We start from the raw sequence: 55,377 nt of genomic DNA on the forward strand, positions 1-55,377 counted from the left end.
ACTGCCCGTTCGCAGTGAAACGAGCCAGCGCCGGAAAATGCAAGTTGGTCGATGGGTCGTGGTAGAGGCCTGTGATGATGATGTGCTCGCCGTGCAGATGAATGCCTCCGGCTGTAGAGTTGAAGCCCTCTTTGAAGGTTCCGGTAGCCAAGCCGCCTTTGCCAAACGTAGTATCCAGTTTCCCGTTGTGGTCTATGCGCATGAGCGCATAACCCATCGCCTCGCCAATACGGGTCTCCCCCACGCACAGGCGCCATTTATCATGTTTGACTGAGACTATTGAGGCGTTTATTGCCACCACGTCCGGGTCTGGATGAACAATGCCTTGTTCGCCGTAGCTAGGGTCTAATAGTTCTGACTTTATAGATGTGAATTTCATGATGGGTACCTCCACGCTTGAGGAGATCCCAGCGTGATGTGTTAACCATCAAGGTTAAACTGTCAAATTTGTCAGTTGACACTCAATTCGTTGATTGTAAAAAATAATTCTGCCGTCGCTGTGGTACATTCGCCATGAAACCCGCCGTCAGGTTCCTTGTTTTGGAGAAACTGTAATCATGCCCATAATCTATGTGGGCTTGCGCCGTTGGACTGTGCCCATTGGCAGCAACCTGCTCGATGCCCTCAACGAGGCGGGGCTTAATGTGCCTTACAGTTGCCGCGCCGGCAGTTGCCACGCCTGCCTGGTGCACTGCCTGGACGGGCAACCGGCAGACGCATTGCCCGAGGCATTGGCATTGGAGAAACACGCCCAGGGCTGGCGCCTGGCTTGCCAGTGCCGGGTGGTCGAGGACCTGCGTGTGGCGCTATACGACCCCTTGCTGGGTGGTGTACCGGCACAGGTCTGTGCGTTGGACTGGTTTGGCGATGTATTGCGCCTGCGGTTGCGCCCCGATCGGGTGGTGCGTTACCAGGCAGGGCAGCACGTGGTGCTGTGGCTAGGCGCGGTTGCTCGGCCTTATTCCTTGGCCAGCCTGCCGGGTGAGGATGATTTTCTCGAGTTTCATATCGATTGCCAGCGGCCTGGTGCCTTTTGCGACAAGGCGCGTGGTCTGCAGGTCGGCGATCAGATGCGTTTGGGGGAGTTCAGAGGCGGAGCCCTTCATTACGACCCTGATTGGCAGGAGCGGCCGCTGTGGTTGCTGGCTGCGGGAACCGGGCTGGCGCCGCTCTGGGGTATCTTGCGCGAAGCGTTGCGCCGGGGGCATCGGGGCGAAATCCGGGTGGTGCATGTGGCGCGGGATCCGGCTGGGCACTATCTGGCGGAGAAGCTGCTGAAGCTGCCCGGGGTGAGTGTCGAGCTGGTGCTGGTGGAGCATGTGGATGAAGCGTTGGCCGGGATGCGGCTGTTGTCGCGCCAGACGGTGGCGCTGCTGTGTGGGGCACCGGCGAGTGTCGAGCGGTTTGCCCGGCGGATGTTCATGGCAGGGGTACCGCGGGGGCAGGTGTTTGCTGATGTGTTCGTCGAGCATGCCTGAGGGTCGCCTTGAAGTGCGAAGGGCCGCAAAGCGGCCCCTCTTTCATGCGGCGCTGCGCTCGGCGACGGGTACCTCGGCCAGCCCCCGCCGATAGAGAACCAGGTAATACGACCCCAATCCGATCAACCAGCAGAACACTGCCGTCCACATATTGTGCGACAGGAAGTGCGCCCCCTGCATCATCCTGCCCACCGACAGTACCGACCCTGCTATCAAGGCCACTGCAAACGCCACCCGCGCCAGGCGCGGCTTGCGATCACGCAGCATGAAGAACAAGGCGAACAGGCAGAAACCGGTCGCTGCATGCCCGCCCGGCCAGCACAGGCCAGGCTTGTCGGTAGGCGGCCGTGGTTCCAGCAGCTTGCTGTAGGTTTCGGTGCCGCCAAACTGGGTCAGGCTCCAAGGGCACTGCACCTGGGTGACTTTTTTCAGCGGTGTGACAAACGCCGTGGACAAGCCCAGTGCCAGCGCCAGGCAGCCCAGTTCACGGCGCCAGCCAAACAGGCGCTTCCAGAAAAAGCTCGCGGCAAAGGTCAGCAGCGATATCACCCCCAACAGGATCACCACTTGCTTGACCCGGTCATGCAGGATGTTTTCCAGCAGGTAACTGTGGCGGCCAATGAACTGCCCGGCAGCGGGGTCGAAGAACAGGTTGGCGACATCCATGTCGACTGAAGTCAGCTCCAGCAGGATCAAGGCCAGCGCAGTCGCCAGGGGAATTCCCAGGTACAGCCAATAGTTGATCGGGCGAGGGGAGGTGCGTTGCTGCATGACGGCTCCAGGGCGCGAAAAAGATCGGGTATTGTCGGCCGCCCGCTATCCTGTGTCCGTGAAGGATCAGTGAAAAAACCGTCAAGTGCGGTGAATTTTCCCCAGGGCTGGCACCGTGCAGGCATAGGCCTTAAGCTGCGCCTGCCGCGCACCACAGCGAAGAGCGCCGCACAGGAGAAACCGATGCGCATTCTTTTGGTTGAAGACAACCGCGATATTCTGGCCAACCTGGCCGATTACCTGGGCATGAAAGGCTACACCGTCGACTGTGCCCAGGATGGCCTGTCCGGGCTGCATTTGGCCGCCACCGAACACTACGACCTGATCGTACTCGACATCATGCTGCCAGGCATCGATGGCTACACCCTGTGCAAGCGCTTGCGTGAAGATGCCCGCCGTGACACGCCGGTGATCATGCTCACTGCCCGTGACCAGCTGGACGACCGCCTGCAGGGCTTCCGCTCTGGGGCTGACGACTACCTGCTCAAGCCATTTGCTCTGTCGGAGCTGGCGGCGCGCATCGAAGCGGTGCTGCGCCGTGCCCAGGGCGGTGGGCGCCGCACCCTCCAGGTGGCTGACCTGAGCTACGACCTCGATACCCTTGAGGTAACCCGCCAGGGGCGCCTGCTGAAGCTTAACCCGGTCGGCCTCAAGCTGCTGGCGGTACTGATGCAGAAAAGCCCGCACGTACTGCGCCGCGAGGTGCTGGAAGAAGCCTTGTGGGGCGATGACTGCCCCGATAGCGACAGCCTGCGCAGCCATGTGCATCAGTTGCGCCAGGTGATCGACAAACCGTTTGAAAAACCGTTGCTGCATACCGTCCATGGCGTCGGCTATCGCCTCGCCGAGGGCCGCGATGGAGTTTAAGCAAAGCCTTGCCCAGCGCATCATCATCGCCTTTGCCCTGATGAGTGCGCTGGTGGCCGGGGCCTTCGCATTCGGTATCGTTGGCACGGTGCACCTGGTCGAAGAGCGACTGATTTCCTCGGTACTGGGCGGTGACCTGCAGCGCCTGCTGCGTATGGACAGCGTCAGTGACTGGAGTCATCGGCCTCGCCCAGACCAGCTGTTCTATTTCAGCGGCGGGCGTGACGACTTCGAGCTGCCCAAGGACCTGCGGCACCTCGACCGCGGTTTCCACGAAGTGTTCCGAGACCAGCTGTCCTACCACGCCATGGTTGAGATCGTCGATGGTCGCCGTTATGTACTGCTGCAGGACCAGAGCGACTTCGAGGAGCGCGAGCGCGTACTGTTTGCCGTGGTTGTGGTGGGCTTCGTGCTCAGCCTGGTGTTGGCGGTCATCCTTGGCTGGCTGGTTGCACGTCGGGTAATGGCACCGGTCATCCGCCTGGCGCGTCAGGTGCGCCACCGCGATCAACTACTGGGCCTGGCCCCGCCGCTGGCTCCGGATTATGCGGCGGACGAAGTCGGCCAGCTTGCGGTGGCTTTCGACGACACCCTGGGCCGCCTGCGTGATGCGCTGACCCGCGAGCGGCTGTTCACCAGCGACGTCAGCCACGAGCTGCGCACGCCGTTGATGGTGTTGGCGACCTCGTGTGAGCTTCTGATGGAAAACCCCGGCCTCGATGCCCGTGCGCGTAGCCAGGTGGAGCGCGTGGCGCGGGCCACCGAAGAAATGCGCGAGCTGGTCAAGACCTTCCTTATGTTGGCCCGCGCGCAGCGTGATGAGGGGGCAGTGGCGTCACGGGCGACCCTGCGCGAAGTGGCCGACGAGCTCATCGGGGTGTGGCGCGACACCATCGAACAGAAAGGCCTCACCTTGTATTTCGATGGCCGCGTGAGCGCTAGCCCTGTGCTGTACAACGCCACCTTCCTGCAGTCGGTGATGGGCAACCTGCTGCGCAATGCGGCGCACTACACCGACAGTGGGTATATCCGCCTGAGCCTGGAAGCCAACGGTTTCAGCGTAGAAGACAGCGGCGTGGGTATCCCCGAAGAGCAGCGTGAGGCCATGTTCAGGCCGTTCGTGCGCGGCGATGAACGGCGTGGCGAGGGCCTGGGGCTAGGGCTTTCGCTGGTGCAGCGGATCTGTGACGACCAGGGTTGGCGTGTCACCCTGACATCCACCTTGCCGCATGGCTGCCGCTTCCAGGTGGACCTGAGCAACACCGTGGCCAAAGGCGACCCGGACGCCCTGGCCGAGTAATGTCTTGTATCAGGTCAAATGGTGTTCAACGTTTTTTTCACATTGGCATGACCTGATTCCAACGCTTGCATACCTAATGTGGGCGCAATGGAGTCAGGAGATGTCCAATGCGTAGCCCCATCAAGCTTGAATTTTCCGAGAAGTACGACAAAGACCATGCGCGCGAGTACTTTCTCAAGCACCAGGACGGCCTGGCGCGACGCCTTTCCCACAAGCGAGATGAGCAGTTGGCGCGCCGCGCCCTGGCATTGGCGGGCGAGCCTGGTTTGGTACTGGACCTGCCATGCGGAGCGGGCCGTTTCTGGCCGCTGTTGGCGGAAAAGCCCAATCGGGTAATCATCGGTGCCGACAACTCCGAGGCCATGATCGAGACCGCCTGTGCGGCGCAACCGCCAGAAGTGGTGGCACGGGTACGGCCTTTGCAGACTTCGGCATTTGCCATCGACCTGCCAGATAACGCCGTGGACAGCATTTTCTGCATGCGCCTGTTCCATCACATTGGCGAGGCAGCGCACAGAAAGACCATTCTTTCGGAATTTCAACGGGTTAGCCGTGATAGCGTGATCCTGTCACTGTGGGTGGATGGCAACTTCAAGGCCTGGCGCCGGAAAAAGCTGGAGCAGCGCCGTAGCGCCAAGGCCGAACAGGATAATTACCAGAACCGTTTCGTGTTACCTGCCGAAACGGTCGAAGAAGAATTCAGGGCCGCCGGCTTCAGAATCCAGGAACGCCTGGACTTCCTGCCGTTCTATGCCATGTGGCGGGTCTATGTATTGCGTAAGGGGTAGTGTTTGATGGCTGTAGCCCATAAAGGGGAAGCGCAGTTCGATTTTTACTGGCGCCAGCAAGGCGAGTGGGTCGAGGAGCCTAACCAGCGCCGCGGCGGCGAGAGTGGCGTGCAACGCCTTAACGATGCCGATGGCAAGCTGTTGTATGCCAAACGCCAGGTCGGGCATATCTACCGCAGCCTGTTGCACCCTTTTGGTCGGCCGACCGTGTTGCGTGAACTCGATGCGCTGAACAGTTTCGAGCAGTTGGGCGTGCGTGTGCCGCGCATCGTCTTCTGTGGCGCACAGCGTGATGCCGAGCACCAGTGGCGCGCGCTGCTGGTCAGCGAAGCGCTGGACGGTTTTGTCGAACTCGACACCTGGCATGCCGAAGGTGCCCGCGAGCGTTACCCGCAGGTGGTGCATGAGCGCATGCTCAAGGACCTGGCGGACAACCTGGCGCGGATGCACCTGGGGCACTGGCAGCACGGCTGCCTGTACGGCAAGCACGTATTTATCAAGGTAATCGGCGAGGGCGAGCAGGCCCGCGTCGAAGTGGCGCTGCTGGACCTGGAAAAGTGCAGGCGGCGTATCAGCTGCCAGCGGGCGGCCGGCAATGACCTGCGTCAGCTACGCCGCCATTCGTCGCTCAATGACGCGGAATGGCAGACACTGCTCTACTTTTACAAGATGGCGTTTGGCAGCGCTGTCAAAGGGTTAGAGTAATGAAACTAGAAATTGCTCGAGCTTTGTTCCTGGTAGCTGGCCTGGCGGTGACCACCGTGGCGGTGGCTGCCTGGGAAGAGCCGAGGCCGACCGTATTCAGCAAGGCTGAGATGGCAGACCAGTGCGCGTTGCCGCGGCATGCAAAACCGCAGCAGCAGGCCCAGAGCGAGCCGGACCAGGACCTTTTGCTGTTCCTGTTTGGCCTGCGTCAAGGGTTGCGGCCATTTGGATGAACCCTGCGTTAGCTGAAAAAGCCAGAGGCCTCGCGATTGCGGGGCCTTTGGCTTTTTGCGTCTGCGTTGCCGGCCTCTTCGCGGGCAAGCCCGCTCCCACAGGTTGGTTCAAGCGATTGCAGGTGCCTTGGCGCTCGCCTTGTGCGCCAGCAGGGTGTAGACGCACGGCAACACAAACAAGGTAAACAGCGTGCCAATCGACATCCCGGTGGCAATCACCATACCGATGTCAAACCGGCTTACTGCTCCCGCCCCGGTTGCCAGAATCAGCGGCACCATGCCGAACACCATAGCCGCAGTGGTCATCAGCACCGGCCGCAGGCGAATGGCCGCTGCTTCCTCGATCGCTTCGCGCACACTCAGGCCACGCTCATCGCGTAGCTGATTGGCGAACTCGACGATCAGGATTCCGTGCTTGCTGATAAGCCCGATCAATGTCACCAGCCCGACCTGGGTGTAGATATTCATGCTCGACACACCCAGGAACAGCGGCAAAAGCGCGCCACAGATGGACAACGGCACGGTCACCAGAATCACCAACGGGTCGCGGAAGCTTTCGAACTGTGCAGCCAGCACGAGGAAAATGATCGCCAGCGCCAGGCCGAAGGTGACCCACAATGCGCTGCCTTCCTGCACATACTGGCGGGCCACGCCGGCGTAGTCGAAGGCAAAGCCCTCCGGGGCCTCTTCGCGAGCGATGTCCTGCACGGTCTTCAGTGCCTCGCCCAGGCTGACCATGGGGACGCCCTGGATGATCGCAGCGTTCAGTTGCTGGAACTGGTTGAGCTGGCGTGGGCGAGCGCGGTCGGTGAGGGTGATCAGGGTCGACAGCGGCAACAACTGGCCCTGCTCGTTCTTCACGTAGTAATTGTTCAGCCAGCCGGGGTTGTCGCGGTAAGGCCGTTCAACCTGGGCGATCACCTTGTAACTGCGGCCTTCAAGGGTGAAGCGGTTGATTTCCGCCTCGCCCAGCAGGGTCGCCAGGGTGCCGCCGAGGGTGTCCATCGACACCCCCATCTGCGCCGCCTTTGCCCGGTCGATGTCCACCACCACTTCGGGCTTGTCGAAGGCAAGATCGATATCGAGGAAGGCGAACTTGCCCGATGCCTGAGCGCGCGTCTTGATGCGCTGGGCCACGTCCAGCAGTGCCGGGTAGTCGCCAGCGGTATTGATCACAAACTGGAATGGCAAGCCCTCGCCAGTGCCGGGCAACGACGGCAGGTTGAAGCCGAAGATCTGCAGCCCGCTGATTTCCATGAGTTTGGCCTGCACCAGCGGCAGTAGCTCCATCTGTGTGCGTTCGCGCTCGTTCCAGGGCTTGAGCAAAAAACCACCGATACCAGTCTGCACGCCGTTGAAGCCGTTGATCTGAAACGACGAGTAATACTCGGGGAAGGCCTTGAACAGCGGTGTGAACTGGTCGGTGTAGGCGTTGAGGTAGTCGAGGTTGGCCGGTTGAGGCGAGCTGCTCATCATGAAAATCACCCCCTGGTCCTCGTTGGGTGCCAGTTCGTTCTGGGTGAATTTGAGCAGCACCGGGATCAGGCACAGGATGATCACGGCAAACACCAGCACCACCGGCCGGCTGTCGAGGGTGGCGTGCAGCACGCGCTGGTAGCGCCCTTTCAGGCGTTCGAACAGCTGGTCGAGGCGGTGGGCCAGGCCGCTCGGGTTCTGCTCCCGGCGCAGCAGCAGGGCGCACATCATTGGTGACAGCGTCAGGGCAACGATACCGGAAATGACCACCGCCCCGGCCAGCGTCAGGGCAAACTCCTTGAACAGCGCGCCGGTGAGCCCGGTGAGGAAGCCGATCGGTGCATACACGGCAGCAAGGGTGATGGTCATGGACACCACTGGCATGGCAATTTCGCGCGCGCCTTCCAAGGCTGCGTCGAACGGCGACTTGCCTTCTTCCATGTGCCGGTGAATGTTTTCCACCACCACAATGGCATCGTCCACGACCAGGCCGATGGCCAGCACCATGGCGAGCAGGGTCAGCAGGTTGAGCGAGTAGCCCATCATCTGCATGAAGAACAGTACACCGATCATCGACAGCGGTATGGTCACCACCGGAATCAGTACCGAGCGCAGGGCGCCAAGGAACAGGAACACCACGACGATGACGATCAGCACCGCTTCGCCCAAGGTCTTGATCACTTCGTCGATCGAGGCCTGGATGAACCGCGTGGCGTCGTAGGCAATCGACACTTTCAATGCCGACGGCAGCTGGCTTTCCAGCTCAGGCATGATGCGCCGCACTTCCTTGATGACATCCAGTGGGTTGGCGGCCGGGGTGGCCTTGATGCCGATATAGACCGACGGGGTGCCGTCGAACGAGCTGACCGTGTCGTAGTTTTCTGCGCCCATCTCGACCCGCGCCACATCGCCCAGCAGCACGCGGCTGTCACCGCTGGTCTTGAGCGGCAGGGCGGCGAACGCCTCGGCCGACTTCAGCTCGGTGCTGGCGTTGACGCTGGTGACCACGTATTCGCCTTTCACCTCGCCAGCGGCGGAAAGGAAGTTGTAGCGGCGTACGGCATTGGTCACGTCGGTAGCCGAAAGGCCGAAACCGGCCAGCTTCACCGGGTCCAGCCAAAGGCGCATGGCGAACACCTGGTTGCCGAGGATCTCCGCCTCGGCCATGCCCGGCAAAGTGGCCAGCTTGGGCTGGATCACACGTGACAGGTAGTCGGTGATCTGCGGGTTGCTCATTTCCTTGCTGTAGAAGCTGACGTACATCAGCGCCGAGGCGTCGGCAGATTCCTTGCTCAGTACCGGGTCTTCTGAGTCCTGGGGAAGCTTGTTACGCACCTCATTGGCCTTGGCCAGCAGCTCGGTGAACAGCCGGTCGCTGTCGGCGCCAACGCGCGCGTAAATGGAAATGATCGAGAAGTTCTGCCGGCTCACCGAGGTCATGTAGTCAATGCCTTCGGCGCTGGCCAGGCTTTGCTGCAATGGCTGGGTGATATAGCCCTGAATGGTTTCGGCGTTAGCCCCGGGGTAGGCGGTGGTGACCGTGATCAGGGCGTTTTCCATTTGCGGGTACTGGCGGATCTGCAGCTTGTTCCAGGCCTGGAAGCCGAGCAGCAGAATCAGCAGGCTGACCACGCTGGCCAGCACCGGGCGGCGAATGAACGGGTCGGTGAACGCCATGCCAGCCTCCTGTCAGTCCTTGGCCGCTGCGCCCGGTTCGGGCTTGAGGGCGTTGTCCTGGCCAATGCGTATCGCGGCACCGGGTGTGAGTTTCAGCTGCCCGGCGGTGACTACCTGTTCCCCGGCCTGCAGGCCTTCGCTGACTACAACCACGCCGTCTCGGCGCTCGCCAGTCTTTACCGTGCGCTGTTCGGCGACCAGCTGGGGTTGGCCCTTGTCGTCGTACTCCGGCTTGCCGTCCTTGTCCTTTTTCGGTGAGGCGACATACACCGAGTTGCCATACAGGGTGTAGGTAATGGCGCTTTCCGGCACCACCACTTGTGGCTGCGGGTTGGGCAGCAGGATCAACAGGCTGGCGAACATGCCTGGCAGCAGTTTGCCGTCGGGGTTGGCCATGGTGGCACGTACCAGCAGGTTGCGCGTGGTTTCCTCGACCTTGGGGTTGATGGCGCTAAGGCTGGCGGGGAAGCGCTGGCCGGGGTAGGCGGCCACTTGCACCAGCACCTGCTGGCCCAGGCTCAGGCGTGGCAGGGCCTGTTCCGGCACGTTGAAGTCTACGTACAGGCTGGACGTGTCTTGCAGGGTGGCGATCACAGCCCCGGCGGCCAGGTACTGGCCGATGTCCACCTGGCGGATGCCGATGGTGCCGCTGAAAGGTGCATTGATGCGTTTCTTGATCTTCTGCGCCTTAAGCTGCTCGACCACTGCCTGGTTGCGCCGGTACTGGGAGGAAAGGCGGTCGAACTCGCCGCGGGAGATGGCCGAATCGCCCACCAGCTGGCTGCCACGGCCGAAGTCGACCTTGGCCAGGCCCAGGTCGGCCAGGGCGGTACCGAGCAGGGCTGTTTCCTGATCGTCGTTGAGCTGCAAGAGCAGTTGCCCGGCCTTGACCTGCTGGCCTGAATCGAAGTGCAGGGATTTGACGATGCCTTCCACCTCCAGGCTCAGATCCACACCCTGCAGCGCCTTGAGGCTGCCGACAGCGGGCAGGCGCTCTTGCCACGGGCGCTGTTCAGCCATAGCAGCCGCCACGGTGATAGGGGGCTTGGGGGCAGTGAACATCTGGATCTGCTGGTAGATCGAGAAGGCTTTGTAACCCCCCAGGGCCAGCACGATCAGCAGAACCACGGCCAACATGATGAGCATGCGGCGGCGCAGCATAGGTCCGGTTCCTTGGATGCAGTTGTTATTCGCTTCTACACGACAACGGGCGATCCTGCCCACGTGTGGATGGGGGAAGTATTGACTGTTTTTCCGGAGATGGGGGGGTGAAATGCCTGTGCCGGCCTTTTCGCGGCTAAAGCCGCTCCTACAGGGACTGTGTAGAACCCTGTGGGATCGGCTTTAGCTGCGAGAAGGCCAGTGAGTGCAACAGAACAATCAGACGAGATGCAGGTGGTTGTCCCAGAAGCCGGACGGCAGGTTCATCGGTTGCCCGACCAGTTCGGCCTTGCGGCAATCGTAGAACCGGCAGCGGCCCTGCCCGGAGGTGACGACAAAGCCGTCCTTCACCGCGCCAACGCCTGCGCAGTCGGGCATCGGGGCATCCAGCCGCACCGCGCCGCTGTCCAGGTCCCAGACGAACAGGCGGTTGGCCCGCGGTGCCGTCAGCGCCACCAGCCGCAGCTCGCTGTGGATGGCAACGCTTGCGGTGTATTGGGCCATGGCTTGCAGTTGCCGCTCCGGCACCGGGAAGGCCTTGAATGGCTCGCCCGGGCGCTTGATCGCCAGCAGCTCGGCAGTTTCATCGGCATCGCCCATGAACTGCTGGCAGGCGGCGATGGTGCCATCGCTGGCCACTGCCAGGTGTCGCACGCTGTTCATCTGCTGGGTCAGGGTTTCCTTGCTCAGCAGGGTGCCGTCGCGCTGCATCAGCACCAGGCTCGGTTGCATGGCGTCGAGGTTCATCTCGACACGGCTTTCGGCTTCGGTACGGATACCGCCGTTGGCCACGACCAGCGTTTCACCGTCAGGCAGCCAGGCAACCTCGTGCGGGCCGATACCGTGGGTCGGGATCTCACCGGTGTGCACCAGGCGTTCGCCTTCGAAACGGTACACGCCAAGTACGCCGCGCCCGGGGTCGGTGGTGTCGTTCTCGGTGGCATACAGCCATTCGCCGCCTTTGTGCACGACGGCGTGGCCATAGAAGTGCCGGTTCGGCTGCGAGGTTACTGTTTGCAGCAGGCGCCCGTCACGCAGGTCGATCAGGTAGCTTTCGGTGCCTGGGCGCCGGGCGACGAACAGGGCGATGGGCAGCTCGGGGTGGTGGATGATGGCATGGCAACGCTGAGCGACCTGGGTGCTGAACACCTGTGTGCCGTCCAGGCGAAAACCTACGGCAAAGTGCTGGCCGTTGCCGTTGTCACGCGCCGAGAGCAGCAAGGGTTCGCTGCCTTTGTTGCGGAACAGGCTCCAGCCGCCCAAGGTGAGGGCACTGAGCAATACGCTACCGAGTTTGAGTGCCTGGCGTCGCAGCATGATCAGTCACCGTCGTTGGCATTGAAGCCCAGCTGGATGTTCAGCGCCTTGGCAAGATCGCCTTCGTGCAGGCGGTGGACGACGTTCAAGCTGTCGTAGATCTGGTTGAGGGTTTGCTGACCGGTGTCGTCGGCCAGCAGCTCACCGAGCGTTTTCTGGTTGTCGGCAAGCAACTTGAGCGAAGTAGCGTAGGCGGCGTCGATCTTGTCCACCAGCGCTTTCTGATCGCTGGGCAACAGGCCGCGCAGGCCCTTGTTGTCTACCCCGACCCAGACAGCTTCGGCGGCCTTGAGGCTGGCCTGCAGGCTGTTCATCGAGTTGTGGCTGCGCCAGGCCTCGGCCTGCAGCGGCTGCGGAATGCCCTTGCTCTGACGGCCCATCGGTGCGCCGAGCTTCTTCTTCAGGGTGTCCAGGGCGGTCACCTGGGCGCGCAGCAGATCGGCGATAGCCTCGTGGGAGTCGGCGTAGCGCTGGTTGGGGAACTTGGTCAACTGCGAGAGCATGCCGTCGGTGCTGTTCCAACCTTTGAGAATCTCCTCTGCCAGGGCTTTCTGATGTGCGCCGATGGCCACCAGCAGCGGGCAGTAGCGGGCTTTCTGTTCGGCAGTGGCGATGTCCGGCTTGCTGTCGAACAGGATGTACTCATAGGCCGACAAGCCACGTACCACTACGCTGGACTTGCCCAAAGCCTCAGCATCAACCGGCTTGTCGCCGTTGACCAGCTGCTCGACCTGACGGCCGACCAGGTTTTTCTTGTCAGGCCAGAATTGGACCTGCCAGGCGCGGTTGCCTTCAGCCAGCGGGCCGACCAGTAGCGGTTGCAGCTCGGCCCAGGCTTTTTGTGCATTGAGGAAGTCGGCGCGGGCTTTGTCCAGGCTTTCCTTGCCTTCGCAATAGGCCAGGGCACTGGCAGCCAGCGTACGGTCGGCTTCGACCCAGCGGCTGTAGGTAGGCAGGATCACCTGGTTGGCGATGGCGGCGGAGGTCACTGCTTGCGGGTCTTGTGGCGAGCAGGCACCGAGGGCGAGTGCGGCGAGGCTGGTGAACAACAGTTTGGGTCGGAACATGCCCGGCTCCTTTGCGCGTTTAAAGTGAGTTCAGGAACGCGAGCAACGCAGCGCGCTGCTCGGCATCGAAAGTGAGTACGAAATTGCGTGCCGCCTCGGCTTCGCCACCGTGCCACAGCACGGCCTCAAGCAGGTTGCGGGCGCGGCCGTCATGCAGGAACTGGCTATGGCCGCTGACCGTTTCGCTCAGGCCGATGCCCCACAGTGGCGGCGTACGCCAGTCCTGGCCGTTGGCGGCGAATTCGGTGCGCTCGTCGGCCAGCCCCGGGCCCATGTCATGCAGCAGCAGGTCGCTGTAGGGGCGGATGACCTGGTTGGCCAATGCGGGTTCGGTGGCGTCGGCGGCGGTGGTGAACTGCGGTGTGTGGCAACCTTGGCAACCCGCCTGGTAGAACAGGTTCTTGCCCGCCAGCACCTGTGGCGAGCCGACGTCGCGGCGGGCCGGCACCGCCAGGTTGCGGGTGTAGAACGTGACCAGGCGCAGGATGTTGTCGCTGACTTCTTTCTCGCCATCGGCACCGTCGCCGTTGGGCGCAGCCAGGCAGTCGGTTTGTGCCGGAGTGCAATCGTCGTTGGGCAGCAGGGTGCTGGTCAGGCCCATGTCGCCGGCAAAGGCGTGCACGTTCTGCTGGTTGACGTTGGGCTGCCCGGCTTTCCAGCCGAAGCGGCCGATCACTGTTTTGCCCTGGGCGTCGTCCCACACACGGTTGGCCCGCCCGCGGATGCCATCGCGGTTACGGTCGTCCGGGTCTTCGTTGGCCAGCAGGTCGGCTTCGGGGATCGCTTCAAGCAGGCCCAGGCCGATCATCGGTGGTGCCACCCGCGCAGAAAAGCGCGTGTCGGGGTGCATCACTCCATAGCCGAGCTGGGTGATTTGCAGGGCTGGCTTGCGCAACTCGACCTGATGGCCGTCCTTGAATGACACGGTTTCGCGGGTGTAGCTCACCCGCACCTTGCCTTCGGGCGCCACGCCGGGAATGGCCATGTCCTGCAACTGGGTACCGTAGACAGGTTCTGGCACCACGCCGAGGCGCTCGATCACTTTGGCCAGGTAGGGTTGGTCGGGGATCGACAGGCGTACCAGCATACCCACCGCGTTGACGTCGCCCGGCTCTGGCGGGTGGCCACGGCCATCGCGCACGTGGCAGTTCTGACAGGCGTTGGTATTGAACAGCGGGCCCAGACCATCACGCGCGGTGGTGGTTGACGGCGCGATCACCCAGGGGTTGCGAAAGAAACTGTTGCCAACGGCGAAGTCCAGGCGCAGCGCTGGCGAGAGGTTGGCCGAGGGCAGGGAATAGGCATTGCGGTCGCTGCGCTGCACGGTCGCCTGGCCACCCGACAACGCTTCGCCGGGCTCGGCGTGAGTGAAACGCGGGGCGTCGTCACAGGCGGCCAAGGCCAAGGCCAGCAGCAAGGGAAGGAGTCGGGACAGCGACAAGGACATCGAGAATCCTGGGCGTGAGCGAAAAACCGGCGTGCAGCTTAGCAGGCCCAGGATCATTGAATAAGAGCAATTTGCGTTTGCTTGATGAAATCGCTGCCAGCGCGGTTGCTCAGGCCATATAGAGCATGAAGTGTCGGTTGACCAGGTTGACGATCAGGTTCTTGTTGCCGCCACCGCGATTATCGCCGATGACTTCGATGACGTCTTCGCTGGTGTATTCCATGGAGGAGGCGGTAATGCACTTGACCGCGTCCATGTGTGCAGGTTGCCAGTAATCCTGGAATAACCAGATGCTGGTGTCGGCAGACGGGCCGAGGATCAGGCGCAAGGCCTTGTGGTTCTCAGTCGATCTGCCGATCCACGGGATGGCCAGCGAGCCATTCCAGACGTGCTGGGCGCCGACTGCCAGGCTGTTGCTGCGGTTTTCACCGTCGATCAGGGTCAGGGTATAAGGCGTGTTATTGGCGATGGAGCGCAAGTAGGTGACGTTGGCCATGTAGTGTTTTCCTTTCAATGTTCAGTTTTCGGGCGTGGCAACGGGCTGGTCGGGGCGCGATAGACATAAGCCGCGAGCAAAGTGATTTCGTTGAACGGAGGGTCGAGCTCGGCGGGATGAAAGCGTCCGAGCAGTTGCATCCCTTGGTCAATGGCGACTGCCTCGAACATACGGCGGTCAGTTTCGTTGGGGTCGTACAGGTAGATCTTGCCGGGGCGGGCGACTACCCGGCACATTTCCTCGGCCACATGCCGGGTGATCGGAGCGCCCATCAGCGTCACGTGAGGGACTGCATGGTCGTCGAGGGGAAAGTCCGGAGCATCGTATTCGTATACGACAATGAGGTTGGGAATGTGCCCACCAGCGAACGGCCCGTTGGAGATGAGCTGGCCAGCCTTGTTCAGGTTGTACGCATCGTTGAATCCGGTGATGAGGTCTTCCCCATTCATGCGCTGGACGATTCGGCCTTCGCCCCAGACATCAAGAATCTGCAGCACTGTGCCTCCTGTTAGCTTTGATCGAAGGCCTACAGGATGAGCATCTGCGTGCACGCCAGGCAGCGGGAAGCGTTTTACCCGGCAGCAAACGAAAACGCCCGGCACAAGGCCGGGCGTTTTCGATGAAGCGCTACAGCAGGATCAGAACTCGTGATCCGCAGTGTCCGGGTTCAGGTTGGCAATGCCCAGCTTGCCCGCGGCCTGCTCGATCGAGCCGGTCTGCTTGACCAGGGAGGCGATGGCGTCACGCACGATCTGGTTGCCGGCAGCGTTGTCGGCGGCGATCAGCTGGTCGTAGTGCTCGCCTTTGAGGGCGTGGTCGACGATCACCTGAAGCTTGGCCTCGGTGGCTTCCAGATCGGCCTTGAGGGCTGCATCGGCGGCCGGGTCAACCTTGGCGACCAGCGACGACAGGCTAGGGCCGGTCAGCTTGGTGCCGTCCGGGCGGGTGTACTCGCCCAGGTAGACGTTGCGGATGCCCTTGGCGTCGTAGAAGTGCGAATAGTGAGTGTTGTCGCTGAAGCAGTCTTGCTCGTCTTCTGGCGAGTTGGCTTCCAGCGAAACTTTCATGCGCTCGCCAGCCAGTTCGCCCAGCGACAGGCTGCCCATGCCGAACAGCATCTTACGCAGGCCGTCGTTGACAGGCTCGGCTTCCAGCTTGGCGCGGTAGTTGTCGGCGACGTTCGGTGCCCAGTTGCCGACCATCTCTTCGAGGTCGGTGACCAGCAGGTCGGTAACCGCTTTGAGGTAGGCGCGGCGGCGGTCGTTGTGGCCGCCGGTGGCGCCCTGGCCTTCCAGGTAGTCGGATGCCGGGCGGTTGCCAGCGCCAGGGCCGGTGCCGTTCAGGTCCTGGCCCCAGAGCAGGAATTCGATGGCGTGATAGCCCGTGGCAACGTTGGCCTCGGAGCCAGCCAGCTCGTTCAGGCTAGCCAGTTTTTCGGGGGTGATGTCCTTGACGTCGACCTTCTCTTCGCCCACCTGGATCTCGGTGTTGGCGATGATGTTGGCGCTGGCCCCCGGGTTGCCCAAGGCGTGCTCGTAGCTCTTGTCGACGTAGTCGATCAGGCCTTCGTCCAGGGGCCAGGCGTTCACCTGACCTTCCCAGTCGTCGATGATGGTGTTGCCAAAGCGGAAGGTTTCGCTCTGCAGGTACGGTACGCGCGCGGCGAACCAGGCTTCCTTGGCGGCTTTCAGGGTTTCGTCGTTGGGCTTGGCCAGGAACGCGTCGACTGCGCTCTGCAGCGTCTTGGCAGTGCTCAGCGAGTCGCTGTACACGGCGTAGACCATGTCGGTGTAATGCTTGACCACGGCTTTGCCGGCGGCTTCGTCGACAGCCCCTGGCGCAACAGCGGTGGTGGCGGCAGCAGGTGCCTGGGCTTGCGGCGCGGCGGCTTTTTCGTCCTTGCCTTCACCGCAACCGGCGAGGGCGATGGCAATGGCCAGCAGACTGGCGGAGGCCAGAGGCATTCGAATCATTATTGGTTTTCCTGCATCGTGTGGTTGGACCAAAGGGGTGGACCGTGCGCCGTGGCACGCAAAACTACAACATCATGCGAAAGATTTGCATTTGCTGTAAAGGGGCGGGCGCGCAATTCATGTAAATCAGGGGCACGGCCTGTAACCGGGCAGGTGGCCTCAGGACACCGAAACCCGGTTGCGTTGCGCTTGTTTGAGGAAGTGGGTCAGTTCACGGGCCGAAAGGGGCTTGCTGTAGTGGTAGCCCTGGCCCTCGTGGCAACCCTGGGCAACGATGTAGGTTTCCTGCTCGGCCGTCTCCACGCCCTCGGCGATGACCTGCATCCCCAGGCTCTTGCCCAGCTGGATGATGGCGCGAACGATGGTGGCGTCGTCATCATCGTCGAGCAGGTCCTGAACGAAGCTCTTGTCGATCTTGATCTTGTCCAGTGGCAGCGACTTCAGGTAGCTGAGGGACGAGTAGCCGGTGCCGAAGTCGTCGATGGCAATCAGCGCCCCGGAGCGGCGCAGGCTCAACAGGTGCTGGGCGGCGGTGCTGATGTCTTCCATCAGGCCGGTTTCGGTGACTTCCAGTTCCAGGCTGCGCGGTGGTAGGCGATAGGCTTGCAGCAGGTTGTTGACCACCCGTGGCAGCTCGCTGTGGTGCAGTTGCACGGTAGACAGGTTGACCGCCATGCGCAGGTCGCTGAAGCCTTGGTCGTGCCATTCGCGCAGTTGCCGGCAGGCCTGGTCAAGCACCCATTCGCCGATGCTGATGATGCTGCCGTTCTGCTCGGCCAGGGGGATGAACTGGTCGGGTGGCACCATGCCCAGTTCCGGGTGCTGCCAGCGCAGCAGGGCCTCTACGCCAACTACCCGGTGGTCGCGGTAGCTGATCTGTGGCTGATACACCAGGTAAAGCTGGTTGCGGGGCAGGGCTTCACGCAGGTCCTTTTCCAGTTCGCGACGGCGACGCATCTCGCTGTCGACGCTGGCGATATAGAACTGGTAGCGGTTGCGCGAGCGGGCCTTGGCCAGGGTCATGGTCTGTTCGGCTTTCTGCAGCAGTTTTTCGGTGCTGTCACCGTCTTCGGGGAACAGGGTGATGCCGATGGTCGCGCGCAGGCGGATTTGCTCGTGGTCGAGGTCGAACGGTACTTCCAGGTCATCAAGGATGCTTTGCGCCAGTTCGGCAGCCTCGTAGGGCTGCTCGATATTGGCCTGTACCAGGGCGAACTGGTCGCCGCCCAGCCGCGCCAGAGCGCCCAGGCGGCCGCTGTGGGCGCGTAGTCGATCGGCCAGGGCCAGCAGCAACTGGTCACCGACCTGGTAGCTGAACTGTTCGTTGATACCCTTGAAGTCGTCCAGGCCAACGCACAGCACTGCCACACGGTGCTGCAGACGGCCGCCGTCGACGAGGATCTTGTCCAGTTGCTGCTGCAGTTGCTGGCGGTTGGGCAGGCCGGTGAGGAAGTCGTACTGGGCCATGCGCTGCAGGCTGTTTTCCGCCTCATGGCGCAGATGGGTGTTGCGCTCGATCGAGGCCAGCAACTGGTTGGCGGTGTTCACCCACAGGCCCAGTTCGTTTTTCTCGTGGCCCTTGAGCAGCGGTATCTGGTGCTGGCTGGGGCGGTCAGGGTTGATCTGGGTGAGGTGCTCGATGATCTTCGACAGCGGTTTGGTCAGCAGCCAGTGGTAGACCAGGTAAAGCACCAGGCCCATGGCCATGGCCCGCAGCACGCCGGATATGAAGATGATCACCGCGTTGATCAGGAAATCTTTGCCGTAGGAGGAGGTATCGAGGGTAATGCTGAGGTCGCCGTAGTATTCGCTGTAAGGGCCACGGCCGACCAGTTGTGTGGTGTAGGTGCGCTCCTGGCCGAGGATGAGGTCGGTGAGCCAGCGCATGGACATGTCCTGCAGCGGGCGGGACTTTTCTGCCAGCATGGTTTCGTTGGGGTGGCCAATGGAGGCCATGCGCACTGATTCGTCCTGGAACAGGCCTTCCATGACCTGCATGCCCATTTCACGGTCGAGGCTGTAAACCGCCTGGGTCGAGGGATCGCGGAACATGTCGAGGATGCGCTGGGCATCGTTGTCCACGGCCTGGCGGGTCTTGTAGGTGTCATAGACGATTTGCGCACAGCTGAGCACGACGCCAACCGCCAACGCCGACAGCAGCACGACCCTGAGCAACTTGACCGACAAGCTGTTCCGCAATTCCAGCTTCAATGGGGTTTCCTTAATCCATGCGCATGGCATCATTTTGCCATCAACGATGACGATACACTACCGGCCGATCATGAGCAGTGTATCGGTTGCCTGACCCCGCAACTTGAATGCGCTGTATCAATCTTCCAGAGGTTTGATGTTAGCGCGCTATGCGGGCTGAGCAAGCAAAACCGTGCCAGCCTGTTTGCGGCAACACAGGCACAAAAAAACCCGGCACATGGCCGGGTTTCTCGTTCAAGGCCGAATGACTCAGGCCTTGAAGGTCTTGCCTTCGAACTGCTCGGCAACGAAGGCCCAGTTGACCAGGTTCCAGAACGCCTCGACGTACTTCGGACGCAGGTTGCGGTAGTCGATGTAGTAGGCGTGTTCCCAGACGTCGCAGGTCAGCAGCGGGGTGTCGCCGCTGGTCAGTGGGCAGCCGGCGCCGATGGTGCTGGCCAGGGCCAGGGAACCGTCAGCTTTCTTCACCAGCCAGCCCCAGCCGGAACCGAAGGTGCCAACCGAAGTCTTGGTGAACTCTTCCTTGAACTTGTCGAAGGAACCGAAAGCGGCGTTGATGGCGTCAGCCAGTGCACCGGTAGGCTGGCCGCCGCCGTTTGGCGACAGGCAGTTCCAGTAGAAGGTGTGGTTCCAGACTTGAGCGGCGTTGTTGAAGATGCCGCCCGAAGAGCTCTTGACGATCTCTTCCAGGGTCTTGCCTTCGAATTCGGTGCCTGGGACCAGGTTGTTCAGGTTCACGACATAGGTGTTGTGGTGCTTGTCGTGGTGATACTCCAGGGTTTCCTTGGAGATGTGCGGCTGCAGGGCATCATGGGCGTACGGCAGCGGCGGCAATTCAAAAGCCATGGTGGATCTCCTGATTCAGGTCTGTTTGCGGTTTGCGCAAGGCCGATCACGGGCGGCCCGATAAGCGTCGGCGAGTCTGTACTCTTTGCGACGCAAGGGCTGGATCATAGCACCGGGCCCGGCGCATAACCACGCAACAAACATAGGGAATAGAGGTTCCGGAGGGGTTGGGCTGTGCCGACCAGTGGCTCGCCGTTGCGTTGGTGTTGCCAGTGAGGGCGAGCGTCGCTCGATCTGGCAGGCGATGAATATGCTGCACCAAGCCCCGAGGTCAGTTGAAGATCAATTGTGCCGCCACCGCGAACATCATCACCGCCACCATCAGGTCGAGCATGCGCCAGGTCGCAGGCCGCGCCAGCCACGGTGCCAGCCACGCCGCGCCAATGGCCAGGGTCGAGAACCACAGCAGCGAAGCGCTGGCCGCACCGGCCACGTAGGCGCCAGGGGCGGACTGTTGGGCGCCCAGCGAGCCGATCAGCAACACCGTATCGAGGTACACGTGCGGGTTCAGCAGGGTCACCGCCAGGGCGCTGAGCAGTACGGCGCGACGTGAGCGAACGCCCTGGCCTTGCTGGTGCTGCAGGCTCTGCTTGGAGCAGGCACTGCGCAGCGCCTTGGCGCCGTACCAGATCAGGAACACTGCGCCGCCCCAGCGGGCGATTGCCAGCAAGGTCGGGTTGTGTGCCAGCACGGTGGCCAGGCCGAATACCCCGGCGGCCACGAGGATGGCGTCACAGACGATGCACAGCGCTGCCACCGGCAGGTGATGCTCACGGCGCAGGCTCTGGGCGAGGACGAAGGCGTTCTGGGCGCCGATGGCCATGATCAGGCCGAAGGCCACTAGCATGCCATTGAGATAGCTTTGCCACATGGCAGGGCTCTCCAAAAAGGGTCACGGAAGATGCTGGCCATTGTGATGTTCGGCGCTGTATAAGAAAAACAAATAAAGCTGATCACCCATTAGGAAAATCGATGTTCGACTACAAACTGCTGGCTGCCCTCGCGGCCGTGATCGAACAAGGCGGTTTCGAGCGTGCGGCGCAGGTGCTGGGCTTGTCGCAATCGGCCATTTCCCAGCGCATCAAGTTGCTTGAGGCGCGGGTCGGTCAGCCCGTGTTGGTACGTGCCTCGCCGCCCGGCACGACCGAAGTCGGCCGGCAGCTACTCAACCATGTGCAGCAGGTGCGCCTGCTTGAACGCGACCTGCAGCGCCAGGTACCGGCGCTGGATGAAGAGGGCATGCCGGAGCGCCTGCGTATCGCCCTCAACGCCGATAGCCTGGCCACCTGGTGGGCCGGCGCGGTGGGCAACTTCTGCGCACAACAGAACGTGCTGACCGACCTGGTGGTTGAGGACCAGGAAGTGGGCCTGAAACGCATGCGTGCCGGCGAAGTGGCGGCCTGCCTGTGTGGGAGCGAGCGGCCGGTAGCCGGCGCACGCAGTTTGCCACTGGGGGCCATGCGCTACCGGGCATTGGCCAGTCCCGTGTTCATGGCGCGGCACTTCCCCCAAGGTTTTGTCGCCAGTCGCCTGGCCCGTACGCCAGCGATCGTGTACGGCCCGGACGATTTCCTGCAGCATCGCTACCTGGCATCGCTGGGCATAGAGGGTGGTTTCCTGCACCACCTGTGCCCTTCGTCCGAAGGCTTCCTGCGCATGACCGAGGCCGGGTTGGGATGGGGCCTGGTGCCCGAACTGCAGGCCCGGGAGCAACTGGCCAGTGGGCAATTGGTGGAAATCTGCCGCGATACCCCTATCGATGTGCCGCTGTACTGGCATCATTGGCGCAATGGCGGGCAATTGCTCGCGCAACTGACCGACCACCTGCGGCACACCGCACAGCATTGGCTGGTGCCCTTGTAGCCGTGGCTGGCGTCAGTTGCATCTGAAATCTGGCAAGACGGAGTGTTACATGCGAATTCTGGTCACCGGCGCGAGTGGCTTCATTGGCGGGCGTTTTGCGCGTTTCGCCCTGGAGCAAGGCCTGGACGTGCGCGTCAGCGGCCGCCGTGCCGAAGGGGTCGAGCATCTGGTCAAGCGTGGCGCACAGTTCATCCCGGGTGATCTGGGTGACGCCGAGCTGGCCCGGCGTTTGTGCCAGGGTGTCGAAGCCGTGGTGCATTGCGCTGGCGCGGTCGGTAACTGGGGGCGCTATCAGGATTTCTACCAAGGCAACGTGGTGGTGACCGAGAACGTGGTCGAGGGCTGCCTGAAAGAGCACGTACGGCGCCTGGTGCATCTGTCTTCGCCGTCGATTTACTTCAATGGCCGTTCGCGTCTGGACGTCCGTGAAGACCAGGTACCGCGTCGCTTCCACGATCACTATGGGCAAACCAAGTACCTGGCCGAGCAGAAAGTGTTCGGTGCCCAGGAGTTCGGCCTGGAAGTGCTGGCGCTGCGTCCGCGCTTCGTTACCGGTGCGGGCGATGCCAGTATCTTCCCGCGGCTGATGCAGATGCAGCGCAAAGGGCGTGTGGCGATTATCGGCAACGGCCTGAACAAGGTCGATTTCACCAGTGTGCACAACCTTAACGAGGCGCTGCTAAGTGCATTGTTCGCTGATGACCGGGCGCTGGGCCAGGCCTACAACATAAGCAACGGCCAGCCACTGCCGCTGTGGGACGTGGTCAACTACGTGATGCGCCAGATGCAGCTTCCCCAGGTGACCCGCTACCGTTCCTATGGTCTTGCCTATAGCCTGGCCGCGCTCAACGAGGCGGCCTGCATGTTATGGCCAGGGCGCCCGCAACCGACCTTGTCGCGCCTGGGGATGCAGGTGATGAGCCGTGATTTCACCCTGGATATCAGCCGTGCCCGGCAGTACCTGGACTACCAACCCAAGGTCAGCCTGTGGACGGCGCTGGATGAATTCTGCGGCTGGTGGAAGCATTTGCCGCCCGGCTGACAATGGTCATCAATGCGCCGCGCTGGCGGTTTATACTCGTGCCTCTTTGTGACTACCGCGGTTGAATGTATCCATGCGTAACCATGCTCACGATGACTTTGATGACGTGCCTGCCTTGCGGGCGGGCACCGTTGATGATGACGAACTGATGCCGGCGCATGTGATGCGCAGCCGCCAGAAAGCCGCCCGCGGGGCTAGCACGGCGCCGTTGTGGGCGTTGATCGGTGCCGCGTTCATCGCGTTGGCGGGCCTGGGTTGGTGGAGCTTTCAGCAGATCTCGCTAATGGAGCAGCAACTGGTGGCGACCCAGGAAAGCTTTGCCCGCATCAGTGAAGAGGCGGCTGGCCGCCTTCAGGCGATCAGTGGCAAGGTGGCGGCCAGTGAGTCTGGCGCCACTACCAGCAGTGAGGCATTGAAGCTACAGCTGCGCCAGTTGCAGCAGGGTGTTGCCGGGCAGACCGGCGACCTGGGCAAGCGTCTGGAGCAGGTGCTGGCCGATACCCGAGAACAGCAGAAGGCTGTGACCGAGCTGCAAAGCCAGTTGCAGGCGCAACTGAAGCTGGTGAATGGCGAGTTGGCGGCGCTGCGTTCGGGCCAGGTCGATGGTGGCAAGCTGGATGCCCAGTTCAAGAGCCTGAGCGAGCAGGTTGCCGCGCTGAAAGCCTCACAGGTGGATGGCGGCCAGCTGGACGGCCAGCTCAAGAGTTTGGGTAGCGAGGTGGCGGCCTTGAAGAAACAGGGCAACCCAAGCGCTGAGATTCAGAGCCTGCAGCAGGACATGCTGGTGTTGAAGAGCCAGGTCGACAACCGCCCGGCCGCGGCGTCATCCAGTGGTGCTTCGGTGCAGGAGTTCGATGCCTTCCGTGCGCAGATGACGCGTAACCTGAATACGCTGCAGAGCCAGATTCAGAACCTGCAGCAACAGATCAACGCTCGGCCGTGACGCCGCAGGGGAGGGCGTTGCCCTCCTATCGCGACACAAGGCCGCTCCCACTATGTACGGTGTACGCCGATTGAGCTGCGCCCCGGCAATCTTGATTACAACCGCGGGTAATCGATGTACCCCACCGGCCCCTTGCCATAGAAGGTTTCGGGATGTGCCTCGTTCAACGGCGCATCCGCTGCCAGCCGTGCCGGCAGGTCGGGGTTGGCGATGAATGGCACACCAAACGCCACGGCATCCGCTTTGCCACTGGCCAGGGCCGCATTGGCACTGGCCTTGTCGAACCGCTCGTTGACGATGTACGGGCCACCGAATGCCTCTTTGATCAGCGGCCCGATGCTGTCGTCGGCTTCCCGCTCCCGCGAGCAGATGAAGGCGATGCCGCGCTTGCCCAGCGCTCGGGCCACATAGGTGAAGGTCTCGGCGCGGTCGGCGTCGCCCATGTCATGGGCGTCGGCTCGCGGTGCCAGGTGCACACCTACGCGCTGCGCGCCCCACACTTCAATGGCCGCATCGGTCACCTCCAGCAGCAGGCGCGCGCGGTTTTCCAGCGAGCCACCGTAACGGTCGGTGCGCTGGTTGGTGCTGCTTTGCAGGAATTGGTCGAGCAGGTAACCGTTGGCGCCATGGATCTCCACACCATCGAAACCGGCAGCCTTGGCATTTTCGGCACCACTGCGGTAGGCCTCGACGATGTCGTTGATTTCTTCGGTTTCCAGCGCCCGCGGGGTAGGGTAGTCACTCAGCGGGCGCACCAGGCTCACATGGCCCTTGGGCTGGATCGCGCTGGGGGCCACAGGCAGTTCGCCATTCAGATAGCTGGGGTGGGAGATACGACCCACGTGCCACAGCTGCAGGAAGATGCGACCGCCCGCGGCATGTACGGCCTTTGTCACATTGTTCCAGCCACGTACCTGTTCATCGTTCCAGATGCCGGGGGTATCTGGGTAGCCGACGCCCATCGGGCTGACCGAAGTGGCCTCGCTGAGGATCAGCCCGGCGCTGGCACGTTGTACGTAGTATTCGGCCATCAGCGCATTGGGCACACGGCCTTCATCGGCACGGCAGCGGGTGAGCGGGGCCATGATGATACGGTTGGGCAGTTGCAGGTCGCCCAGTTTGATCGGATCGAAAAGCGTGGTCATTGTGGTTACCTGCCTTGTCAAAGTGCTTGGCGCAGTTGTTCGAGGAACGCCTGGATGGTGGCTTCGTCGCGTTTGAAGAAGTGCCATTGGCCAATCTTCTGGCTGCTGATCAGCCCGGCGCGCTGCAACGTGGCCAGGTGGGCAGAGACGGTCGACTGCGACAGGCCGCAGCGTTGGTCGATTTGCCCCGCACACACACCGTTTTCGGTGCTGTGGTACTGGTCCGGAAACTGGGTTGCCGGGTCTTTCAGCCAGCTGAGAATTTCTCGCCTGACCGGGTGGGCCAGTGCTTTTATGATTTCGTCGAGATCGAGTGGCATGGTTTGAGGCTCGTTGTAGCGGTATATCGCGATAGGCCGAAATATAATTCGCTGAATTCCGATATACAAATACGAAGGCGTTCTGAGCTGAGCACGAATCGATATATCGCGTTATAACGATATGCTGGGTGGCGATGCTAGACTGCGCTCATGAACTACCTCGCACACTTGCACCTGGGCGGCCCGGCGCCGCAACAACTGCTTGGCAGCCTGTATGGCGACTTTGTCAAAGGCTCCTTGGAAGGGCGCTTTCCGCCTGCGCTGGAGGCGGCCATCCGGCTGCACCGGCATATCGACAGTTACACTGACCAGCATCCGTTGGTGCTGGCGGCTCTGGCACGTTTTCCGCGCGAGCGGCGGCGCTTTGCCGGCATCGTCCTGGATGTGTTTTTCGACCATTGCCTGGCACGGCACTGGGGCAACTACGCCGATCAGCCGCTGGAGCAGTTCACTGGCGCGTTTTATCGGGTATTGCTGGCAGAGCCCGAGCTGCCTGGGCGGCTGGCGCGGATTGCGCCGTTCATGGCAGCGGATGACTGGCTAGGGGCGTATGGCGATTTCGACACGCTGGAGCAGGTGTTCAACGGCATTGCCCGGCGCTTGTCACGGCCTGAGGGGATGGCCGGGGTGATGGTGGAACTGGAGCGACTGTATGAGCCGCTGCTGGCGGATTTTCGCGAGTTCTACCCGCAGCTGCAGGCGTTTGCGGCGGTAGGGCGGATGTCTGACAGTTAGAGGTGTGTGGGTGATACTGGCCCCTTCGCGGGTAAACCCGCTCCTACGGGCAATGCGCTCGGTGTAGGAGCGGGTTCACCCGCGAAAGGGCCAGAACAGGCAGTACACGCATTCAGGCAGCCCGCGCCTGTCGACGTGGCGCCATCTCTACGTCCTCAACCCCAAACAGCGCCAGGTGAATCGCCTGCTGTGCCTGCAATGCCAGCACCGCACGTTCCTTGCCCACGCTACCTATTGGCTGCAGGAGGTGGATGCACACCTCGCCCCGCGGCAGGGCGAACAGGCGCATCAGGTGCGACACCAGGTCGTCCTCACCAATGAACGGCGCTACCGGGTCGATCTGGCCATCACGCAGGTACTGGATAGCGACTGGCTGCACTGCCACGCCACGGTCGATGGCACCTGCCAGCAGGCGGCCATGAAAGGTGCGCAACGTGCGGCCGCTGGTAGTGGTGCCTTCGGGGAATATCAGCAGCGGGCGGGCCAGCCCCAGTTGCCCGGCGATCTGTTCGCGCAGGCGCTGACTGTCGCCACCACCACGGCGAATGAACAGCGTGCCGGCCTTTTCCGCCAGCCAGCCGGCCACCGGCCAGTGGCGCACTTCGGCCTTGGACAGGAAAGACAGCGGCGTGAGCATGCCAAGCAGGGGGATGTCGGTCCAGGAAACATGGTTGCTGACCCATAGCATCGGTCGCTGTGGAAGTTCGCCAACTACCTTCACGTCGAAGGGCAGGGCGGCGACCAGGCGCTTCATGAACAGGCAGGTCCAGCGCTGGCGCCGTTCGATCGGCGCCTTGAAGCCCAAGCGTTCGCCCAAGGCGATAATGCTGGCCATCAGCATGCCTTGCGCCAGCACCAGCAGCAGTCGGATGAGGCGGGCCAGTACCCGCAACTTCGGCATCAGACCGCCGCCTTGAAGTGGCGGGCGTAGCGTGGGCACAGCTCGTCGCGTTTGAGCAGGATGAACACGTCTGCCACCTGGAAATCCTCGTCCCAGCATGGCTCGCCGCAAATCTTCGCGCCCAGGCGCATATAGGCCTTGAGCAGCGGGGGCATTTCGGCAATGACGTTATTGGGCAGGGCCAGTTTCGGCAGCGGGTTCTTCGGCTCGGCACGCAAGTGTTCGGTGCACAGGTAACGTTCACGCAGGCGCTGCATCACTGCATGGGCCTGCACGCCGCCGTCCTGCATGGGGATACTGGCGCAGCCCATCAGATAGCTGTAGCGACCTTCGTTGAGCACCTCGGCCAGTTCGCCCCAGAGCACGGCGATGGTACCGCCGTTGCGGTAGTCAGGGGCGACGCAGGTACGGCCCAGTTCGAGGATTGGGCCTTGCAGCTGCAACAGGCCGTGCAGGCTGAATTCTTCTTCGCTGTAGAAACGGCCCAGGCTGCTGGCGGCCTGGTGATCGAGCAGGCGGGTGGTGGCAACCAGTTCGCCGGTGCTCAGATCGCGTACACCAATGTGGCGGCAGTGCACGTCGTAGTCGTCCATGTCCAGGCCCTGCTCGGCACCTTTGAGCCTGGCCTTGAATTCTGCGCTGAATACGGTATAGCGCAGAGCCTGGGCTTCTTGCAGCGCCGCGGCGCCAACCAGGCGTTCGGCTTGCAGACGGCGTTCAGTGCTGTAGTCGCCAGCGGTAGCGATCCGAGTCATTACGAGTCTCCATAAGCCAGCCAAGAAGGGTTGCGGCCGGTCGGCTTTGTTGTGCAAAGTCAGCCTAGGTAGACCCAGTGTCACCCCTGTGAATGTTTGGTGATGCTTGCGTGACACACCCTGAGCCTTAACTGAAAGCCCTCCAGCAAGGAGCTGTTCCATGGCCTGGTTGCAACGACTCAACGATCCGCTTCGCCTCGCGCCGACAGGCACCCTGGGCGAAACCTACGCCGCGCTGCTTGAGCGCCTCGGCCCGGTTGCCCCGTTCGAATTGGCGGTACTGGGTGGGCGTGCAATGGCCACCCCGGGCCTGGCCTTCCTGGTGGGTTACCAGGCTGCCCTTCGCGTGCTGTGGCCCAGTGCGCCGCACAGCCTTGGCGCCTTGTGTGCCACCGAGCGGCGCAGCGTGCGGCCGGCAGACATGCACACACGGCTGGACGCTCTGCGGCTGTCGGGCTGCAAAGACTTCGTTACCGCAGGCCTGGAGGCGGAGTGGTTGCTGGTGGCAGCGCGTAGCGAAGCAACTGGCGCGGCGCCGCAATTGAGCCTGGCGGTGGTTTACCCCGGGGAGCCTGGGGTGACACTGGAGCCATTGCCGACCCTGCCGCTGATGCCGGAAGTCGGGCACGGCCGACTGCTGCTGGAGCAGGCATCGTGCGAGTTGCTGGCCGGTGACGGCTGGGATGCCTACGTGAAGCCGTTCCGTTCGCTGGAGGATTTGTATGTGCTCACGGCGCTGACCGCTTGGTTGTATGGCGTTGGGCAGGAGTGCGCCTGGCCGCAGGGGCTTCGCCTGCAGTTGCTTGGGCTGTTGGCCGGCTGCGCCGAGGGTAGCCGGCAGTGTGCCGATAGCACGGGTTGTCACTTGTTGCTGGGCGGGTTGTTTGCACAGTTCCAGGCGTTGCGGGGGGAGATCGATGCGGCGTTGGCGACAGGGCCGGGGCATTGGGCGCACATCTGGCAGCGTGACCAAGGGGTGATGGCGCTGGCGGTGTCGGCACGGGAGAAGCGGCTGAACAAGGCGTGGGTTGCTGCGGGATTGTCATGAATGGCTGACAGGTTTGTGTGAACCGATGAGCCGCGGCGTGGTACCTGTGGGGGCGGGGTTAGGTGCAAAGCGGCCGGTACTGGCAGCAGAAAACCTGAAAGACATGTCCTTTTATCGCGCTTGATCCCCGCAAATCCCAGCCGTTGACGTATCATTGGCCGCCTGACGGCAACCCCTCCAGGATCGCTTGCGCATGCTCGCCCTTCTTATCCAGACCCTGAACATCACGGCACCGGTTTTCGCCATGCTGTTCATGGGCGTCCTGCTCAAACGCATTCACTTGATCGACGACAACTTCAACCGCGTCGCCTCGCAACTGGTATTCAACGTCTGCATGCCGGCGCTGCTCTTCCTCGGCATCTACCACGCCGACCTGGCCGCAGCGGTCAAGCCCGGTGTCATCCTGTATTTCATCGTCGCCACCTTGGTCGGTTTCGCCATTGCCTGGGGCATGGCCATCTGGCGCAGCCCGATGGCCGACCGAGGCATCTATACCCAGGGCGCCTTCCGCGGCAACAACGGTGTGATTGGCCTGGCCCTGGCCGCCAGCCTGTACGGTGACTATGGCATTTCCCTGGGGGCGGTACTCGCAGGTCTGGTCATCCTCATGTACAACTCGCTGTCAGCGGTGGTTCTGGCGGTGTACAGCCCGGACCTCAAGTCCGACCCGTGGAGCATCTGCAAGAGCATTTTCAGCAACCCGCTGATCATCAGCGTGCTGGTGGCCGCGCCGATGGCTTACGGCCAGGTGCCATTGCCCAACTGGCTGCTGACCTCAGGCGACTACCTGGCACAGATGACCCTGCCGCTGGCGCTGATCTGTATTGGTGGCACGCTGTCGCTGGCAGCGCTGCGTAACTGTGGCCGGCTGGCCATCGATGCCAGCCTCGTGAAAATGCTCTGGCTGCCGCTGCTCGGCACCCTTGGGGCCTGGTTGTGCGGGTTTCGCGGGGCGGAGCTGGGCATCCTGTTCCTGTACATAGGCAGCCCGACCGCTGCGGCCAGCTACGTGATGGCGCGGGCGGCCAACGGCAATCATGAACTGGCCGCGTCGATCATCGTGATTACCACGCTAATGGCGGCGATCACCACCAACATTGGTATTTTCATCTTGCAGTGGGGCGGATGGATCTAGATCCTTGACTGCAAATAACAGCAACAACACTGCCTCACTGAGCTAAAGGACACTTCATGCAAGACCAGAGCACGCCCGAGCGGTTACAGCGCGGGCTGAAGAATCGCCATATCCAGCTGATCGCGCTGGGCGGGGCCATCGGTACCGGGTTGTTCCTGGGCATTGCCCAGACCATCCAGTTGGCCGGCCCCTCCGTGTTGCTGGGCTACGCCATCGCCGGCCTGATGGCCTTCCTGATCATGCGCCAGCTGGGCGAAATGGTGGTGGAAGAGCCGGTTGCCGGCAGCTTCAGCCACTTCGCCCACCAATACTGGAGCGAGTTCGCCGGCTTTGTCTCAGGCTGGAATTACTGGGTGGTGTACGTGCTGGTCGGCATGGCCGAGCTGACGGCAGTCGGTATCTACGTGCAGTACTGGTGGCCGGACTTCCCCACCTGGGCCACGGCGGCGATCTTCTTCGTGGTGATCAACCTGATCAACCTGACCCAGGTAAAGGTCTATGGCGAGATGGAGTTCTGGTTCGCCCTGGTCAAGGTAGTAGCCATCGTCAGCATGATCGGCTTTGGTGCCTGGTTGCTGGGCAGCGGTCATGGTGGCCCGGATGCCAGCGTGGCCAACCTGTGGCAGTACGGCGGCTTCTTCCCTAACGGCGTCACGGGTCTGGTAATGGCCCTGGCGGTGATCATGTTCTCGTTCGGTGGCCTGGAGTTGGTCGGCATCACGGCTGCCGAGGCTGACAACCCGCGCGAGAGCATCCCCAAGGCCACCAACCAGGTGGTGTACCGCATCCTGATTTTCTACATCGGTGCCTTGGCAGTGCTGTTGTCGCTGTACCCGTGGCAGAAGGTGGTGCAGGGCGGCAGCCCGTTCGTGATGATCTTCCACGAACTGGACAGCGACCTGGTGGCGACCATCCTCAATATCGTGGTGCTGACGGCTGCGCTCTCGGTGTACAACAGCTGTGTGTACGCCAATAGCCGTATGCTGTTCGGCCTGGCCAGCCAGGGCGATGCGCCGCGTCAGTTGCTGAAGGTGAGCCGTAGCGGCGTACCGCTGACTGCGCTGGCCGTGTCGGCCTTTGCGACCGGCCTGTGCGTGCTGATCAATTACCTGATGCCGGGCGGGGCCTTTGGCTTGCTGATGGCGTTGGCAGTGTCCGCGTTGGTGATCAACTGGGCGAGCATCAGCATTACCCACCTCAAATTCCGCAAGGCCAAGCTGGCCGCCGGGATCACCCCCTTCTACAAAAGCCTGGGGCACCCACTGACCAACTACCTGTGCCTGGCGTTCATCGTGCTGATCCTGGTGGTGATGTACCTGACGCCGCCGATTCGCATCTCGGTAATGCTGATCCCGGCATGGATCGCTGTGCTGTGGGTGGCCTTCAAGCTGAAGAAGGCTCGCCAGGCCAAGGGCTGATCGGGTTTGTTCGTAAGGGGCATGCCGTTAGGTTTTCGGCGCCTGTGAGATTGAGCGCCGCCCGCGCGGCGCTCGATCTCACAGGCGATGAAAGCCTAAAGGCATGCGTCTGGCGGCCCTGACGCGTGCCCCTTCCATGCCCCTCAATGCTGCCTCCGCCAGGCACGCACAGTGGTGTACAGCAACACCGCAGCGAGCACCGGCAGTACATAGAACAGCATCAATCGCTCCAGGCGGCCAGCCAGCGGCATACCCATGGTAAAAGCCGCCACATGAAGGCCGTAGGCCAGGTACAGGCAAAGAAACACCAGGCCTTCGGCGCGAGTGATGCGGTAACCGGAATAGAACACTGGCAGGCTCAGGACAGCAACGCCGAGCATTACAGGCAGATCGAAAGACAGCGCGTTAGGCGAGATCGACAGGGGTTCCGGGGTGATCAGTGCGGTCAGGCCCAGTACGGCCAGCAGGTTGAACAGGTTGCTGCCGATCACCGTGCCCACGGCGATCTCCCGTTCGCCACGCAAGGCGGCGATCAGCGCAGCGGCCAGTTCCGGCATGGAGGTGCAGATGGCGACGACCGTCAGGCCGATAATACGCTCGGACAGGCCCAGGTCGGTGGCCATCTCGATGGCAGCTTCCAGTAGCAAGTGGCCCGCCAGGCTCAGCAGGCCAAGGCCGACCAGTATCTGCAGCAGCGTACCTGCCCAGAAGCGCCCGGCCCCGGACCTGGCGGCGTCCGGGGCCGGGTAGGTGCGTGCGTAATGGCGCGACTGATGCCAGAGCATTGCCAGGTAACCGGCCAGCCCCAGCAATAGCAGTGCCCCTTCAACCCTACCCAGGTGGGCATTGGCGGACAGTGCATACACCAGCCCGCTGGCGACGATCATCAAGGGAAGATCCAGGCGCACCAGCTGACGAGACACCCGTAGCGGGATGATCAGCGCGGCCAGGCCGAGAATGACCAGCACGTTGAAGATGTTGCTGCCGATCACGCTGCCTACTGCCACATCCGGCGCGCCCTGGTAGGCGGCCTGCAGGCTTACGGTCAGTTGTGGCGCGGTACTGCCGAAGGCCACCAGGCTCAGGCCTATGATCAGCGGGCGAACGTGCAGGCGTTGCGCCAGGCGCAAGGCGGAGCGCACCAATAGCTCGGCGCCACCGATCAGCAACAACAGGGCAACGCCCATTTGCAGCAGGCTAAAAGTGGGGAGGGTGGCCAGGTCGAAAATGGTCGGACTCCTGTCGCGTCAGTCGCTAAGCCCTTGTACGCGCACGCGCGCTGTTCCGCTACGGAGCATACCGATTTTTTCTGCTGCTGCGCGAGACAGGTCGATCAGGCGGCCGCGGGTGTGCGGGCCACGGTCGTTGATGCGTACCACCACACTGCGCTGGTTGGCCATGTTGGTCACCCGTACACGTGTGCCGAAGGGCAGGCTGCGGTGCGCGGCGGTGAGGCCGTGCTGGTTGAACGGTTCGCCACTGGCGGTGCGTTTGCCATGGTGGCGCGAGCCGTAGTAGGAAGCGGTGCCCGTCTGGTCGTAGCCGCGCGGGTCGATGTCATGGCTGGCGCAGCCGGCCAGGAAAGAAAACAGGGCGAGGGTGCCGAGGGAACGTTTTAGCAAGTCAGGTGCTCTCCGGTGCGACCATTCGCGGGTAAACCCGCTCCTACAGGGAAAACGCTGGCTTGTGTAGGAGCGGCTTCAGCCGCGAACGAGGGCGAAGCCCTCGCAGCATTACAGGGGTAAAACCATCACCCTTCGAGCTTGGCCTTGAGCAATTGGTTCACCTGCCCCGGGTTGGCCTTGCCTTTGGAGGCTTTCATGGCCTGACCGACGAAGAAGCCGAACATCTTGCCGCGCTTGGCCTCATCGGCTGCGCGATATTGTTCGACCTGCTCGGCATTGGCTGCCAGCATTTCGTCGAGCATCTTGTCGATCGCACCCGTGTCGGTAACCTGTTTCAGGCCTTTGCTCTCGATGATGCTGTCGGCATCGCCTTCACCGGCGGCCATGGCCTCGAACACGGTCTTGGCAATCTTGCCGCTGATGGTGTTGTCACGAATGCGCAGCAGCATGCCGCCCAGTTGCGCAGCGCTGACCGGCGCCTGATCGATTTCGACACCCAGCTTGTTCAGCAGGCTACCCAGTTCGACCATGACCCAGTTGGCCGCCAGCTTGGCATCACCGCCGATCTTCACCACTTCTTCGAAGTAGTCAGCCTGTTCGCGGCTGGAAGCCAACACGTTGGCGTCGTAGGCCGACAGACCGTACTGAGTCTGGAAGCGCTCGACCTTCTGTGGCGGCAGCTCCGGCAGGCCGGCGCGAATGGTTTCGAGGAAGCTGTCCTCGATGACCACCGGCAGCAGGTCGGGGTCGGGGAAGTAACGGTAGTCGTTAGCTTCCTCTTTGCTGCGCATGGAGCGGGTTTCGTCCTTGTTCGGGTCGTACAGGCGTGTTTCCTGCACGACTTTGCCACCGTCTTCGATCAGGTCGATCTGGCGCTGGATTTCGCTGTTGATCGCGCGCTCGATGAAACGGAACGAGTTGACGTTCTTGATTTCGCAGCGAGTGCCGAACTCGGTCTGGCCTTTCGGGCGGATCGATACGTTGCAGTCGCAGCGCAGCGAACCTTCGGCCATGTTGCCGTCGCAGATGCCCAGGTAGCGCACCAGCGCGTGGATTGCCTTGACGTAAGCCACGGCTTCCTTGGCGCTGCGCATGTCAGGCTCGGAGACGATTTCCAGCAGCGGGGTGCCGGCACGGTTCAGGTCGATACCGGTGGAGCCGCTGAAGTCTTCGTGCAGGCTCTTGCCGGCGTCTTCTTCCAGGTGCGCGCGGGTTACGCCGATGCGCTTGATGGTGCCGTCTTCCAGCGCGATGTCCAGGTGGCCCTTGCCGACGATCGGCAGGTCCATCTGGCTGATCTGGTAGCCCTTGGGCAGGTCGGGGTAGAAGTAGTTCTTGCGTGCGAACACGTTGCGCTTGCCGATCTCGGCATCGATGGCCAGGCCGAACATGCACGCCATGCGCACGGCCTCCTCGTTCAGCACCGGCAGTACGCCGGGCATGCCCAGGTCAACCAGGCTGGCCTGAGTATTCGGCTCGGAGCCAAAGGTGGTAGCGCTGCCGGAGAAGATCTTCGACTGGGTGGCGAGCTGAGTGTGGATTTCCAGCCCGATCACAACTTCCCATTGCATGTGTGAATTCCTCAGAAGCCGTTGGGGGCGCGGGTATGCCAGTCGGTCACCTGTTGGTAGCGGTGCGCGACGTTGAGCAGGCGGCCTTCCTGGAAGTAGGGCGCCAGCAGTTGCACGCCGACCGGCAGGCCGTCGACGAAGCCCGCAGGCATCGACAGGCCAGGCAGGCCCGCCAGGTTGGCGGTGATGGTGTAGACGTCTTCGAGATAGGCGGCAACCGGGTCGCTGCTCTTGGCGCCAAGCTTCCAGGCCGGGTTTGGCGTGGTCGGGCCGAGAATCAGGTCGACATCGTTGAAGGCGGCCATGAAGTCGTTCTTGATCAGGCGGCGGATTTGCTGCGCCTTCACGTAATAGGCGTCGTAGTAGCCGGCCGACAGGGCGTAGGTACCGACCATGATGCGGCGCTGTACTTCAACGCCGAACCCTTCGCCGCGTGAGCGCTTGTACAGGTCGGTGAGGTCTTTCGGCTCTTCACAGCGGTAGCCGAAGCGTACGCCGTCGAAACGCGACAGGTTGGAAGAGGCTTCAGCCGGGGCGATCACGTAGTAGGCCGGAATGGCATGCTGCATGTTCGGCAGGCTGATTTCCTTGACCACTGCGCCGAGCTTTTCCAGCTCTTTGACGCTGGCCTGGACCAGGTCGGCGATGCGTGGGTCTAGACCGGCACCGAAGTACTCTTTCGGCAGACCGATGCGCAGGCCCTGCAGCGAAGCGTTCAGGCTGGCGCTGTAGTCCGGCACCGGTTCTTCGATGCTGGTGGAGTCCTTGGCGTCGAAACCGGCCATACCTTGCAGCAGCAGCGCGCAGTCCTCGGCGGTGCGGGCCAGTGGGCCGCCCTGGTCGAGGCTGGAGGCGTAGGCGATCATGCCCCAGCGCGACACACGACCGTACGTCGGCTTGAGGCCGGTGAGGTTGGTCAGTGCCGCTGGCTGGCGGATCGAGCCGCCGGTGTCGGTGCCCGTGGTGGCGGGCAGCAGGCGCGCGGCCACAGCAGCGGCCGAACCACCGGACGACCCGCCCGGAACGTGCTCGAGGTTCCACGGGTTCTTCACCGCGCCGTAATGGCTGGATTCGTTGGCCGAACCCATGGCGAACTCGTCCATGTTGGTCTTGCCCAGGGTGACCATGCCGGCTTCGGCCAGCTTGGCGACCACGGTGGCGTCATAGGGCGCCTTGAAGTTGTCGAGCATCTTCGAGCCGCAGCTGGTGCGTACGCCGTTGGTGCAGAACAGGTCTTTGTGGGCGATCGGTGCACCCAGCAGCGCGCCGGTTTCGCCAGCGGCGCGACGGGCATCGGCGGCACGCGCCTGAGCCAGGGCCAGGTCGTCGGTGATGCTGATGAAGCTGTTGATCTGCGGGTCGAGCTGTTTGATGCGCGCCAGCAGGGCGCCGGTCAGCTCTTCGGAAGAAAACGATTTGTCGGCGAGTCCGCGGGCGATCTCGGCCAGGGTCAATTGATGCATGGCAGGCTCTATCCCTTACTCGATGACTTTGGGAACCAGGTACAGACCGCTTTCGGTCGACGGCGCGATGGCCTGGTAGGCATCGCGCTGGTTGCTTTCGGTGACTTGGTCAGGACGCAGGCGCTGGCTGGCCTCCAGCGGGTGGGCCAGGGGCTCGATGCCAGTGGTATCGACCGCTTGCATCTGGTCGACCAGGCCGAGAATGCTGTTCAGGGCGTCGGTAATGCGTGGCAGTTCGCCATCATTCAGGCCCAGGCGGGCCAGATGGGCAATCTTTTCCACGTCGCAGCGTTCAAGCGCCATGAGGATCTCCAAGGGAAACAAAGAACGGAATTTGGGTCCGCGGTGAGGAACATGTCAGCTTTCTGGCGGTCTAACGGCCGCGAAATTCTGCTGGCGTGCTCGGAAAAACAGCCAATTTAACATATTGGCTCCTTGCCCAAAATCCCTGCCATTGTTAGAGTTTGCCGCACTTTTTTACCCACGCTTTCCCCAGGGTCACTTTCCCATGTTCAAGAAACTGCGTGGCATGTTTTCCAGCGATCTTTCTATCGACCTGGGTACTGCCAACACCCTTATTTACGTGCGTGAGCGCGGTATCGTCCTGAATGAGCCCTCGGTTGTTGCCATCCGTACCCATGGCAACCAGAAAAGCGTCGTCGCCGTCGGTACCGAAGCCAAACGCATGCTGGGCCGTACGCCTGGCAACATTGCAGCCATTCGTCCGATGAAGGACGGCGTCATTGCCGACTTCAGCGTCTGCGAAAAAATGTTGCAATATTTTATCAACAAGGTTCACGAGAACAGCTTCCTGCAGCCGAGCCCGCGCGTGCTGATCTGCGTGCCGTGCAAGTCGACCCAGGTCGAGCGCCGCGCCATCCGTGAGTCGGCCCTCGGTGCGGGTGCCCGAGAAGTGTTCCTGATCGAAGAGCCAATGGCCGCTGCCATCGGTGCCGGCCTGCCGGTTGAAGAGGCCCGCGGTTCGATGGTCGTCGATATCGGTGGCGGTACCACTGAAATCGCCCTGATCTCGCTGAACGGCGTGGTCTATGCCGAGTCCGTCCGCGTTGGCGGTGACCGCTTCGACGAAGCCATCGTGACCTACGTGCGCCGCAACTACGGCAGCTTGATCGGCGAATCCACCGCCGAACGTATCAAGCAGGAAATCGGTACTGCCTACCCAGGTGGCGAAGTACGTGAAGTCGACGTGCGTGGTCGTAACCTGGCCGAAGGTGTACCGCGTGCCTTCACCCTGAACTCCAACGAAGTGCTCGAAGCGCTGCAGGAATCGCTGGCGACCATCGTCCAGGCGGTCAAGAGCGCCCTCGAGCAATCGCCGCCGGAGCTTGCCTCGGACATCGCCGAGCGCGGCCTGGTGCTGACCGGTGGTGGTGCGCTGCTGCGTGACCTCGACAAACTGCTGGCCCAGGAAACCGGCCTGCCGGTGATCGTCGCCGAGGACCCGCTGACCTGCGTCGCCCGTGGCGGCGGTCGCGCCCTGGAGATGATGGACAAGCACGCGATGGACCTGCTCTCCAGCGAGTGATCCCGCTCGCTGTTCACGAGCGCCCGGTTTACAGGTAGTACGTACAGTGCTACCTGTATGCGCTGGGCTGGCGCCCGTTTGGGCGCCGTATCCGTCAACCCGCAACCAGGCTGGTGCGTTGTTCCATGTCCAATGACCTCCTGAGTCGTCCACGAGGAACGGCCCATTAAACCGCTTTTCTCCAAGGGCCCTTCGCTGGGCGTTCGCCTGCTCGTTCTGGTGGTGATGTCGGTCGCGTTGATGGTTGTCGACGCGCGCTTCGACGTGCTCAAACCCGTGCGCAGCCAGATGGGCCTGGTGCTGATGGAGTCGTACTGGATCACCGATTTGCCACAGCGTGCCTGGCAAGGTGTGGCCGGCCAGTTCGGTAGCCGCACCGAGCTGATTGCCGAAAACGAGAAGCTCAAGACCGAAGCCCTGCTGCTGCAGGGGCGCCTGCAGAAGCTGGCGGCCCTGACCGAGCAGAACGTGCGGCTGCGCGAGCTGCTCAACTCTTCGGCGCTGGTCAACGAAAAGGTTGAAGTGGCCGAGCTGATCGGTGTCGACCCCAACCCGTTTACCCACCGCATTCTGATCAACAAGGGTGAGCGTGATGGTGTGTTCCTGGGCCAACCGGTGCTCGATGCCCGCGGCCTGATGGGTCAGGTCGTAGAGTTGATGCCCTATACCGCGCGGGTGCTGTTGCTGACCGATACCACCCACAGCATTCCGGTGCAGGTCAACCGCAACGGTCTGCGAGCCATCGCCAGCGGCACTGGCAACCCGGAGCGCCTGGAGTTGCGGCATGTGGCCGACACGGCCGACATCAAGGAAGGCGACCTGCTGGTCAGTTCCGGCATGGGGCAGCGCTTTCCTGCCGGCTACCCGGTGGCCACGGTCAACGAAGTGATCCACGATTCCGGCCAACCCTTTGCCATCGTCCGTGCCATCCCCACCGCCGCGCTCAACCGCAGCCGCTACATGTTGCTGGTGTTCAGTGACCGGCGTAGCCCGGAGCAGCGTGCCACCGATGCCGCCATTGCCCAGGAAGAGGCTGACCGAAAGGGGGCTGCACCTGCTGGCCAGCCGGCCGCTACCCGTGATCCGGTCGCACCCGCCGCTGGTACGCCTGCCGCGTCGGTCACACCGGCAGCACCGGCCACTCCGGTCGCGCAGCCAGCAGCCCCGTCTGCTGCACCTGCCACGCCGGCCGCACCCGCTCAACCCCGGAGGCAATGATGGCTGCATCACGCCGCAATAACGGCTGGGTCATCTGGCTTACGTTCGCCATCGGCCTGCTGCTCAGTGTTTCCCCCATGCCGCAGTTCATGGAAGTGTTCCGGCCCATGTGGCTGGCCTTGCTGGTGTCGTTCTGGACCCTTGCCGTGCCGAACAAGGTCGGCATGACCACGGCATTCGTGCTGGGCCTTGCCGAGGACGTGCTGTATGGCACGCTGCTGGGGCAGAATGCGCTGGTCCTTACCCTCATCACCTTCTTGGTGCTGTCCCTGCAGCAGCGTCTGCGCATGTTCCCCATGTGGCAGCAAAGCCTGGTCATTCTGGTGATCTTTGGTATCGCCCAGTTGATCCAGCTGTGGCTCAGTGCACTGACCGGCAACCGCCTGCCCACCCTGGCGCTGGTCTGGTCGGCGGTGATCAGTGCCTTGCTCTGGCCATGGATCAGCTTTGCCTTGCGCGACCTGCGTCGACGCTTGCACATCAACTGACGGCAACGCGCCACTGACAGGGAGATGTCTGCATGACCCCGCTATACCTGGCTTCAGGCTCGCCCCGTCGTCGTGAACTGCTGACGCAGATCGGCGTGCCGTTCATTGTCATCAGTGCCCCCATCGATGAATCTCCGCTACCCAGCGAAAGCGCCCCTGCCTACGTCGAACGCCTGGCCCGGGCAAAGGCCGCCGCCGGCCTGGCCCGTGTCGACGGCCCGGCTGTAGTGCTCGGCGCAGACACTGCCGTGGTGCTCGATGGTCGTATTCTCGGCAAACCGGAAAACCGTGAAGATGCCTTGGCCATGCTGGCTGACCTGTCAGGCCGCGAGCATCAGGTGCTGACCGCTGTCGCCCTGGACGATGGCCAGCGTGTGCACAGTTTTTGCGTGACCAGCACAGTGCGCTTTCGCGCCATCAGCACCGATGAAGCGCAACGCTATTGGGCCAGCGGTGAGCCAGCTGACAAGGCTGGCGGCTATGCCGTCCAGGGGCTGGGTGCGGTCTTCGTCACCGGTCTTTCCGGCAGCTATTCGGCGGTGGTCGGCTTGCCGCTCTGTGAAACGGCCGATTTGCTTGGCCAGTTCGGCATCGCCTGCTGGCAATCGCTCGCGCATACGCCAGAGGTAACAAACCCGCAGTAGCCAGCAGCGCATACGCCATCCATCATTAGAAAGAACCTTTGACGAGAGCCTGCCATGAGTGAAGAGATCCTGATCAACATCACCCCGATGGAGTCACGTGTGGCGGTGGTGGAAAACGGGGTGCTGCAGGAAGTGCATGTCGAGCGCACCCAGCGCCGTGGCATCGTCGGCAATATCTACAAGGGCAAGGTGGTGCGTGTGCTGCCAGGCATGCAGGCGGCCTTCGTCGACATCGGCCTCGAGCGCGCAGCGTTTATCCATGCCTCGGAAATCTCCCAGCGCGAAGGCTCGGCGGTAGAGAACATCACCGCACTGGTACATGAAGGCCAGGCCCTGGTGGTGCAGGTGACCAAGGACCCGATCGGCACCAAGGGGGCGCGCCTGACCACCCAGCTATCGATCCCGTCGCGCTACCTGGTGTACATGCCACGCAGCAGCCATGTCGGTATTTCGCTGAAAATCGAGGACGAGGCCGAGCGTGAGCGCCTCAAGCAAGTGGTCAGCGACTGCATGGACAGCGAGAACATCAAGGATGCCGGCGGCTTCATCTTGCGCACCGCCGCCGAAGGCGCGCGTGCCGAGGAGATCTTGCAGGACATCCGTTACCTGCGCCGCCTGTGGGAGCAGATCGGCACCCAGATCAAGACCTGCGGCGCGCCCACGGTCATTTACGAAGACCTTGGCCTGGCCCTGCGTACCCTGCGCGACCTGGTCAATCCGAAGATCGAGAAGATCCGCATCGACTCGCGGGAAACCTTCCAGAAGACCACGCAGTTCGTTGGCGAGTTGATGCCGGAAATTGCCGACCGCCTCGAACATTACCCCGGCGAGCGCCCAATCTTTGACCTGTACGGTGTCGAAGACGAGATCCAGCGGGCTCTGGAGCGCAAGGTGCCGTTGAAGTCCGGCGGTTACCTGGTGGTCGACCCGGCCGAAGCGATGACCACCATCGACGTCAACACCGGGGCTTTCGTCGGTCATCGCAACCTCGAAGAAACCATCTTCAAGACCAACCTCGAGGCCGCTACCGCCATCGCCCGGCAACTGCGCCTGCGCAACATTGGCGGCATCATCATCATCGACTTCATCGACATGGAAGACGAAGATCACCAGCGTCAGGTACTGCGTACCCTGGAAAAACAGCTGGAGCGCGATCACGCCAAGACCAACATCATCGGCATCACCGAGTTGGGCCTGGTGCAGATGACCCGCAAGCGTACGCGGGAAAGCCTGGAACAGGTGCTTTGCGAGCCGTGTCTGGCCTGTCAGGGCCGCGGCAAGCTGAAAACACCCGAGACCATCTGTTACGAAATATTCCGCGAGATCCTGCGTGAGGCCCGTGCCTATCAGGCTGAAGGCTACCGTGTGCTGGCCAACCAGAAGGTGGTCGACCGCCTGCTGGATGAAGAGTCAGGCAACGTGGCGGAACTGGAAGCCTTTATCGGTCGAACCATTCGCTTCCAGGTCGAGTCGATGTATTCGCAGGAACAATACGACGTGGTGCTGCTCTGAGGTCTTCTGAAACACGCCACTGCATTGTCGTCCTGGCAAAACCGGCACGACGGGCCATCATGGATAAACGACTTGGAGGGCCATGGCCATGGGACGTCTGAACCGCGTTCTTGTTGCTCTGACCCGCTGGGGGTTGGGCATATGTGCCCTGCTGGCCGTATTGGTGGCGCTGTATGTCAGCCTTGGTCGTGAACTGGTGCCGCTGGTAGCCGAGTACCGTGCCGACGTAGAAAGCAAGGCCGAGCAGGCGCTGGGCCTGCCCGTGCATGTCGGTGCCCTGGAAGGGCACTGGAGCGGACTGGCCCCTGTGCTGCGGGTGCGCGACCTGCAATTGGGCGAAGGCACCAAGGCGCTCCGGCTGGACGACGTCATGGTGGTGCCCGACATCTGGGCCAGCCTCACCGCCCGCGAAGTGCGCCTGGCGCGCATCCAGCTGGGCGGGCTGCAACTGATCCTTCGCGAGAACGAGCAGGGCGCCTGGAGCCTGGAAGGCCTGCCGAAGAAGGACGACGCGCCGCTGGACCCTGCCGACTTGCTGCAGCGCCTGCGCCAGCTGGGGCGCATCGATGTGTTCGACAGTCTGGTCACTCTGCACCCCTGGCAGCGCGACCCGCTGACCCTGACTTATGTGAGTGCCGGCCTGCAGGCCGGTGCCACCCGTCAGGCCTTGGATTTGCGTGCGACCCTGCCTGACGGCCAACCCCTGGCGTTGAGCCTGAACAGCCGTATGTCGGCCGACGCTTGGCGTGATGGCGAGGTAGACGCCTATGTCAGCCTGCCGCAAAGTGACTGGGCACATTGGTTGCCGCCCAAGGTGTTGGGTCAGTGGCATGCTGACACCCTGCGGGCGGGCGGTGAGTTCTGGATCGGCTGGGGCAAGGGGCAGTTGCAACGGGCCGTCGTAAGGCTCAATGCACCCAGGCTGGAGGGGGCCTATGCCGGGCGCAAGGCTACCAACCTGAATAATCTGGCTTTGGGCGCCTGGTTCCAGCGCCGGGAGCAAGGCTTCGATGTGGTCGTCGACTCGTTGGCCATGGACCTCGGCAAGGCCCGCTGGGAGTCTCACCTGCAGTTGCAGCAGCGCCCTGGCCAGAACGCAGCCGATGAAAGCTGGCAGTTACAGGCCGACCGCCTCGACCTCACCCCGCTGACTCCGCTGATCGATGCCCTGGCCCCCCTGCCGGACAAGGTCAAGGATGTGGTCGATGGCTTGAAGGTGACCGGTGCGTTGCGCAATGTGCGCCTCGAGGCCAGGCCCAAGGCCGAGGGTGACCAGCGCCTGCAGTTCGCAGCCAACCTGGAGAAGGTAGGCTTCGATGCTTATCACAACGCCCCGGCGGCCGGTAACGTCAGTGGCAGCATCAGTGGTGACCTGGGCCACGGCGAGCTGCGCCTGGATACCGATGCGTTCATGCTGCATCTGTACCCGATCTTCGCCAAGCCCTGGCATTACCAGAAGGCGAATGCGCGCTTGACCTGGACCTTGGACAAAGACGGTTTCACCCTAATTGCGCCCTACCTCAAGGTGCTGGGCGAGGAGGGCAAGATCGCCGGTGACTTCCTCATTCGCCTGTTGTTCGAGGAAGGCCGCGAGGACTATATGGACCTGCGCGTCGGCCTGACCGAAGGCGATGGCCGCTATACTGCCAAGTATCTGCCCGAGGTGCTCAGCCCGGCCCTCGACGAGTGGCTGCGCAGCGCTATCGTCAAAGGCGCTGTGGATGAAGGCTACTTCCAGTATCAGGGCTCGCTGAACCATGGCGCAGCGCCGCAAGCGCGCAGCATCAGCCTGTTCTTCAAGGTGCATGACGCCGCGCTGGACTTCCAGCCCGGTTGGCCACAGGTGCAGCACGTCGATGGTGATGTGTTCATCGAGGACAGTGGCGTGCGCATCAAGGCCCAGCGAGGCGTGCTGCTCGACACCAAGGTCAGCGATGTGAATGTCGATATCCCGCATGTCGAGGGTGGCCAGCACAGCCACCTCTACCTGGATGGCGACTTCGACGGTAGCCTGGGTGATGGCCTGAAGATTCTCAAGGAAGCGCCAATCGGCACCGGTGAGATTTTCGCCGGCTGGGAAGGTGAGGGGCCGCTGAAGGGCAAGGTCAAGCTCGATATCCCGCTGGTCCGTGGGCAGCGCCCAAAAGTGCAGGTGGACTTCGCCACCCACGATGCGCGCCTGAAAGTGGCCCCGCCAAGTCTGGAGTTGAACCGCCTGAAGGGCGACTTCAGCTTCGACTTCGACAAGGGCCTGAGTGGCAAAGGCATCAGTCTGCAGGCCTTCGGCAAGCCGGTAACGGCGCAAATAACCGCTGAAGGTCAGGCTGGGCAGATGCAGACCCGCATCAATGCCAATGGCCAGGTATCGCTCAAGACGCTGACTGACTGGCTGCAGTTCAAGCAGGCCTTGCCGGCCTCCGGTGACCTCCCCTATCAGTTGCAGCTCAGTCTGGGGAGCCGGGACAACCGCCTGAGTGTCACTTCCAGCCTCAAGGGTCTGGCCATCGACCTGCCGGCTCCGTTCGGCAAAGCGGCAGCAGATACCCGTGACAGCCGTTTCAACATGAGCCTTCAGGGCTCGGAGCGGCAATTCAACGCTGCCTACGCCGACCTTGCCCGCTTTGCCTATGCTGCACCGGCTGAAACGTTGACTCAGGGCCGTGGCGAGCTAGTGCTGGGCACAGGCGACGCCCGGGTACCTTCCAGCCAGGGGCTGAGGGTGCGCGGGCGCCTGGAGACCCTGGACCTGGCCCCTTGGCAAGAGCAGGCAGGCCGGCTGGCTGGGGACGACCCCGGTGGCAGCGCGCGGCAGAACCTGCAAAGCGTCGACCTGAGCATCGGCCAGTTGAAAGCCTTTGGCATGGACCTGAACCAGGCCGTGGTACGCTTGGCCCGGGGCGGCCCGGCCTGGGATTTGCGCCTCGACAGCAAGGAAGTCATCGGTAATGCGCGCGTACCGGATGCCAAGGGCGCGCCCATGGTCGTGCGCATGCAGACCTTGCGGCTGCCTGCCGCCAGCGCCGCTGAACAGCAGGCTGAAGACGGCCCCGACCCGCTTGCCTCGTTCGATCCGCGCAAAGTCCCGGCACTGGACCTGAGCATCGACAAGCTCTATCGCGGTGACGATCTTTACGGTAGCGCCGCGATCAAGCTGCGGCCGACCCCACGTGGCGTCACAGCCAGTGATATCGACCTCGACCTCAAGGGGTTGCGCATCGATGGCGGTGGTGGCTGGGAGGGCGAAACGGGCAAAACCAGCAGTTGGTACAAAGGGCGCCTTGACGGCAAGAACCTGGCGGATGTGCTCAGCGCCTGGGGCTTTGCCCCGACGGTGACCAGCCGCGATTTCCGCCTGGATGTGGATGGCCGCTGGCCGGGTTCGCCGGCCGCGGTGGGCCTGAAACGCTTCTCGGGCAGCATGGATGCAGCACTGCGCACCGGCCAGTTCGTCGAGGTCGAAGGCAGCGCACAGGCGCTGCGGGTGTTCGGCCTGCTCAACTTCAACTCGATTGGCCGGCGCCTGCGTCTGGACTTTTCCGACCTGTTTGACAAGGGCCTGGCCTATGACCGGGTCAAGGGCTTGCTGGTGGCCAGCAGTGGCGTGTACGTGACCCGCGAACCGATTACCGTGACCGGCCCGTCGAGCAACTTCGAACTCGACGGCACGCTGGACATGGTCAGCGACCGGGTCGATGCTGACTTGCAGGTGAGCCTGCCGGTGACCAACAACCTGCCGCTGGCGGCGTTGATCGTCGGCGCGCCGGCGGTGGGCGGTGCGCTGTTCCTGGTCGATCGGCTGATCGGTGACCGCGTGTCACGCTTTGCCAGCGTGCACTACCGTGTCGAAGGGCCGTGGAAAGAGCCTAGAATCACCTTTGTGAAACCTTTCGAGAAATCCCGCTAGGAGTACCCATGAAGGCAGCGGTAATCCAGATGGTCAGCCAGGACGACGTGCAGACCAACCTGCAGCGTGCCGGTGCCCTGTTGGAGCAGGCCGCATTGGGCGGCGCACGGTTGGCGGTGCTGCCGGAAAACTTTGCCGCCATGGGGCGCAAGGACGCTGCTGCCATCGGCCGTGCCGAAGCCTTGGGGGAAGGGCCCATTCTGCCGTGGTTGAAACGCACCGCCCGCGACCTCAAGTTATGGATTGTTGCCGGTACTTTGCCCTTGCCACCGTTCGGCCAGCCCGATGCCAAGGCCCATGCGTGCTCGCTGCTGGTCGATGAACACGGCGAGGTGGCGGCAAGGTATGACAAGCTGCACTTGTTTGATGTGGACGTGGCCGACAACCGGGGCCGTTACCGCGAGTCGGATGACTACGCGCAGGGTGCTCAGGTGGTGGTGGCTGATACGCCGGTCGGGCGGCTGGGGCTGAGCGTGTGTTACGACCTGCGCTTTCCCGAACTGTACAGCGCGCTGCGCGCTGCCGGCGCGGAGCTGATCACCGCGCCAGCAGCTTTTACCGCAGTGACCGGCGCAGCACATTGGGAGGTGCTGGTGCGTGCCCGGGCCATCGAAACCCAGTGTTACCTGCTGGCTGCGGCACAGGGCGGCGCCCATCCTGGCCCACGGGAAACCCATGGCCATGCGGCGATCGTCGACCCTTGGGGGCGCATTCTCGCAGAACAGGCGCAAGGTGAAGCGGTACTGCTTGCCGAGCGCGACATTGAAGAACAAGCGTCCATTCGGGCGCGCATGCCGGTGGTATCGCACCGGCGCTTTTTTTCGCAGGGCGCGTTGCGACCTGCGCATACCTCGGAGTGACTATGAGCCAGATGTTATCCACCGTCAGTGAGCAGCTCCTGGCCCCAGGCGGCTTGACCCTGGACAGCCTGCAGAGCGTGCTGGGTGAGTTGGCTGGCCCCGGCATCGACGCCGCCGACCTGTATTTCCAGGGCCAGATCTCGGAAACCTGGGCGCTGGAGGACGGTATCGTCAAAGAGGGCAGCTTCAACCTCGACCAGGGCGTGGGCGTGCGTGCCCAGTCCGGCGAAAAAACCGGCTTCGCCTACAGCAACGCGATCAACCTTGAAGCGCTGACCTCGGCAGCCCGTGCCGCCCGTTCGATTTCCCGTGCCGGGCAAAACGGCACGGTGCAAGCCTTCCGCAGCCAGGAGGTGGCCGCCCTGTATACCGCGGACAACCCGCTGGACGTGCTCAGCCGTGCCGAAAAGGTCGAGCTGCTTAAGCGTGTCGATGCCGCCACCCGTGCCCTGGACCCGCGCATTCAGCAAGTCAGCGTGAGCATGGCCGGGGTCTGGGAACGCATTCTGATTGCCGCGGCCGATGGCAGCCTGGCTGCCGACGTACGCCCGCTGGTGCGCTTCAATGTCAGCGTCATCGTCGAGCAGAACGGCCGTCGTGAACGCGGTGGGCAGGGCGGTGGCGGGCGTACCGATTACCGCTACTTCACCGAGGAGCGGGTGATGGGCTATGCCCGCGAGGCCCTGCGCCAGGCCCTGGTGAATCTGGAAGCGATCCCGGCACCGGCCGGTACCTTGCCGGTAGTGCTGGGCTCGGGCTGGTCGGGCGTGCTGTTGCACGAGGCCGTCGGCCATGGCCTGGAAGGCGACTTCAACCGCAAGGGCAGTTCGGCGTTCAGTGGCCGCATTGGCGAGAAAGTGGCGTCGAGCCTGTGCACCATCGTCGACGATGGCACCCTTGAAGGCCGCCGTGGTTCTCTGAGCGTGGATGACGAAGGCACCCCGACCGAATGCACCACGCTGATCGAGAATGGCGTGCTCAAGGGGTACATGCAGGACAAGCTGAACGCGCGCCTGATGGGCATGGCTGTGACCGGCAACGGCCGCCGTGAATCCTACGCGCACCTGCCGATGCCACGCATGACCAACACCTACATGCGTGCCGGCGAAAGCGACCCACAGGAGATTATTGCGTCGGTGAAGAAGGGTATCTACTGCGCCAACCTCGGTGGTGGGCAGGTGGATATCACCAGCGGCAAGTTCGTGTTCTCCACCAGTGAGGCCTACCTGATCGAAGACGGCAAGATTACCGCGCCAGTGAAGGGCGCAACCCTGATCGGCAATGGTCCCGAGGCGATGAGCCGGGTTTCGATGGTCGGTAACGACCTGGCACTGGACAGCGGAGTAGGGACGTGCGGCAAGGACGGGCAGTCGGTGCCGGTTGGGGTGGGGCAGCCTACCTTGAAACTGGATGCGATTACCGTGGGCGGTACCGGGGCTTGATGGCTTCGGGAGCCATTGTAGGAGCGGGCACGCCCGCTCCCACAAGGCCCCAGTCCGTCAGCGCAACCCGCGCTGCAACTCGTCGAGGTCGCGGATGTACTTGAACACCTTGCGCGCGGCGGCAGGCGGCTTGTTCCGCGCCTTCTCGTGCTGGGCATGGCGCACCAGCGAGCGCAGCTGCTGGCGGTCGGTGTCGGGATACTCGTTGACGAAGCGCTCGAGGTCTTCGTCGTTACCGTCGATCAACCGGTCACGCCAGCGCTCCAGGCTGTGGAAACGTTCGTTGTACTGGCGAGTCGAGCTGTCCATCTGTTCGAGCAAGGCGTGGATGGCATCGAGGTCTTGCACGCGCATGAGCTTGCCGACGAACGACATGTGGCGTTTACGGGCGCCATGAGCGGTGTGCTTGCTGGCCTCGGCCAGTGCCTTGCGCAGCTCGTCGGTCAAAGGCAGGCGCGCCAAGGTATCGGCCTTGAGGGTGGTAAGCCGCTCGCCGAGTTCGACCAGCGCATGCAGTTCGCGCTTGATCTGGGTTTTGCTTTTTTCGCCGTCGAAGGCGTCGTCGTTTGAATCAACCATGGTGGCAGTCCGCTAGAAATCGCCGCCATGATAACCAGTCGGGGGCCGCTTGTCCGGCCCGGTCGTAGAATGACCCCAAGCCGTACGCAGAATTTGAGTGGAGAGAACCATGAGTGCAGTCCAGAGCGTAGGTCCGAAAGACCTGCCAGCATTGCAGGAACAGGTCGAGGCGATCATCGCCGAGGCGCGTCGGCAGGGGGCCAGTGCCTGCGAAGTGGCGGTGTCGCTGGAGCAAGGGCTGTCCACCACCGTGCGCCAGCGTGAGGTCGAAACGGTCGAGTTCAACCGCGACCAAGGCTTTGGTATCACCCTTTATGTTGGCCAGCGCAAAGGTTCGGCCAGCACCTCGGCCAGTGGTCCGGAGGCGATTCGCGAGACCGTCACTGCAGCGTTGGCAATTGCCAGGCATACCTCCGAGGATGAATGCTCGGGCTTGGCCGACGCAGCGCTGATGGCGCGTGAAATCCCGGATCTGGACCTGTACCACGACTGGGGTATCGAGCCCGAGAAGGCCATCGAAATGGCCCTGGCCTGCGAGGCAGCGGCGTTCGACGCCGACCCGCGCATCCTCAACGCCGATGGCACCACCCTCAATACCCACCAAGGCTGCCGCGTGTATGGCAACAGCCATGGATTCATCGGTGGTTACGCCTCGACCCGGCACAGCCTGAGCTGCGTGATGATTGCCGAAGGCGACGGGCAGATGCAGCGTGACTACTGGTACGACGTGAACCGCCAGGGCAACCTGCTGGCCGACCCGAGCAGCATCGGCGTGCGCGCTGCCCAGCGTGCCGCTAGCCGCCTTGGCGCCCGACCGGTGCCGACTTGCGAGGTACCGGTGCTGTTCTCGGCCGAATTGGCCGGTGGCCTGTTCGGCAGCTTCCTGTCGGCCATTTCCGGCGGCAACCTGTACCGTAAGTCGTCGTTCCTGGAGGGTACCATTGGCCAGCGCCTGTTCCCTTCCTGGCTGACCCTCGACGAACGCCCGCATATTCCGCGCGCGTTGGGCAGCGCCGCCTTCGACGGTGATGGCCTGGCCACCTATGCCAAACCGTTTGTCGACAAAGGCGAGCTGGTGTCGTACTTGCTGGGTACCTATTCGGGGCGCAAGCTGGGTTTGCCGAGTACGGCCAATTCTGGTGGTGTGCACAACCTGTTCGTCAGCCACGGTGTCGAAGATCAGGCCGCGCTGATTCGCCGCATGGGGCGCGGGCTGCTGGTGACCGAACTGATGGGGCATGGCTTGAACATGGTGACGGGGGACTATTCCCGTGGTGCGGCGGGGTTCTGGGTCGAGAATGGCGAGATTCAGCATGCCGTACAGGAAGTTACCATCGCCGGAAACATGAAGGACATGTTCCAGCAGATTGTCGCGATCGGTAGCGATCTTGAAACCCGTAGCAACATTCATACGGGCTCGGTGCTGATCGAGCGGATGACCGTTGCTGGTAGCTGATCTTTAGCCTGCGCCGGCCCTTTCGCGGATCAATCCGCTCCTACACGGTGGTAGACGCACATCGGGGCGGGGACACAGGCCGCTGTAGGAGCGGGTTTACCCGCGAAGAGGCCTACACAGCACTACACCTTTCTCTGCAAATCCGAAGACCCGGCCCTCGCGCCGGGTTTTTATTTCATCACCTTTTTTCTTGAAGTGATTCTGTTTATCACTTAATAATGAATATCATTATCCAGTAACTCGGCGATGATGTTCATGAAATCCGTCCTCCGCGAACTGCCCTACCTGGAAAACTGGCGCTGGCTCAGCCGGCGCATTCGCTGTGCGCTCGACCCCGACGAGCCGCGCCTGATCGAGCATTACCTGGCCGAAGGCCGCTATCTGGTGTGCTGCACCGAAACCTCGCCATGGACGGTGGCGCTGACAGCGTTTCGCCTGCTGCTGGATACCGCCTGCGATCGCATGCTCCCCTGGCATTGGCGTTGTCTGTGCCTGGACCAGGCCTGGCGTCCTCTGTTGGACCTGCGCAACCTCGACCGCCAGGAACAGAACCAACGCTGGCAACCCTACGCCCTGCAGCTGGCCAATTGCCGTCTGCTGCCTTCGATTTCTCCCGATGAACTGATGCAAGGATTTGATGATGAGTGATACCCGTATCGAGCGTGACAGCATGGGTGAGCTGCAGGTGCCGGCCCAGGCCCTCTACGGCGCCCAGACCCAGCGCGCGGTCGACAACTTCCCGATCAGCGGCCAGCGTATGCCGGCCCAGTTCATTCGTGCCTTGTTGCTGGCCAAGGCCGCTGCGGCCAAGGCCAACGTCGAACTGGAGCAACTGTCTGCCGGGCAGGGCCAGGCTATCGTCAAGGCTGTCGAGCAATTGCTGGCCGAGGACTTCATCCAGCACTTCCCGGTGGATGTGTTCCAGACAGGCTCTGGCACCAGTTCGAACATGAACGCCAATGAGGTGATCGCCACCTTGGCTACCCATGTACTGGGTGAGGCGGTCAACGCCAATGACCACGTCAACTGTGGCCAGAGCAGCAATGACATCATTCCGACCACCATCCACGTCAGCGCCGCGCTGGCCCTGCACGAGCAGTTGTTGCCAGCCCTGGCGCACCTGGTACAGGTGATCGAGGTCAAGTCGGCACAAGTACATCAATTCGTGAAGACCGGTCGTACTCACCTGATGGACGCGATGCCCGTGCGCATGAGTCAGGTGCTGGATGGCTGGGCAGCGCAGATCAATGCTGCCAAGGCGCACATCGAAGGTGTGCTGCCGCGCTTGCAGGCGCTGGCCCAGGGCGGAACCGCCGTGGGTACCGGCATCAATGCCCATCCGCAGTTCGCTGTCGGTTTCGCTCGCCAGCTCAGTGGCCTGACCAAGATCGAGTTCACGCCCGGCCAGAACCTGTTCGCACTGATCGGCTCGCAGGACACTGCCGTGGCTTTGTCTGGCCAGCTCAAGACCACCGCGGTGGCGTTGATGAAAATCGCCAACGATCTGCGCTGGATGAACTCCGGCCCGCTGGCCGGTCTGGGCGAAATCGAGCTGCAAGCTCTGCAGCCGGGCTCTTCGATCATGCCAGGCAAGGTCAACCCGGTGATCCCGGAGGCCACTGCCATGGTCGCCGCCCAAGTGATTGGCAACGACGCGACCATCGCCGTCGCAGGCCAAGCCGGTAACTTCGAGCTGAACGTGATGCTGCCGGTGATCGCCCGCAACCTGCTGGAAAGCATCGAGCTGATGGCCAATGTCAGCCGCTTGCTGGCCGACAAAGCCATCGCCAGCTTCAAGGTCAACGAAGACAAACTCAAGGAAGCGCTCGCGCGCAACCCGATTCTGGTCACGGCGTTGAATCCGATCATCGGCTACCTCAAGGCCGCCGAAATCGCCAAGACCGCCTACAAGCAGGGTCGTCCAATCATCGATGTGGCGCTGGAGCACACCGACCTGTCCCGCGACCAGCTTGAAGCGCTGCTGGACCCGGAAAAACTCACCGCCGGCGGTATCTGACACTGCGTCACCGCCCAGGAGACAACCATGCAGCACTGGAAACGCACCACGGAAACCGCCAACCGCCTATTCGAACAAGGCGAACTGGTGGACGCCCGGGAACACTACCTGCAAGCCTTGGCGTTGGCCCAGGTGCTGTTCGAGCGCTGGCATGACGTGGATGAAGCGGTGGCTGCATTCGTCATCGCCCACCACAACCTGGCTGACCTGCACCTGCGCCTTAACCAGCCGCATGAAAGTGCCGACTATCTGTGCGCTGCTCATCAGCGACTGCTGCAGGCCTGCCAGGAAGCGCGCCTGCCTCAGGCACTGCGTGATGCCGCCTTGCGCCACAGTGCGCGCACTTACACCGAGCTGCTGAGTTTCATTGCCGAGTATGGCCAGTACCCGCGTACCGAGCGCTTGCTCAACCGCCACAGCGCTGGTGCCAGCGAGCTCGCTGCCCAGCCGGATGTGGCACCCAGAACCCATGCCTACGGAATTCACTGACATGCCCCATACCTTGCCTGCATTGCCATACGCCTACGATGCGCTGGAACCACACATTGATGCCCAGACAATGGAAATCCACCACACCAAGCATCACCAGACCTACGTGAACGGCCTCAATGCCGCCCTCGAAGGTACCGAGTGGGCCGAATGGCCGGTGGAAAAACTGGTCGCTGCCGTCAAGCAACTGCCGGAGAACCTGCGTGGCGCTGTGACCAACCACGGTGGCGGTCACGCCAACCACAGCCTGTTTTGGACTGTCATGTCACCTCAGGGCGGTGGCGAGCCTGTGGGCCAGCTGGCGCAAGCCGTCACAGCACAACTTGGCGGCTTCGAGGCTTTCAAGGAGGCTTTCACCAAAGCCGCGTTGACCCGCTTCGGCAGCGGTTGGGCCTGGCTCAGCGTCACGCCGCAAAAAACGTTGGTGGTGGAGAGTAGCGGCAACCAGGACAGCCCGCTGATGCACGGCAATGCCCCGATCCTGGGCCTGGACGTGTGGGAGCACGCTTACTACCTCAAGTACCAGAACCGTCGTCCGGAATACATCGGTGCCTTCTACAACGTCATTGACTGGGTGGAAGTTGAACGTCGTTACCTTGAAGCCCTGAAGTGAGTCGGACCGGTATGCGCTCTGAGGTGATGTCTGTCAGCAGTGTGCGCCTGTTCCGCCTGGCGCTTGGGACTTTGCTTTTGCTGGCGGGCGCCGCGTTACTGGTGGCACGGGGCCTCGCCTGGCTAGACCTCGATCCGCGCATGCTGCGCGCCCTGGAGGGCGGTGCTTTATGCGCGCTGGGTACGGCATTGGGCGCAGTACCGGTACTGGTCATTCGCAATATGCCCGTGGCGCTGGCGGATACGCTGTTGGGCTTCGGTGCTGGCGTGATGCTGGCGGCCACCGCGTTTTCCCTGATCATGCCGGGCCTGGCGGCGGCTCAGTCTATTGGCTTCAGCCCTTGGGGGGCAGGTGGCCTGGTCAGTTTTGGCCTGATGTTCGGGGCGCTGTGCCTGTTCCTGGTCGACCTCAAGGTATCCTGGGCTTCGCCTGAAGCGTTGGTGGGCACAGCAAACCAGCCGGTGATTGCAGCGCGCATCTGGCTGTTCGTGATTGCCATCATTGCCCACAACATCCCCGAAGGTATGGCCATTGGTGTGTCGGCCGGGGGAGGTATGGCCGACGCCGACAGCCTGGCCATGGGCATTGCCTTGCAGGATGTGCCTGAGGGGCTGGTGATCGCGCTGGTGCTGGCAGGGGCGGGCATGCCGCGCTTCAAGGCCTTCCTGATCGGCGCAGCCTCAGGCTTGGTCGAGCCGGTGGCGGCGTTGATCTGTGCCTGGCTGGTGAATGTTGCCGAACTGCTGCTGCCGCTGGGGCTGGCCTGTGCAGCGGGGGCTATGTTGCTGGTGGTCACCCAGGAAATCATCCCCGAATCGCGAAGCAACGGCCATCATCGTCTGGCCAGTCTTGGGCTGTGTACAGGCTTCTGTCTGATGATGGTGATGGATACCGCGATGTCCTGATCTTGTGCAAGCGCAGGTTTGCGAGGCCTATTCGCCTTCGTCAAAGAAATTGTTGATCAGTTCGACCAGTGCATCCATGGCGTCGTTGTCCTGCTCACCCTCGGTATGCAGGTGCACCTGGGTGCCTTTGCCTGCGGCCAGCATCATCACCGCCATGATGCTCTTGCCATCCACCAGCTTGTCCGGGGCGCGACCCACCCGTACCTGGCAGGGGAAGCGGCCGGCCACACCGACGAACTTGGCTGCCGCCCGGGCATGCAGACCCAGCTTGTTGATGATGGTGATTTCGCGGGCGGGCATCTGGGGTGGATCCTTGGGCTAGAGGTCGCGATGACGGACCTGGACGTTTTTCAGGGTTTGCTGCAGCTGTTGACCAAGGCGCTCGGTGATGTACACCGAACGGTGATGGCCGCCAGTGCAGCCGATGGCAATGGTTACGTAGGCGCGGTTGCTGGCAGCGAAGCGGGGCAACCATTTGAGCAGGTAGCTGGAGATGTCGTTGTACATCTCTTCGACATCCGGTTGTGCGGCCAGGTAGTCGATCACGGGTTGATCGAGACCTGAGTGCTCACGCAGTTCTGGTTTCCAGTAGGGGTTGGGCAGGCAGCGCACGTCAAAAACCAGGTCGGCGTCGACCGGCATGCCCCGTTTGAACCCGAACGACTCGACCAGAAACGCTGTGCCAGGCTCGGGTTGGTTGAGCAGGCGCAGCTTGATCGAGTCACGCAACTGGTACAGGTTCAGGTTGGTGGTGTCGATCTTCAGGTCGGCCAGGTCGGCAATGGGGCCCAACAAATCGCTTTCCACGCGGATCGCTTCCGCGAGCGAGCGGTTGGCGTTGGTCAGGGGGTGCCGCCTGCGGGTTTCCGAGAAACGCTTGAGCAGGACCTCTTCATCGGCATCCAGGTACAACACGTCGCACTGGATGTGCCGTGCGCGGGCTTCTTCAAGCAGCTCGGGAAAACGCATCAGGTGGCTGGGCAGGTTGCGCGCGTCGATCGAAACCGCCACCTTGGGCTGCAGCAATTCGGTGTTGATCAGTGCATCTTCCGCCAACTGCGGCAATAGCCCGGCTGGCAGATTGTCGATGCAATAGAAACCGCTGTCTTCCAGGACATCGAGGGCGGTGCTCTTGCCGGAGCCGGACCGGCCGCTGACGATGATCAGGCGCATGTTCAGTGCTCGTTCTGTACGTCCAGGACAACCTGGAACAGGGCCTCGTTGCTGGTGGCCGCACGCAGTCGATCACGGACCTCCTTGCGATCGAGCATGCTGGCGATCTGACGCAGAAGTTCAAGGTGGGCATCGGTGGCCGCTTCGGGCACCAGCAGCACAAACAGCAGGTCCACCGGCGCGCCATCGATGGCGTCGTAATCGATAGGCGCTTCCAGGTGCAGCAGGGCGCTGACTGGCGCAGAGCATCCTTCAAGCCGGCAGTGCGGGATGGCGATGCCATTGCCAAAACCGGTAGAACCGAGCTTTTCCCGGGCTACCAGTTTTTCGAAGACGTCCTGCATCTCCAGTTCTGGCACTTGGTCGGCGATGACAGTGGCGACCTTTTCCAGGGCGCGCTTCTTGCTGCCGCCCGGCACGTTCACGAGGGAACGGCCGGGGGTCAGGATGGTTTCAAGTCGGATCATGGATGAGGGGGATCAGCGGGCAGCTGCACCTTGCAGCAGGCTTTGCTGTTTTTCCTTGTGTTTTTTCAGTTGGCGGTCGAGCTTGTCGGCCAAGGCGTCGATCGCTGCATACATGTCTTCGTGTTCGGCGTTGGCTACCACTTCGCCGCCGGGAATCTGCAGGGTCGCCTCGACCTTCTGCTGAAGCTTCTCGACTTTCATGATTACCTGCACGTTGGTGATCTTGTCGAAGTGACTCTCCACGCGGGCGAGCTTTTCAAGCACGTAATCGCGCAGTGGCTGGGTGA

General features: G+C 62.5%; 53 protein-coding genes and 1 pseudogene (1 of these 54 only partly in view). 27 read left to right on the forward strand and 27 right to left on the reverse strand.

The window, feature by feature from the left end:
* Window positions 1-379: pseudogene (locus tag BJQ17_RS20535) on the reverse strand (hypothetical protein); the annotation flags it as partial.
* Window positions 380-557: 178 nt separating this feature from the next.
* Here BJQ17_RS20535 and BJQ17_RS20540 point away from each other — a divergent pair.
* Window positions 558-1,478, forward strand: coding sequence for an iron-sulfur-binding ferredoxin reductase (locus BJQ17_RS20540; protein WP_003255227.1), 921 nt, complete (start codon window positions 558-560; stop codon window positions 1,476-1,478).
* A 42-nt stretch (window positions 1,479-1,520) separates the two neighbouring features.
* Here the strand turns inward: BJQ17_RS20540 and BJQ17_RS20545 are convergent, their stop codons facing one another.
* Window positions 1,521-2,249, reverse strand: a complete 729-nt coding sequence (locus BJQ17_RS20545) for a phosphatase PAP2 family protein (protein WP_019750537.1) — start codon at window positions 2,247-2,249, stop codon at window positions 1,521-1,523.
* 183 nt (window positions 2,250-2,432) lie between these two features.
* Between BJQ17_RS20545 and colR the strand changes: the two genes are divergently transcribed.
* From colR to BJQ17_RS20570, 5 genes are all read left to right on the forward strand, one after another.
* Complete coding sequence (gene colR, locus BJQ17_RS20550) at window positions 2,433-3,116, forward strand: two-component system response regulator ColR (RefSeq protein WP_003255215.1); 684 nt, start codon at window positions 2,433-2,435, stop codon at window positions 3,114-3,116.
* Window positions 3,106-4,416 carry a HAMP domain-containing sensor histidine kinase gene (locus tag BJQ17_RS20555; RefSeq protein WP_003255212.1) on the forward strand — a complete coding sequence of 437 codons (1,311 nt, stop codon included), beginning with the start codon at window positions 3,106-3,108 and terminating at the stop codon, window positions 4,414-4,416. The genes colR and BJQ17_RS20555 overlap by 11 nt, the downstream gene beginning before the upstream one ends.
* Window positions 4,417-4,523: 107 nt before the next feature.
* Entirely contained in the window at window positions 4,524-5,204 is a 681-nt protein-coding gene (locus BJQ17_RS20560; protein WP_003255211.1) for a class I SAM-dependent methyltransferase, read from the forward strand.
* Between the two features lie 6 nt (window positions 5,205-5,210).
* Window positions 5,211-5,909, forward strand: a complete 699-nt coding sequence (locus BJQ17_RS20565; RefSeq protein WP_004574440.1) for a lipopolysaccharide kinase InaA family protein — start codon at window positions 5,211-5,213, stop codon at window positions 5,907-5,909.
* Window positions 5,909-6,142 carry a hypothetical protein gene (locus BJQ17_RS20570; RefSeq protein WP_070096572.1) on the forward strand — a complete coding sequence of 78 codons (234 nt, stop codon included), beginning with the start codon at window positions 5,909-5,911 and terminating at the stop codon, window positions 6,140-6,142. The genes BJQ17_RS20565 and BJQ17_RS20570 overlap by 1 nt, the downstream gene beginning before the upstream one ends.
* Window positions 6,143-6,250: 108 nt before the next feature.
* Here BJQ17_RS20570 and BJQ17_RS20575 read toward each other — a convergent pair whose 3' ends face one another.
* The 11 genes from BJQ17_RS20575 to BJQ17_RS20625 all read right to left on the reverse strand — a co-directional run bounded on the left by BJQ17_RS20575 (window position 6,251) and on the right by BJQ17_RS20625 (window position 20,684).
* Window positions 6,251-9,295 (reverse strand): multidrug efflux RND transporter permease subunit, encoded by a 3,045-nt coding sequence (locus BJQ17_RS20575; protein WP_070096573.1) that lies wholly within the window; start codon window positions 9,293-9,295, stop codon window positions 6,251-6,253.
* A 12-nt stretch (window positions 9,296-9,307) separates the two neighbouring features.
* The gene (locus BJQ17_RS20580; protein ID WP_003255202.1) at window positions 9,308-10,456 is read right to left on the reverse strand and encodes an efflux RND transporter periplasmic adaptor subunit; all 1,149 of its coding nucleotides are present in this window, start codon (window positions 10,454-10,456) and stop codon (window positions 9,308-9,310) included.
* Window positions 10,457-10,675: 219 nt separating this feature from the next.
* The gene (locus BJQ17_RS20585) at window positions 10,676-11,773 is read right to left on the reverse strand and encodes a DUF1513 domain-containing protein (RefSeq protein ID WP_004574444.1); all 1,098 of its coding nucleotides are present in this window, start codon (window positions 11,771-11,773) and stop codon (window positions 10,676-10,678) included.
* 2 nt (window positions 11,774-11,775) lie between these two features.
* Window positions 11,776-12,840 carry an imelysin family protein gene (locus BJQ17_RS20590; protein WP_070096574.1) on the reverse strand — a complete coding sequence of 355 codons (1,065 nt, stop codon included), beginning with the start codon at window positions 12,838-12,840 and terminating at the stop codon, window positions 11,776-11,778.
* Between the two features lie 19 nt (window positions 12,841-12,859).
* Entirely contained in the window at window positions 12,860-14,287 is a 1,428-nt protein-coding gene (locus BJQ17_RS20595) for a di-heme oxidoredictase family protein (RefSeq protein ID WP_070096575.1), read from the reverse strand.
* Between the two features lie 109 nt (window positions 14,288-14,396).
* Window positions 14,397-14,783, reverse strand: a complete 387-nt coding sequence (locus tag BJQ17_RS20600; protein ID WP_003255197.1) for a hypothetical protein — start codon at window positions 14,781-14,783, stop codon at window positions 14,397-14,399.
* Between the two features lie 14 nt (window positions 14,784-14,797).
* On the reverse strand, window positions 14,798-15,280 hold the full coding sequence (locus BJQ17_RS20605) for a hypothetical protein (RefSeq protein ID WP_003255196.1): 483 nt from the start codon (window positions 15,278-15,280) through the stop codon (window positions 14,798-14,800).
* Between the two features lie 141 nt (window positions 15,281-15,421).
* Window positions 15,422-16,756, reverse strand: a complete 1,335-nt coding sequence (locus BJQ17_RS20610) for an imelysin family protein (RefSeq protein ID WP_019750543.1) — start codon at window positions 16,754-16,756, stop codon at window positions 15,422-15,424.
* Window positions 16,757-16,915: 159 nt separating this feature from the next.
* Window positions 16,916-18,967, reverse strand: a complete 2,052-nt coding sequence (locus BJQ17_RS20615; RefSeq protein WP_003255193.1) for a bifunctional diguanylate cyclase/phosphodiesterase — start codon at window positions 18,965-18,967, stop codon at window positions 16,916-16,918.
* Between the two features lie 249 nt (window positions 18,968-19,216).
* A complete protein-coding gene (locus tag BJQ17_RS20620) occupies window positions 19,217-19,813 on the reverse strand; it encodes a superoxide dismutase (protein ID WP_003255187.1) in 597 nt (198 codons plus the stop codon).
* Window positions 19,814-20,084: 271 nt separating this feature from the next.
* Window positions 20,085-20,684, reverse strand: a complete 600-nt coding sequence (locus tag BJQ17_RS20625) for a LysE/ArgO family amino acid transporter (protein ID WP_003255185.1) — start codon at window positions 20,682-20,684, stop codon at window positions 20,085-20,087.
* A gap of 101 nt (window positions 20,685-20,785) precedes the next feature.
* Between BJQ17_RS20625 and BJQ17_RS20630 the strand changes: the two genes are divergently transcribed.
* The 3 genes from BJQ17_RS20630 to BJQ17_RS20640 all read left to right on the forward strand — a co-directional run bounded on the left by BJQ17_RS20630 (window position 20,786) and on the right by BJQ17_RS20640 (window position 23,661).
* Entirely contained in the window at window positions 20,786-21,676 is an 891-nt protein-coding gene (locus tag BJQ17_RS20630) for a LysR family transcriptional regulator ArgP (protein ID WP_003255184.1), read from the forward strand.
* Window positions 21,677-21,725: 49 nt separating this feature from the next.
* Window positions 21,726-22,718 carry an NAD(P)-dependent oxidoreductase gene (locus BJQ17_RS20635; RefSeq protein ID WP_003255182.1) on the forward strand — a complete coding sequence of 331 codons (993 nt, stop codon included), beginning with the start codon at window positions 21,726-21,728 and terminating at the stop codon, window positions 22,716-22,718.
* Window positions 22,719-22,791: 73 nt separating this feature from the next.
* Window positions 22,792-23,661, forward strand: a complete 870-nt coding sequence (locus BJQ17_RS20640) for a hypothetical protein (RefSeq protein ID WP_003255181.1) — start codon at window positions 22,792-22,794, stop codon at window positions 23,659-23,661.
* Between the two features lie 95 nt (window positions 23,662-23,756).
* Here the strand turns inward: BJQ17_RS20640 and BJQ17_RS20645 are convergent, their stop codons facing one another.
* On the reverse strand, window positions 23,757-24,806 hold the full coding sequence (locus BJQ17_RS20645) for an alkene reductase (RefSeq protein ID WP_047604985.1): 1,050 nt from the start codon (window positions 24,804-24,806) through the stop codon (window positions 23,757-23,759).
* 17 nt (window positions 24,807-24,823) lie between these two features.
* Window positions 24,824-25,126 (reverse strand): helix-turn-helix transcriptional regulator, encoded by a 303-nt coding sequence (locus BJQ17_RS20650; RefSeq protein ID WP_003255178.1) that lies wholly within the window; start codon window positions 25,124-25,126, stop codon window positions 24,824-24,826.
* Between the two features lie 150 nt (window positions 25,127-25,276).
* Here BJQ17_RS20650 and BJQ17_RS20655 point away from each other — a divergent pair, with 150 nt between their 5' ends.
* Window positions 25,277-25,861 carry an ACP phosphodiesterase gene (locus tag BJQ17_RS20655; protein WP_004574459.1) on the forward strand — a complete coding sequence of 195 codons (585 nt, stop codon included), beginning with the start codon at window positions 25,277-25,279 and terminating at the stop codon, window positions 25,859-25,861.
* A gap of 112 nt (window positions 25,862-25,973) precedes the next feature.
* Here the strand turns inward: BJQ17_RS20655 and BJQ17_RS20660 are convergent, their stop codons facing one another.
* Window positions 25,974-26,762 (reverse strand): lysophospholipid acyltransferase family protein, encoded by a 789-nt coding sequence (locus BJQ17_RS20660; protein ID WP_003255176.1) that lies wholly within the window; start codon window positions 26,760-26,762, stop codon window positions 25,974-25,976.
* Window positions 26,762-27,517 (reverse strand): L-ornithine N(alpha)-acyltransferase, encoded by a 756-nt coding sequence (olsB, locus tag BJQ17_RS20665; protein ID WP_019750548.1) that lies wholly within the window; start codon window positions 27,515-27,517, stop codon window positions 26,762-26,764. The genes BJQ17_RS20660 and olsB overlap by 1 nt, the downstream gene beginning before the upstream one ends.
* A 160-nt stretch (window positions 27,518-27,677) precedes the next feature.
* Here olsB and BJQ17_RS20670 point away from each other — a divergent pair, with 160 nt between their 5' ends.
* The 3 genes from BJQ17_RS20670 to BJQ17_RS20680 all read left to right on the forward strand — a co-directional run bounded on the left by BJQ17_RS20670 (window position 27,678) and on the right by BJQ17_RS20680 (window position 31,118).
* A complete protein-coding gene (locus BJQ17_RS20670) occupies window positions 27,678-28,565 on the forward strand; it encodes an acyl-CoA dehydrogenase (protein WP_070096576.1) in 888 nt (295 codons plus the stop codon).
* A gap of 193 nt (window positions 28,566-28,758) precedes the next feature.
* Window positions 28,759-29,700, forward strand: coding sequence for an AEC family transporter (locus BJQ17_RS20675; RefSeq protein WP_012051304.1), 942 nt, complete (start codon window positions 28,759-28,761; stop codon window positions 29,698-29,700).
* 56 nt (window positions 29,701-29,756) lie between these two features.
* Complete coding sequence (locus BJQ17_RS20680; RefSeq protein ID WP_003255172.1) at window positions 29,757-31,118, forward strand: amino acid permease; 1,362 nt, start codon at window positions 29,757-29,759, stop codon at window positions 31,116-31,118.
* A gap of 143 nt (window positions 31,119-31,261) precedes the next feature.
* Here the strand turns inward: BJQ17_RS20680 and BJQ17_RS20685 are convergent, their stop codons facing one another.
* The 5 genes from BJQ17_RS20685 to gatC all read right to left on the reverse strand — a co-directional run bounded on the left by BJQ17_RS20685 (window position 31,262) and on the right by gatC (window position 36,080).
* Entirely contained in the window at window positions 31,262-32,305 is a 1,044-nt protein-coding gene (locus BJQ17_RS20685; protein ID WP_003255171.1) for a calcium/sodium antiporter, read from the reverse strand.
* A gap of 60 nt (window positions 32,306-32,365) precedes the next feature.
* The gene (locus BJQ17_RS20690) at window positions 32,366-32,740 is read right to left on the reverse strand and encodes a septal ring lytic transglycosylase RlpA family protein (protein WP_003255170.1); all 375 of its coding nucleotides are present in this window, start codon (window positions 32,738-32,740) and stop codon (window positions 32,366-32,368) included.
* 128 nt (window positions 32,741-32,868) lie between these two features.
* Window positions 32,869-34,314: an Asp-tRNA(Asn)/Glu-tRNA(Gln) amidotransferase subunit GatB gene (gene gatB / locus BJQ17_RS20695; protein ID WP_003255169.1), complete on the reverse strand. Its 1,446-nt coding sequence runs from the start codon at window positions 34,312-34,314 to the stop codon at window positions 32,869-32,871.
* A gap of 11 nt (window positions 34,315-34,325) precedes the next feature.
* Window positions 34,326-35,777: an Asp-tRNA(Asn)/Glu-tRNA(Gln) amidotransferase subunit GatA gene (gene gatA / locus BJQ17_RS20700; RefSeq protein WP_004574465.1), complete on the reverse strand. Its 1,452-nt coding sequence runs from the start codon at window positions 35,775-35,777 to the stop codon at window positions 34,326-34,328.
* A 15-nt stretch (window positions 35,778-35,792) separates the two neighbouring features.
* Window positions 35,793-36,080: an Asp-tRNA(Asn)/Glu-tRNA(Gln) amidotransferase subunit GatC gene (gene gatC / locus BJQ17_RS20705; protein ID WP_003255165.1), complete on the reverse strand. Its 288-nt coding sequence runs from the start codon at window positions 36,078-36,080 to the stop codon at window positions 35,793-35,795.
* Window positions 36,081-36,285: 205 nt separating this feature from the next.
* On the opposite strand from gatC, the gene mreB reads away from it, so the two are divergent.
* The 8 genes from mreB to tldD all read left to right on the forward strand — a co-directional run bounded on the left by mreB (window position 36,286) and on the right by tldD (window position 47,391).
* Window positions 36,286-37,323, forward strand: coding sequence for a rod shape-determining protein MreB (mreB, locus tag BJQ17_RS20710; protein WP_003255163.1), 1,038 nt, complete (start codon window positions 36,286-36,288; stop codon window positions 37,321-37,323).
* A gap of 165 nt (window positions 37,324-37,488) precedes the next feature.
* A complete protein-coding gene (gene mreC / locus BJQ17_RS20715) occupies window positions 37,489-38,541 on the forward strand; it encodes a rod shape-determining protein MreC (RefSeq protein WP_080634910.1) in 1,053 nt (350 codons plus the stop codon).
* Window positions 38,541-39,029, forward strand: a complete 489-nt coding sequence (mreD, locus tag BJQ17_RS20720) for a rod shape-determining protein MreD (protein ID WP_003255161.1) — start codon at window positions 38,541-38,543, stop codon at window positions 39,027-39,029. The genes mreC and mreD overlap by 1 nt, the downstream gene beginning before the upstream one ends.
* A 32-nt stretch (window positions 39,030-39,061) precedes the next feature.
* On the forward strand, window positions 39,062-39,673 hold the full coding sequence (locus BJQ17_RS20725) for a nucleoside triphosphate pyrophosphatase (protein WP_003255159.1): 612 nt from the start codon (window positions 39,062-39,064) through the stop codon (window positions 39,671-39,673).
* Window positions 39,674-39,727: 54 nt separating this feature from the next.
* The gene (gene rng, locus BJQ17_RS20730; RefSeq protein WP_003255158.1) at window positions 39,728-41,185 is read left to right on the forward strand and encodes a ribonuclease G; all 1,458 of its coding nucleotides are present in this window, start codon (window positions 39,728-39,730) and stop codon (window positions 41,183-41,185) included.
* Between the two features lie 82 nt (window positions 41,186-41,267).
* On the forward strand, window positions 41,268-45,089 hold the full coding sequence (locus tag BJQ17_RS20735) for a YhdP family protein (protein WP_070096577.1): 3,822 nt from the start codon (window positions 41,268-41,270) through the stop codon (window positions 45,087-45,089).
* A gap of 8 nt (window positions 45,090-45,097) precedes the next feature.
* Entirely contained in the window at window positions 45,098-45,949 is an 852-nt protein-coding gene (locus tag BJQ17_RS20740) for a carbon-nitrogen hydrolase family protein (protein ID WP_012051308.1), read from the forward strand.
* 2 nt (window positions 45,950-45,951) lie between these two features.
* Entirely contained in the window at window positions 45,952-47,391 is a 1,440-nt protein-coding gene (gene tldD, locus BJQ17_RS20745) for a metalloprotease TldD (protein WP_003255154.1), read from the forward strand.
* Window positions 47,392-47,448: 57 nt separating this feature from the next.
* Here tldD and yjgA read toward each other — a convergent pair whose 3' ends face one another.
* Window positions 47,449-47,970, reverse strand: a complete 522-nt coding sequence (yjgA, locus tag BJQ17_RS20750; RefSeq protein WP_003255152.1) for a ribosome biogenesis factor YjgA — start codon at window positions 47,968-47,970, stop codon at window positions 47,449-47,451.
* A 109-nt stretch (window positions 47,971-48,079) separates the two neighbouring features.
* Between yjgA and pmbA the strand changes: the two genes are divergently transcribed.
* The 6 genes from pmbA (at window position 48,080) to BJQ17_RS20780 (ending at window position 53,450) form a co-directional block, all read left to right on the forward strand.
* Window positions 48,080-49,426, forward strand: coding sequence for a metalloprotease PmbA (gene pmbA / locus BJQ17_RS20755; protein WP_003255150.1), 1,347 nt, complete (start codon window positions 48,080-48,082; stop codon window positions 49,424-49,426).
* 246 nt (window positions 49,427-49,672) lie between these two features.
* A complete protein-coding gene (locus tag BJQ17_RS20760; RefSeq protein ID WP_012051310.1) occupies window positions 49,673-50,074 on the forward strand; it encodes a hypothetical protein in 402 nt (133 codons plus the stop codon).
* Window positions 50,067-51,443, forward strand: a complete 1,377-nt coding sequence (locus BJQ17_RS20765) for a lyase family protein (protein WP_047604996.1) — start codon at window positions 50,067-50,069, stop codon at window positions 51,441-51,443. The genes BJQ17_RS20760 and BJQ17_RS20765 overlap by 8 nt, the downstream gene beginning before the upstream one ends.
* Before the next feature lie 27 nt (window positions 51,444-51,470).
* Window positions 51,471-51,932 carry a hypothetical protein gene (locus tag BJQ17_RS20770; protein WP_019750558.1) on the forward strand — a complete coding sequence of 154 codons (462 nt, stop codon included), beginning with the start codon at window positions 51,471-51,473 and terminating at the stop codon, window positions 51,930-51,932.
* A 1-nt stretch (window position 51,933) separates the two neighbouring features.
* A complete protein-coding gene (locus BJQ17_RS20775) occupies window positions 51,934-52,545 on the forward strand; it encodes a superoxide dismutase (RefSeq protein ID WP_003255144.1) in 612 nt (203 codons plus the stop codon).
* An 11-nt stretch (window positions 52,546-52,556) separates the two neighbouring features.
* Complete coding sequence (locus BJQ17_RS20780; RefSeq protein ID WP_003255142.1) at window positions 52,557-53,450, forward strand: ZIP family metal transporter; 894 nt, start codon at window positions 52,557-52,559, stop codon at window positions 53,448-53,450.
* A 27-nt stretch (window positions 53,451-53,477) separates the two neighbouring features.
* On the opposite strand, the gene BJQ17_RS20785 is transcribed toward BJQ17_RS20780, so the two are convergent.
* The 4 genes in view from BJQ17_RS20785 to hpf are tightly spaced (at most 18 nt apart) and all read right to left on the reverse strand, a layout consistent with a single transcriptional unit that may run on beyond the window.
* Window positions 53,478-53,750, reverse strand: a complete 273-nt coding sequence (locus BJQ17_RS20785) for an HPr family phosphocarrier protein (RefSeq protein ID WP_003255140.1) — start codon at window positions 53,748-53,750, stop codon at window positions 53,478-53,480.
* A gap of 18 nt (window positions 53,751-53,768) precedes the next feature.
* Window positions 53,769-54,623: an RNase adapter RapZ gene (rapZ, locus tag BJQ17_RS20790; RefSeq protein WP_070096578.1), complete on the reverse strand. Its 855-nt coding sequence runs from the start codon at window positions 54,621-54,623 to the stop codon at window positions 53,769-53,771.
* Between the two features lie 2 nt (window positions 54,624-54,625).
* On the reverse strand, window positions 54,626-55,090 hold the full coding sequence (ptsN, locus tag BJQ17_RS20795) for a PTS IIA-like nitrogen regulatory protein PtsN (protein ID WP_003255137.1): 465 nt from the start codon (window positions 55,088-55,090) through the stop codon (window positions 54,626-54,628).
* A gap of 12 nt (window positions 55,091-55,102) precedes the next feature.
* A protein-coding gene (gene hpf / locus BJQ17_RS20800) for a ribosome hibernation-promoting factor, HPF/YfiA family (protein ID WP_003255135.1) crosses the window boundary here: on the reverse strand, window positions 55,103-55,377 show its 3' portion. 34 nt of this gene lie beyond the right edge of the window; 275 of the gene's 309 nt are visible here — the last part of the coding sequence; its start codon lies off the right edge, out of view — the gene reads right to left on this strand; its stop codon occupies window positions 55,103-55,105.

This window comes from Pseudomonas sp. NBRC 111139, from assembly GCF_001753955.1.
Taxonomy (GTDB): domain Bacteria; phylum Pseudomonadota; class Gammaproteobacteria; order Pseudomonadales; family Pseudomonadaceae; genus Aquipseudomonas; species Aquipseudomonas alloputida.

Bases quoted from the DNA above. Each gene is read 5' to 3' on its own strand.
- BJQ17_RS20775 (WP_003255144.1), top strand. From the start codon at position 51,934: ATGCCCCATACCTTGCCTGCATTGCCATACGCCTACGATGCGCTGGAA.
- BJQ17_RS20770 (WP_019750558.1), top strand. From the start codon at position 51,471: ATGCAGCACTGGAAACGCACCACGGAAACCGCCAACCGCCTATTCGAA.
- gatA (WP_004574465.1), bottom strand. From the start codon at position 35,777: ATGCATCAATTGACCCTGGCCGAGATCGCCCGCGGACTCGCCGACAAA.
- olsB (WP_019750548.1), bottom strand. From the start codon at position 27,517: ATGACTCGGATCGCTACCGCTGGCGACTACAGCACTGAACGCCGTCTG.
- BJQ17_RS20570 (WP_070096572.1), top strand. From the start codon at position 5,909: ATGAAACTAGAAATTGCTCGAGCTTTGTTCCTGGTAGCTGGCCTGGCG.
- BJQ17_RS20575 (WP_070096573.1), bottom strand. From the start codon at position 9,295: ATGGCGTTCACCGACCCGTTCATTCGCCGCCCGGTGCTGGCCAGCGTG.
- BJQ17_RS20635 (WP_003255182.1), top strand. From the start codon at position 21,726: ATGCGAATTCTGGTCACCGGCGCGAGTGGCTTCATTGGCGGGCGTTTT.
- BJQ17_RS20680 (WP_003255172.1), top strand. From the start codon at position 29,757: ATGCAAGACCAGAGCACGCCCGAGCGGTTACAGCGCGGGCTGAAGAAT.
- BJQ17_RS20625 (WP_003255185.1), bottom strand. From the start codon at position 20,684: ATGTGGCAAAGCTATCTCAATGGCATGCTAGTGGCCTTCGGCCTGATC.
- BJQ17_RS20610 (WP_019750543.1), bottom strand. From the start codon at position 16,756: ATGATTCGAATGCCTCTGGCCTCCGCCAGTCTGCTGGCCATTGCCATC.
- ptsN (WP_003255137.1), bottom strand. From the start codon at position 55,090: ATGATCCGACTTGAAACCATCCTGACCCCCGGCCGTTCCCTCGTGAAC.
- BJQ17_RS20555 (WP_003255212.1), top strand. From the start codon at position 3,106: ATGGAGTTTAAGCAAAGCCTTGCCCAGCGCATCATCATCGCCTTTGCC.
- gatC (WP_003255165.1), bottom strand. From the start codon at position 36,080: ATGGCGCTTGAACGCTGCGACGTGGAAAAGATTGCCCATCTGGCCCGC.
- BJQ17_RS20725 (WP_003255159.1), top strand. From the start codon at position 39,062: ATGACCCCGCTATACCTGGCTTCAGGCTCGCCCCGTCGTCGTGAACTG.
- tldD (WP_003255154.1), top strand. From the start codon at position 45,952: ATGAGCCAGATGTTATCCACCGTCAGTGAGCAGCTCCTGGCCCCAGGC.
- yjgA (WP_003255152.1), bottom strand. From the start codon at position 47,970: ATGGTTGATTCAAACGACGACGCCTTCGACGGCGAAAAAAGCAAAACC.
- rapZ (WP_070096578.1), bottom strand. From the start codon at position 54,623: ATGCGCCTGATCATCGTCAGCGGCCGGTCCGGCTCCGGCAAGAGCACC.
- BJQ17_RS20595 (WP_070096575.1), bottom strand. From the start codon at position 14,287: ATGTCCTTGTCGCTGTCCCGACTCCTTCCCTTGCTGCTGGCCTTGGCC.
- colR (WP_003255215.1), top strand. From the start codon at position 2,433: ATGCGCATTCTTTTGGTTGAAGACAACCGCGATATTCTGGCCAACCTG.
- BJQ17_RS20670 (WP_070096576.1), top strand. From the start codon at position 27,678: ATGGCCTGGTTGCAACGACTCAACGATCCGCTTCGCCTCGCGCCGACA.
- BJQ17_RS20780 (WP_003255142.1), top strand. From the start codon at position 52,557: ATGCGCTCTGAGGTGATGTCTGTCAGCAGTGTGCGCCTGTTCCGCCTG.
- BJQ17_RS20685 (WP_003255171.1), bottom strand. From the start codon at position 32,305: ATGGGCGTTGCCCTGTTGTTGCTGATCGGTGGCGCCGAGCTATTGGTG.
- BJQ17_RS20675 (WP_012051304.1), top strand. From the start codon at position 28,759: ATGCTCGCCCTTCTTATCCAGACCCTGAACATCACGGCACCGGTTTTC.
- BJQ17_RS20585 (WP_004574444.1), bottom strand. From the start codon at position 11,773: ATGCTGCGACGCCAGGCACTCAAACTCGGTAGCGTATTGCTCAGTGCC.
- rng (WP_003255158.1), top strand. From the start codon at position 39,728: ATGAGTGAAGAGATCCTGATCAACATCACCCCGATGGAGTCACGTGTG.
- BJQ17_RS20640 (WP_003255181.1), top strand. From the start codon at position 22,792: ATGCGTAACCATGCTCACGATGACTTTGATGACGTGCCTGCCTTGCGG.
- BJQ17_RS20655 (WP_004574459.1), top strand. From the start codon at position 25,277: ATGAACTACCTCGCACACTTGCACCTGGGCGGCCCGGCGCCGCAACAA.
- BJQ17_RS20740 (WP_012051308.1), top strand. From the start codon at position 45,098: ATGAAGGCAGCGGTAATCCAGATGGTCAGCCAGGACGACGTGCAGACC.
- BJQ17_RS20650 (WP_003255178.1), bottom strand. From the start codon at position 25,126: ATGCCACTCGATCTCGACGAAATCATAAAAGCACTGGCCCACCCGGTC.
- BJQ17_RS20540 (WP_003255227.1), top strand. From the start codon at position 558: ATGCCCATAATCTATGTGGGCTTGCGCCGTTGGACTGTGCCCATTGGC.
- gatB (WP_003255169.1), bottom strand. From the start codon at position 34,314: ATGCAATGGGAAGTTGTGATCGGGCTGGAAATCCACACTCAGCTCGCC.
- BJQ17_RS20660 (WP_003255176.1), bottom strand. From the start codon at position 26,762: ATGCCGAAGTTGCGGGTACTGGCCCGCCTCATCCGACTGCTGCTGGTG.
- BJQ17_RS20580 (WP_003255202.1), bottom strand. From the start codon at position 10,456: ATGCTGCGCCGCCGCATGCTCATCATGTTGGCCGTGGTTCTGCTGATC.
- pmbA (WP_003255150.1), top strand. From the start codon at position 48,080: ATGAGTGCAGTCCAGAGCGTAGGTCCGAAAGACCTGCCAGCATTGCAG.
- BJQ17_RS20785 (WP_003255140.1), bottom strand. From the start codon at position 53,750: ATGCCCGCCCGCGAAATCACCATCATCAACAAGCTGGGTCTGCATGCC.
- BJQ17_RS20630 (WP_003255184.1), top strand. From the start codon at position 20,786: ATGTTCGACTACAAACTGCTGGCTGCCCTCGCGGCCGTGATCGAACAA.
- BJQ17_RS20620 (WP_003255187.1), bottom strand. From the start codon at position 19,813: ATGGCTTTTGAATTGCCGCCGCTGCCGTACGCCCATGATGCCCTGCAG.
- BJQ17_RS20590 (WP_070096574.1), bottom strand. From the start codon at position 12,840: ATGTTCCGACCCAAACTGTTGTTCACCAGCCTCGCCGCACTCGCCCTC.
- BJQ17_RS20765 (WP_047604996.1), top strand. From the start codon at position 50,067: ATGAGTGATACCCGTATCGAGCGTGACAGCATGGGTGAGCTGCAGGTG.
- mreD (WP_003255161.1), top strand. From the start codon at position 38,541: ATGGCTGCATCACGCCGCAATAACGGCTGGGTCATCTGGCTTACGTTC.
- BJQ17_RS20645 (WP_047604985.1), bottom strand. From the start codon at position 24,806: ATGACCACGCTTTTCGATCCGATCAAACTGGGCGACCTGCAACTGCCC.
- BJQ17_RS20560 (WP_003255211.1), top strand. From the start codon at position 4,524: ATGCGTAGCCCCATCAAGCTTGAATTTTCCGAGAAGTACGACAAAGAC.
- BJQ17_RS20760 (WP_012051310.1), top strand. From the start codon at position 49,673: ATGATGTTCATGAAATCCGTCCTCCGCGAACTGCCCTACCTGGAAAAC.
- mreB (WP_003255163.1), top strand. From the start codon at position 36,286: ATGTTCAAGAAACTGCGTGGCATGTTTTCCAGCGATCTTTCTATCGAC.
- BJQ17_RS20545 (WP_019750537.1), bottom strand. From the start codon at position 2,249: ATGCAGCAACGCACCTCCCCTCGCCCGATCAACTATTGGCTGTACCTG.
- BJQ17_RS20600 (WP_003255197.1), bottom strand. From the start codon at position 14,783: ATGGCCAACGTCACCTACTTGCGCTCCATCGCCAATAACACGCCTTAT.
- BJQ17_RS20735 (WP_070096577.1), top strand. From the start codon at position 41,268: ATGGCCATGGGACGTCTGAACCGCGTTCTTGTTGCTCTGACCCGCTGG.
- BJQ17_RS20565 (WP_004574440.1), top strand. From the start codon at position 5,211: ATGGCTGTAGCCCATAAAGGGGAAGCGCAGTTCGATTTTTACTGGCGC.